At 60.0% G+C, this 56,145-nt stretch carries 56 protein-coding genes (2 of these 56 only partly in view); 22 read left to right on the forward strand and 34 right to left on the reverse strand.

From position 1 onward, the window contains the following. From uvrD to AB9N64_RS17410, 3 genes are all read left to right on the forward strand, one after another. Positions 1-822, forward strand: the end of a protein-coding gene (gene uvrD, locus AB9N64_RS17400) for a DNA helicase II (RefSeq protein WP_371359559.1). It extends 1,362 nt beyond the left edge of the window; the window shows 822 of its 2,184 coding nt (coding positions 1,363-2,184); its start codon lies off the left edge, out of view; the stop codon is at positions 820-822. 217 nt (positions 823-1,039) lie between these two features. Beyond that, the gene (locus AB9N64_RS17405; RefSeq protein WP_003195740.1) at positions 1,040-1,906 is read left to right on the forward strand and encodes a Tim44 domain-containing protein; all 867 of its coding nucleotides are present in this window, start codon (positions 1,040-1,042) and stop codon (positions 1,904-1,906) included. A gap of 135 nt (positions 1,907-2,041) precedes the next feature. Then, positions 2,042-2,449, forward strand: a complete 408-nt coding sequence (locus tag AB9N64_RS17410) for an SMI1/KNR4 family protein (RefSeq protein WP_014720555.1) — start codon at positions 2,042-2,044, stop codon at positions 2,447-2,449. A gap of 69 nt (positions 2,450-2,518) precedes the next feature. Here the strand turns inward: AB9N64_RS17410 and AB9N64_RS17415 are convergent, their stop codons facing one another. Beyond that, positions 2,519-4,279, reverse strand: coding sequence for a cation:proton antiporter (locus AB9N64_RS17415; protein ID WP_072435278.1), 1,761 nt, complete (start codon positions 4,277-4,279; stop codon positions 2,519-2,521). Between the two features lie 282 nt (positions 4,280-4,561). Here AB9N64_RS17415 and AB9N64_RS17420 point away from each other — a divergent pair, with 282 nt between their 5' ends. Further along, positions 4,562-5,047, forward strand: a complete 486-nt coding sequence (locus AB9N64_RS17420) for an acyl-CoA thioesterase (protein WP_003195747.1) — start codon at positions 4,562-4,564, stop codon at positions 5,045-5,047. A 133-nt stretch (positions 5,048-5,180) separates the two neighbouring features. Here AB9N64_RS17420 and pdxY read toward each other — a convergent pair whose 3' ends face one another. Next, on the reverse strand, positions 5,181-6,053 hold the full coding sequence (pdxY, locus tag AB9N64_RS17425; RefSeq protein ID WP_371359560.1) for a pyridoxal kinase PdxY: 873 nt from the start codon (positions 6,051-6,053) through the stop codon (positions 5,181-5,183). Between the two features lie 117 nt (positions 6,054-6,170). Between pdxY and AB9N64_RS17430 the strand changes: the two genes are divergently transcribed. After that, a complete protein-coding gene (locus tag AB9N64_RS17430; protein WP_003195752.1) occupies positions 6,171-6,566 on the forward strand; it encodes a DUF3301 domain-containing protein in 396 nt (131 codons plus the stop codon). Here AB9N64_RS17430 and AB9N64_RS17435 read toward each other — a convergent pair. From AB9N64_RS17435 to dksA, 4 genes are read right to left on the reverse strand one after another with little or no spacing between them, the layout of a single operon-like run. Further along, positions 6,560-7,522, reverse strand: coding sequence for a GTP-binding protein (locus tag AB9N64_RS17435; RefSeq protein ID WP_014720558.1), 963 nt, complete (start codon positions 7,520-7,522; stop codon positions 6,560-6,562). The two genes, AB9N64_RS17430 and AB9N64_RS17435, sit on opposite strands and share 7 nt — an antisense overlap. Positions 7,523-7,566: 44 nt before the next feature. Then, positions 7,567-8,211, reverse strand: a complete 645-nt coding sequence (locus AB9N64_RS17440; RefSeq protein WP_371359561.1) for a DUF1826 domain-containing protein — start codon at positions 8,209-8,211, stop codon at positions 7,567-7,569. Then, the gene (zigA, locus tag AB9N64_RS17445; RefSeq protein WP_019818158.1) at positions 8,211-9,416 is read right to left on the reverse strand and encodes a zinc metallochaperone GTPase ZigA; all 1,206 of its coding nucleotides are present in this window, start codon (positions 9,414-9,416) and stop codon (positions 8,211-8,213) included. Before zigA ends, AB9N64_RS17440 begins: the two co-directional genes overlap by 1 nt. A 27-nt stretch (positions 9,417-9,443) precedes the next feature. Next, positions 9,444-9,848: an RNA polymerase-binding protein DksA gene (gene dksA, locus AB9N64_RS17450; protein ID WP_003195761.1), complete on the reverse strand. Its 405-nt coding sequence runs from the start codon at positions 9,846-9,848 to the stop codon at positions 9,444-9,446. A 126-nt stretch (positions 9,849-9,974) separates the two neighbouring features. Between dksA and AB9N64_RS17455 the strand changes: the two genes are divergently transcribed. Further along, positions 9,975-10,343: a hypothetical protein gene (locus AB9N64_RS17455; protein ID WP_019818159.1), complete on the forward strand. Its 369-nt coding sequence runs from the start codon at positions 9,975-9,977 to the stop codon at positions 10,341-10,343. Here AB9N64_RS17455 and AB9N64_RS17460 read toward each other — a convergent pair. Then, positions 10,340-11,551 carry an N-acetylmuramoyl-L-alanine amidase gene (locus AB9N64_RS17460; RefSeq protein WP_275968238.1) on the reverse strand — a complete coding sequence of 404 codons (1,212 nt, stop codon included), beginning with the start codon at positions 11,549-11,551 and terminating at the stop codon, positions 10,340-10,342. The genes AB9N64_RS17455 and AB9N64_RS17460 overlap by 4 nt on opposite strands. Positions 11,552-11,679: 128 nt before the next feature. On the opposite strand from AB9N64_RS17460, the gene folE2 reads away from it, so the two are divergent. The 6 genes from folE2 to AB9N64_RS17490 are packed head-to-tail and all read left to right on the forward strand — an operon-like array spanning position 11,680 to position 16,888. Then, the gene (folE2, locus tag AB9N64_RS17465; RefSeq protein WP_014720563.1) at positions 11,680-12,570 is read left to right on the forward strand and encodes a GTP cyclohydrolase FolE2; all 891 of its coding nucleotides are present in this window, start codon (positions 11,680-11,682) and stop codon (positions 12,568-12,570) included. Beyond that, positions 12,567-13,235 (forward strand): metal ABC transporter ATP-binding protein, encoded by a 669-nt coding sequence (locus tag AB9N64_RS17470; protein WP_014720564.1) that lies wholly within the window; start codon positions 12,567-12,569, stop codon positions 13,233-13,235. The genes folE2 and AB9N64_RS17470 overlap by 4 nt, the downstream gene beginning before the upstream one ends. Then, positions 13,236-14,102, forward strand: a complete 867-nt coding sequence (locus AB9N64_RS17475; RefSeq protein WP_073452701.1) for a metal ABC transporter permease — start codon at positions 13,236-13,238, stop codon at positions 14,100-14,102. A 9-nt stretch (positions 14,103-14,111) separates the two neighbouring features. Then, positions 14,112-14,990: a metal ABC transporter substrate-binding protein gene (locus tag AB9N64_RS17480; RefSeq protein WP_038452035.1), complete on the forward strand. Its 879-nt coding sequence runs from the start codon at positions 14,112-14,114 to the stop codon at positions 14,988-14,990. Then, positions 14,987-15,547: a DapH/DapD/GlmU-related protein gene (locus AB9N64_RS17485; protein WP_005792581.1), complete on the forward strand. Its 561-nt coding sequence runs from the start codon at positions 14,987-14,989 to the stop codon at positions 15,545-15,547. The genes AB9N64_RS17480 and AB9N64_RS17485 overlap by 4 nt, the downstream gene beginning before the upstream one ends. A 3-nt stretch (positions 15,548-15,550) precedes the next feature. Beyond that, the gene (locus AB9N64_RS17490; RefSeq protein WP_371359562.1) at positions 15,551-16,888 is read left to right on the forward strand and encodes a dihydroorotase; all 1,338 of its coding nucleotides are present in this window, start codon (positions 15,551-15,553) and stop codon (positions 16,886-16,888) included. On the opposite strand, the gene AB9N64_RS17495 is transcribed toward AB9N64_RS17490, so the two are convergent. Next, positions 16,885-17,406, reverse strand: coding sequence for a DUF3617 domain-containing protein (locus AB9N64_RS17495; RefSeq protein ID WP_014720569.1), 522 nt, complete (start codon positions 17,404-17,406; stop codon positions 16,885-16,887). The genes AB9N64_RS17490 and AB9N64_RS17495 overlap by 4 nt on opposite strands. A 130-nt stretch (positions 17,407-17,536) precedes the next feature. Between AB9N64_RS17495 and cls the strand changes: the two genes are divergently transcribed. Further along, positions 17,537-18,976 carry a cardiolipin synthase gene (gene cls / locus AB9N64_RS17500; protein ID WP_371359563.1) on the forward strand — a complete coding sequence of 480 codons (1,440 nt, stop codon included), beginning with the start codon at positions 17,537-17,539 and terminating at the stop codon, positions 18,974-18,976. 134 nt (positions 18,977-19,110) lie between these two features. On the opposite strand, the gene cfaB is transcribed toward cls, so the two are convergent. The 8 genes from cfaB to hflK form a co-directional block, all read right to left on the reverse strand. Further along, on the reverse strand, positions 19,111-20,295 hold the full coding sequence (gene cfaB, locus AB9N64_RS17505; protein ID WP_014720571.1) for a C17 cyclopropane fatty acid synthase CfaB: 1,185 nt from the start codon (positions 20,293-20,295) through the stop codon (positions 19,111-19,113). A gap of 87 nt (positions 20,296-20,382) precedes the next feature. Next, positions 20,383-21,171, reverse strand: a complete 789-nt coding sequence (locus AB9N64_RS17510; RefSeq protein ID WP_371359564.1) for a putative DNA-binding domain-containing protein — start codon at positions 21,169-21,171, stop codon at positions 20,383-20,385. Beyond that, a complete protein-coding gene (locus tag AB9N64_RS17515) occupies positions 21,162-22,007 on the reverse strand; it encodes a DUF692 domain-containing protein (protein ID WP_014720573.1) in 846 nt (281 codons plus the stop codon). The genes AB9N64_RS17510 and AB9N64_RS17515 overlap by 10 nt, the downstream gene beginning before the upstream one ends. A gap of 67 nt (positions 22,008-22,074) precedes the next feature. Then, a complete protein-coding gene (locus AB9N64_RS17520) occupies positions 22,075-22,326 on the reverse strand; it encodes a hypothetical protein (protein ID WP_020302041.1) in 252 nt (83 codons plus the stop codon). A gap of 116 nt (positions 22,327-22,442) precedes the next feature. Continuing rightward, positions 22,443-24,329, reverse strand: coding sequence for a cation-translocating P-type ATPase (locus tag AB9N64_RS17525; protein ID WP_371359565.1), 1,887 nt, complete (start codon positions 24,327-24,329; stop codon positions 22,443-22,445). Then, positions 24,326-25,360, reverse strand: a complete 1,035-nt coding sequence (locus AB9N64_RS17530; RefSeq protein ID WP_371359566.1) for an SPFH domain-containing protein — start codon at positions 25,358-25,360, stop codon at positions 24,326-24,328. Before AB9N64_RS17530 ends, AB9N64_RS17525 begins: the two co-directional genes overlap by 4 nt. Then, the gene (hflC, locus tag AB9N64_RS17535; protein ID WP_161903768.1) at positions 25,357-26,358 is read right to left on the reverse strand and encodes a protease modulator HflC; all 1,002 of its coding nucleotides are present in this window, start codon (positions 26,356-26,358) and stop codon (positions 25,357-25,359) included. The genes AB9N64_RS17530 and hflC overlap by 4 nt, the downstream gene beginning before the upstream one ends. Before the next feature lie 9 nt (positions 26,359-26,367). Next, the gene (gene hflK, locus AB9N64_RS17540) at positions 26,368-28,293 is read right to left on the reverse strand and encodes a protease modulator HflK (protein ID WP_289329183.1); all 1,926 of its coding nucleotides are present in this window, start codon (positions 28,291-28,293) and stop codon (positions 26,368-26,370) included. 310 nt (positions 28,294-28,603) lie between these two features. Here hflK and AB9N64_RS17545 point away from each other — a divergent pair, with 310 nt between their 5' ends. Genes AB9N64_RS17545 through AB9N64_RS17570 form a run of 6 tightly spaced genes read left to right on the forward strand, consistent with a single transcriptional unit; the run spans position 28,604 to position 34,281 of the window. Beyond that, positions 28,604-29,224 (forward strand): CDP-alcohol phosphatidyltransferase family protein, encoded by a 621-nt coding sequence (locus AB9N64_RS17545; protein WP_197882552.1) that lies wholly within the window; start codon positions 28,604-28,606, stop codon positions 29,222-29,224. A 10-nt stretch (positions 29,225-29,234) separates the two neighbouring features. Continuing rightward, entirely contained in the window at positions 29,235-30,983 is a 1,749-nt protein-coding gene (locus tag AB9N64_RS17550; protein ID WP_122300933.1) for a bifunctional alpha/beta hydrolase/class I SAM-dependent methyltransferase, read from the forward strand. Between the two features lie 2 nt (positions 30,984-30,985). After that, positions 30,986-32,284, forward strand: coding sequence for a phosphatase PAP2/dual specificity phosphatase family protein (locus tag AB9N64_RS17555; protein ID WP_032901857.1), 1,299 nt, complete (start codon positions 30,986-30,988; stop codon positions 32,282-32,284). Next, positions 32,274-32,717: a hypothetical protein gene (locus AB9N64_RS17560; protein ID WP_014720581.1), complete on the forward strand. Its 444-nt coding sequence runs from the start codon at positions 32,274-32,276 to the stop codon at positions 32,715-32,717. Before AB9N64_RS17555 ends, AB9N64_RS17560 begins: the two co-directional genes overlap by 11 nt. A 9-nt stretch (positions 32,718-32,726) precedes the next feature. After that, positions 32,727-33,347: a 1-acyl-sn-glycerol-3-phosphate acyltransferase gene (locus tag AB9N64_RS17565; protein ID WP_032901856.1), complete on the forward strand. Its 621-nt coding sequence runs from the start codon at positions 32,727-32,729 to the stop codon at positions 33,345-33,347. Position 33,348: 1 nt separating this feature from the next. Next, the gene (locus tag AB9N64_RS17570) at positions 33,349-34,281 is read left to right on the forward strand and encodes a phosphatidate cytidylyltransferase (protein WP_014720583.1); all 933 of its coding nucleotides are present in this window, start codon (positions 33,349-33,351) and stop codon (positions 34,279-34,281) included. 167 nt (positions 34,282-34,448) lie between these two features. Here the strand turns inward: AB9N64_RS17570 and AB9N64_RS17575 are convergent, their stop codons facing one another. The 17 genes from AB9N64_RS17575 to mnmG form a co-directional block, all read right to left on the reverse strand. Further along, positions 34,449-34,814 carry a hypothetical protein gene (locus AB9N64_RS17575; protein ID WP_073452713.1) on the reverse strand — a complete coding sequence of 122 codons (366 nt, stop codon included), beginning with the start codon at positions 34,812-34,814 and terminating at the stop codon, positions 34,449-34,451. Positions 34,815-34,898: 84 nt separating this feature from the next. Beyond that, positions 34,899-36,731 carry a glutamine--fructose-6-phosphate transaminase (isomerizing) gene (gene glmS, locus AB9N64_RS17580; protein ID WP_014720585.1) on the reverse strand — a complete coding sequence of 611 codons (1,833 nt, stop codon included), beginning with the start codon at positions 36,729-36,731 and terminating at the stop codon, positions 34,899-34,901. Positions 36,732-36,741: 10 nt separating this feature from the next. After that, complete coding sequence (locus AB9N64_RS17585) at positions 36,742-37,509, reverse strand: DeoR/GlpR family DNA-binding transcription regulator (protein ID WP_014720586.1); 768 nt, start codon at positions 37,507-37,509, stop codon at positions 36,742-36,744. A 238-nt stretch (positions 37,510-37,747) separates the two neighbouring features. Then, positions 37,748-39,115, reverse strand: coding sequence for a bifunctional UDP-N-acetylglucosamine diphosphorylase/glucosamine-1-phosphate N-acetyltransferase GlmU (gene glmU, locus AB9N64_RS17590; RefSeq protein ID WP_014720587.1), 1,368 nt, complete (start codon positions 39,113-39,115; stop codon positions 37,748-37,750). Positions 39,116-39,237: 122 nt separating this feature from the next. After that, the gene (locus tag AB9N64_RS17595) at positions 39,238-39,654 is read right to left on the reverse strand and encodes a F0F1 ATP synthase subunit epsilon (RefSeq protein ID WP_003195825.1); all 417 of its coding nucleotides are present in this window, start codon (positions 39,652-39,654) and stop codon (positions 39,238-39,240) included. A gap of 44 nt (positions 39,655-39,698) precedes the next feature. Then, positions 39,699-41,075: a F0F1 ATP synthase subunit beta gene (gene atpD, locus AB9N64_RS17600; protein WP_371359567.1), complete on the reverse strand. Its 1,377-nt coding sequence runs from the start codon at positions 41,073-41,075 to the stop codon at positions 39,699-39,701. A 27-nt stretch (positions 41,076-41,102) separates the two neighbouring features. After that, entirely contained in the window at positions 41,103-41,963 is an 861-nt protein-coding gene (atpG, locus tag AB9N64_RS17605) for a F0F1 ATP synthase subunit gamma (protein ID WP_003195829.1), read from the reverse strand. Between the two features lie 50 nt (positions 41,964-42,013). Next, on the reverse strand, positions 42,014-43,558 hold the full coding sequence (atpA, locus tag AB9N64_RS17610) for a F0F1 ATP synthase subunit alpha (protein WP_003195831.1): 1,545 nt from the start codon (positions 43,556-43,558) through the stop codon (positions 42,014-42,016). Positions 43,559-43,579: 21 nt separating this feature from the next. Then, positions 43,580-44,116, reverse strand: a complete 537-nt coding sequence (locus tag AB9N64_RS17615; RefSeq protein ID WP_003195833.1) for a F0F1 ATP synthase subunit delta — start codon at positions 44,114-44,116, stop codon at positions 43,580-43,582. Positions 44,117-44,128: 12 nt separating this feature from the next. Beyond that, positions 44,129-44,599: a F0F1 ATP synthase subunit B gene (locus AB9N64_RS17620; RefSeq protein WP_003195835.1), complete on the reverse strand. Its 471-nt coding sequence runs from the start codon at positions 44,597-44,599 to the stop codon at positions 44,129-44,131. A gap of 56 nt (positions 44,600-44,655) precedes the next feature. Then, positions 44,656-44,913, reverse strand: coding sequence for a F0F1 ATP synthase subunit C (atpE, locus tag AB9N64_RS17625; RefSeq protein WP_002555987.1), 258 nt, complete (start codon positions 44,911-44,913; stop codon positions 44,656-44,658). Positions 44,914-45,046: 133 nt separating this feature from the next. Then, positions 45,047-45,916, reverse strand: coding sequence for a F0F1 ATP synthase subunit A (gene atpB / locus AB9N64_RS17630; protein WP_014720589.1), 870 nt, complete (start codon positions 45,914-45,916; stop codon positions 45,047-45,049). 16 nt (positions 45,917-45,932) lie between these two features. After that, positions 45,933-46,340, reverse strand: a complete 408-nt coding sequence (locus AB9N64_RS17635; protein ID WP_137270723.1) for a F0F1 ATP synthase subunit I — start codon at positions 46,338-46,340, stop codon at positions 45,933-45,935. A gap of 148 nt (positions 46,341-46,488) precedes the next feature. Further along, positions 46,489-47,361 carry a ParB/RepB/Spo0J family partition protein gene (locus AB9N64_RS17640; RefSeq protein ID WP_003195890.1) on the reverse strand — a complete coding sequence of 291 codons (873 nt, stop codon included), beginning with the start codon at positions 47,359-47,361 and terminating at the stop codon, positions 46,489-46,491. A 9-nt stretch (positions 47,362-47,370) separates the two neighbouring features. Then, positions 47,371-48,168, reverse strand: a complete 798-nt coding sequence (locus AB9N64_RS17645) for a ParA family protein (RefSeq protein WP_003195891.1) — start codon at positions 48,166-48,168, stop codon at positions 47,371-47,373. Between the two features lie 18 nt (positions 48,169-48,186). Then, positions 48,187-48,831 (reverse strand): 16S rRNA (guanine(527)-N(7))-methyltransferase RsmG, encoded by a 645-nt coding sequence (gene rsmG / locus AB9N64_RS17650; protein WP_020302581.1) that lies wholly within the window; start codon positions 48,829-48,831, stop codon positions 48,187-48,189. After that, positions 48,828-50,720, reverse strand: a complete 1,893-nt coding sequence (gene mnmG, locus AB9N64_RS17655) for a tRNA uridine-5-carboxymethylaminomethyl(34) synthesis enzyme MnmG (protein ID WP_371359568.1) — start codon at positions 50,718-50,720, stop codon at positions 48,828-48,830. Before mnmG ends, rsmG begins: the two co-directional genes overlap by 4 nt. A 542-nt stretch (positions 50,721-51,262) precedes the next feature. Here mnmG and AB9N64_RS17660 point away from each other — a divergent pair. The 3 genes from AB9N64_RS17660 (at position 51,263) to AB9N64_RS17670 (ending at position 55,239) form a co-directional block, all read left to right on the forward strand. Continuing rightward, positions 51,263-51,769: a sigma-70 family RNA polymerase sigma factor gene (locus AB9N64_RS17660; protein WP_032872171.1), complete on the forward strand. Its 507-nt coding sequence runs from the start codon at positions 51,263-51,265 to the stop codon at positions 51,767-51,769. After that, on the forward strand, positions 51,769-52,713 hold the full coding sequence (locus AB9N64_RS17665) for a FecR domain-containing protein (protein WP_014720593.1): 945 nt from the start codon (positions 51,769-51,771) through the stop codon (positions 52,711-52,713). The genes AB9N64_RS17660 and AB9N64_RS17665 overlap by 1 nt, the downstream gene beginning before the upstream one ends. 135 nt (positions 52,714-52,848) lie before the next feature. Next, positions 52,849-55,239 (forward strand): TonB-dependent siderophore receptor, encoded by a 2,391-nt coding sequence (locus AB9N64_RS17670; protein ID WP_371359570.1) that lies wholly within the window; start codon positions 52,849-52,851, stop codon positions 55,237-55,239. Between the two features lie 18 nt (positions 55,240-55,257). Here AB9N64_RS17670 and mnmE read toward each other — a convergent pair whose 3' ends face one another. After that, on the reverse strand, positions 55,258-56,145 hold the 3' portion of the coding sequence (gene mnmE, locus AB9N64_RS17675) for a tRNA uridine-5-carboxymethylaminomethyl(34) synthesis GTPase MnmE (protein ID WP_014720595.1). The gene runs 483 nt beyond the window's last position; 888 of the gene's 1,371 nt are visible here — the last part of the coding sequence; its start codon lies beyond the right edge, outside the window; its stop codon occupies positions 55,258-55,260.

Genomic DNA, 56,145 nt, shown 5'->3' on the forward strand with positions numbered 1-56,145 from the left:
CGTGCTGCCGGGGCGTTGGGGGTGTTTGTCGAGCTGATCGAGAACCTGGCCGCCAAGTGCGCAGAGATGCCACTGCACCTGATGACTCAGACCGTGATCGAGCAGTCCGGGCTGATCGCCTATCACGAAGCGGAAAAAGGCGAGAAAGGCCAGGCCCGGGTAGAAAACCTTGAGGAACTGGTCAGCGCCGCCCGCGCGTTCGAAAACACCGAGGACGACGAAGAGCTGACGCCGCTCGCCGCCTTCCTGGGCCACGCCTCGCTGGAAGCCGGCGATACCCAGGCCGACGAGCATGAAGACAGCATCCAGCTGATGACCTTGCACAGCGCCAAAGGCCTGGAATTCCCTTACGTGTTCCTGGTGGGCATGGAGGAAGGCCTGTTCCCTCACAAGATGAGCCTGGAAGAACCCGGCCGCCTTGAAGAAGAACGCCGCCTGGCCTACGTGGGCATTACCCGGGCGATGCAGAACCTGGTGATGACCTACGCCGAGACCCGACGCCTGTACGGTAGCGAAACCTACAATAAGGTGTCGCGCTTCGTACGTGAGGTGCCCAAGGGGCTGATCCAGGAAGTGCGCTTGTCCAACAGCGTCAGCCGCCCGTTCGGCGGTGGCCAGCAACAGAACTCCAGCAGCATGTTTGCCGGTTCCGAAATACCGGAAACCCCGTTCAGCCTGGGCCAGCAGGTCAAGCATGCGATCTTCGGCGAAGGCGTGATCCTCAACTTCGAAGGCGCCGGCGCCCAGGCCCGGGTGCAGGTGAACTTCGCCGAGGGCAGCAAGTGGCTGATGATGGGTTACGCCAAGCTCGAAGCGGTCTGAGCTGGCCACAATAAGCCCACCATCATGAAACACTGCGTAACATGAAGATTATTGGCCCACCCTTGTTTTAGAGGCGTGCGGGCCAATATCTGTAATTAGTCCTACAGACCCTTCGGATTTGATCTTACGCAAAAGCCCGAAACATTATGCCGCTAGCCACTGCCACGACACCTGTGCAACATGGCGCGCGTGCAATCCACAAATGGGAATTCCCTATATGAAACGTTTTCTTAGCATCGCCATGGCGTTGTGCATCGGCCTGACGATGAGCCTCGACGCCAACGCCAAACGCTTCGGTGGCGGCAAAAGCTCGGGCGCGGCACCGACTCACCAGACCAGCCAAATGGCTCCATCCGCCGGTGCGGGCGGTGCTGCGGCTACTGCAGGCGCAGCCGGTGCCGCTGGCGCTGCTGCCAAGGCCGGCGGTGCTTCGCGCTGGCTGGGCCCACTGGCCGGCATCGCCGCCGGTGGCCTGCTCGCGTCCATGTTCATGGGCGACGGCTTCCAGGGCATGCAGATCTTCGACATCCTGATCATGGGCGTCATCGCCTTTTTGGTCTTCCGCTTTATCGCCGCCCGTCGCCGCAAGCAGCAGGAGCACCTGGCTCCAGCCGGCGCGCCGATGCAGCGTGAAGCGTTCGAACAGAAGCCTGCCATGGGTTCGATCTTCGGTGGTTCGGCAGCCCCTGCCGCCCGTCCGGTGATCAACGCACCGGCCTGGTTCAACGAAGAGCGTTTCGTCGAAGCGGCCCGCAGCCACTTCCAGTCCCTGCAGCAGCACTGGGATGCCAACGAAATGGACAAGATCTCCGAGTTCGTGACCCCGCAACTGCTGGAGTTCCTCAAGCGCGAACGTGCCGAGATCGGTGACGCCTTCCAGTCGACCTACATCGACGACCTGCGCGTACAGCTCGATGGCGTGGACGATCGTGCCGACAAGACCATCGCCACCCTGACCTTCAGCGGTGTGTCGAAGTCCTCGCGTTTCGACCAGGGCGAAGTGTTCAGCGAAAGCTGGAACATGGAACGCGCCCAGGGCGACGACCAGCCATGGCTGGTCGCCGGTATCCGCCAGAACGGCTAATACCTGCGCGTTTGAGCAAGCGGTAACAAAAACCCCGGACATGTCCGGGGTTTTCTATTTCACGGTTGCACTTATAGCGAGCTACTGTATAAAACGCCCCTATAAACCGCGCCATCTAGCAAGAGGATCCCGGCCGTGGAAGAAATCATCGAACAACTGCGTGAAGCCAACGAACCGGTCCCGGTTCCTTTGGAGCTACCTGACGAAGACCTGCTGGTGGAAATCGAGGAACAACTGTTCATCGACATCCCCTTTGTCTTCCGTGAATTCTTGCTGACCGTCAGCGACGTAGTCTATGGCAGCCTGGAGCCAGTGACCGTCACCGACCCGCAGTCCCACACTTACCTGCCGGACGTCGCGGCCAACGCCTGGGATGCCGGTGTTGATCGCAGCCTGATCCCTATCTGCCAGGACGGCGACGACTACTACTGCGTCGAAGAAGACGGCACCGTGGTGTTGTGGTCCGCCGAAGAAGAATTGGTCACCGAAGAAACCTGGGAATCGGTGTGGCACTGGGCACGGGACGTCTGGCTGGAAAGCTGATACTTGATAGCTTTTGTGGCGAGGGAGCTTGCTCCCGCTGGGCTGCAAAGCAGCCCCCGCCAACGCCAGTCAGTGTTCCGTATCCTTGTGGTTGTCCAGCGTCTCCAGCAACGCAACCTGCATCCGCGTATGCACACGGATAAACCAGCGCCAGAGCACTGCAGCCACCGCCGCCGTGACCACGGCAATCAACACCAGCAACTTGTTGGTCGGCAGAATACTGGCCGACAAGGCTGCCAATAGCAGGAAGATCACCAGCAGCGACAAGAGGGGGATCAGCTCCGCAATCACCCTTCGCACACGCTGGGTATGACGCCCGGCCATCTCTGGCTTCACGCTCATCTCCGCCAGCAGCATCGACAGCGCCTTGAGCTTGCGATACGCCGCAATCAGAAACGGCAACGACACTAGCAGCGCCCCGCCCCAGATCAACGCCTTCTGCCAGCTTTGATCGCTGACCCAGCCTTCCAGATACCCACCGATGCGCCCTGCGAAAAAGCTGCCGGCAAAGAAGATTGCGATCACCAATGCCAGGTTTACCCCGACTTGCAGGATGATCTTGCGGATCATCGCGGCCAACATCGCCCCCTCGCCCTGGGGCTGAATGCTGCGCAACCATTCTCCATACATGCCGAACACTCGGCTCATTCGCGTGGGCATCAGTGCGGCGATCTTCAATGATAGCGGGTCGGCCCCGCGAATCAGGTAGGGCGTCAGCAGTGTGGTGATCGCCGAAACGGCCACCGCCACGGGATACAGAAAGTCGCTGGTGACCTGCAGGGTCATCCCCAGCGCCGCGATGATGAAAGAAAACTCGCCAATTTGTGACAGCCCCATACCAACCCGCAGCGAGGTGCGACCATCGTTGCCGGCGATAAACGCGCCCAGCCCGCACGACAGCATCTTGCCCAGCACCACGGCCACGGTGATCACCGCAATGGGCCAGGCGTATTGCAGCAGAATCTGCGGGTCGATCATCAAGCCAATCGCCACGAAGAAAATTGCGCTGAACATGTCGCGAACGGGCTCGATCAGACCCTCGATCTTAATCAACTGGCGGGATTCAGCCATGATTGCGCCGATCAAAAAGGCTCCGAGCACCATGCTGTATTCCAACTTCACCACCAACAGGCAGAAACCGAAGCACAGCCCCAATACAGTGATCAGCAGCATCTCGTTGCTTTCAAACTTGGCCACATAAGCCAGCAGGCGCGGCACCAGCAAAATACCAATCACCAGGGCGACAACCATGAACAGCGAGAGCTTGCCGACCGTGGAGAACACCTCGCCGGAGCTGACCGTGCCACTCACCGCAATGCTCGACAGCAACGCAATGATGCCGATACCCAGGATGTCCTCCACAATCAGCACACCGAAAATCAGCTGGGCGAACCGCTGGTCTTTCATCTTCAGGTCGTTGAGGGCCTTGACGATAATGGTGGTCGAGGAGATTGCCAGGATCGCGCCGAGGAACAGCGAGTCCATAGTGCTCCAGTCGAACCAGCGGCCGATCTCGTAGCCGATCCAGATCATCAACACGATTTCCAGGAACGCCGCGATAAACGCCGTCGCTCCTACCTTGAATAGCTTGCGCAGGCTGAATTCCAGGCCCAGGCAGAACATCAGGAAGATGACCCCCAGCTCCGCCAGGGTCTTGATCGTGTCTTCATCGTGGATCAGGCCAAACGGCGGGGTGTGGGGGCCGATAATGAAGCCGGCAACGATGTAGCCCAGCACCACCGGCTGCTTGAAGCGGTGAAACAGGATAGTGACCACCCCTGCCACCAGCATGATCACGGCCAAGTCCTGGATAAAGCTGATGGCGTGCATGACGAGGGGCTCCTTGAGGGTGCCGGCGCTTTTCCCACTTCCGGCCGCGCCTTTGAAGGGTCGGAAAAGTCTGCCTTGATCGTAAGAAAAGCCCTGAGAAGGGCTTTTGAAGGGTAACACCGCGACTTCTGCTGGAAAGCCGGTGCAATATATGGAAACAGATCGCTGCGCGCGTGACGGCAAGCCGCCTGACGGCGTCCCGTTAGGGATGGCGCCGCAAAGATTTTGAGTACCCGCAGAGGTGCCTCCCCCCAACCAATGCCTACAACCCGTGAGTGTGCTATGGAACCCGGAAACGCCCAGCTGTCGATGACGGTACTGATGACCCCTGACATGGCCAACTTCTCTGGCAATGTGCACGGCGGCACGCTGCTCAAGTACCTCGACGAAGTGGCCTACGCCTGCGCCAGCCGTTATGCCGGTCGTTATGTGGTCACGCTGTCGGTGGACCAGGTGATTTTTCGCGAGCCGATTCATGTCGGTGAGCTGGTGACCTTCCTCGCGTCAGTCAACTACACCGGCAATACGTCGATGGAAGTGGGCATCAAGGTGGTGACCGAGAACATCCGCGAACGCTCGGTGCGCCATACCAACAGCTGCTTCTTCACCATGGTGGCCGTGGACGACCAGCGCAAACCTGCCGCCGTACCGCCCTTGCAGCCGCAGAACAGCGAGGACAAGCGCCGCTTTGTGCAGGCTCAGCAACGTCGGCAGATTCGCCAGGAACTGGAAAAGCGCTACCGGGAAATCAAAGCCGACGCGCCGTAAACTCCAAGCGGCGAATCAACTCAAAAAAATGTGGGAGCGGGCTTGCCCGCGATAGCAGTGGTTCAGTCGACATCGCTTTGACTGAGATACCGCCATCGCGGGCAAGCCCGCTCCCACATTGGGTTTTGTGTGCTTACAGGCTGATCGGTGTGGCTTCGAAGCGCACACGAGGGTGGGCAATACGGTCCTGGGCCCGCACCAGTTCCAGTTCATAACTGGCGCAGGCCTGGGTTTCCAGCAGCACTTCATGCACGGCCGCAGCGGTGAACTCAAAAGCGGCCACCAGGCTATCCCCCAACAGTACCCGCGCCAGGAACAGCCCGGACGTCAGGTCGCCCACGCCCACTGGCTGACGCGGAAACGCCAGCAGGGGCCGACGCAAGTGCCAACTGCCGTCGGCCGTCACCAACAGCATTTCAAACCCTTCTGGCAGTTTGCCTGGGTAATCCAGGTGCTTGACCAACACAGCCTTGGGCCCGCGCGCCAGCAAGGCCTTGGCCATCGCCAGGCAATCGAACAGCGATTGCGGCTTGCGCCCGGCAAAACTGTCCAGCTCCAGTTGGTTGGGGCACAGGAAGTCCGCCATGGCGGCAGCCTCATCCAAGAGGAAATCGCTGACCTCCTGCGGCACGATGCAACCCTTTTCCGGGTGGCCCATCACCGGGTCGCACAGGTACAGCGCCTTGGGGTTGATCGCCTTGATGCGCGCCACACCGCTGAGGATGGCACGGCCCTGGTCTGCACTGCCCAGGTATCCGGACAGCACCGCATCACAGTTGCCCAGCTCGCCAATCGTGGCAATGCCCTCTACCAGCGCAGGAATTTGCTGCGGCGCCAACACTTCGCCCGCCCACTGTCCATACTGTGTGTGGTTGGAGAACTGCACCGTGTTGAGCGGCCAGACATTCACCCCGACCCGCTGCATGGGGAACACGGCGGCGCTGTTTCCGGCGTGGCCGAAGACCACATGAGACTGGATCGCAAGCAGGTGAGGTGTACGTTTCATGCGGGAGATTTCCGTAAAACCGTTGAATTTCTGGCCGAGCAGTATGCGACTAAACGCAGCCTGTACGACAGACCGGCGACACAGTTAAGCTGCGCTCACTTTGTTGGAGTTCATGGAATGCTGACCCTGGGAAACATCTTCGTCTTGATGCTGCTGGCCACCGGCGCCGCCTGGGTTTGGCACAACCACGGCTTGCGTGAACGGGCGTTGGCGCGGGTCAAGCAGCATTGCGCCAAGCTCGATATCGAGCTGCTCGACGGTGCCGTGGCGCTCAAACGCATCGGTTTCGTCAAGGATGCCAATGGCCGCCGACGCCTGGCGCGCATCTATAATTTCGAGTTTACGGTGACCGGCGAAACCCGGCACGCCGGGGTCATCACCCAATTCGGCGCCCACAGCGCGCAGATCGAACTGGCGCCCTACCCGTTCGAAACCAAGGAGCCGCTGCCCAGCGCCGAGATCATCGAATTGAGCCAGTGGCGCCAGGACCACGCCAGCAAGAAACATCAGTAACGGCAGGCTGCCAGGGCGCTTTGCAATGCGGCCACGTCCTGTGGTGCGCTGAAGATCAACTCAACACGTGAATCGCGCCGCCAAGCGCTGGGTTGCCAGTGCAGTGGGCTGTTATCCACAGCGTTGGCGGACACCCAGCCGTCAATGCTGTGGATAACCAATTTGGCCCGGCACCAGCCCAAACTCGATAGCCACTGATGCAGACGGCTAACATCGAATCGCTGGCTTGGGTGCCAGCGCCAGCCGATACTCCAGCCGCCATCCTGGCTCTGGCTCAAACAGATCGGCAGCCCAGGGTCGCTCCAGATCGCCGGCATTTGCCCCACTGCTTCAGGCACCGCAAAGTTATCCACAGCGCTTTGGGCCTGTGCTTTCAAACCGGGCAACCGGTCGAGTGGCAATTGCGCCTGGCGTGTCCAATGGCGCGGGCAATCGGGTAATTGCGCTTCGATCGCCTGACGTTGCGTGGCAGTCAGCGTCTCGTCCTTGTTCAGCACCAGCAGGCCGGCACTGGTCAACGCCTCCTGCTGTGCCTGGGGCAACGGCCTGCCCGCCGCCAACGCCTGGGCATCGAGTACCAGCACACAAGGCTGCACGGCCAGCACGTTTTGCCATGGCGCCTGCCGCAGTTGCTTGAGCAATTGCGCCGGATGGCCCAGGCCTGAGGGTTCAATAAACAGCCGGTCCGGCTTAGCCTTACGCAACAAGCGGCCCAGCCCTACCTGGAACGGTGCGCCGTTCACACAACACAAACAGCCGCCTGCCACCTCGCCCAGGGCGATACCGTCATCGTCTTGGGTGAGTAAGGCTGCATCCAGGCCGATCTGACCGAACTCGTTGATCAGCACCGCCCAGCGCTCGTTGGCCGGGCGCTGGGCAAGCAGGTGCTTGATCAGGCTGGTCTTGCCGGCGCCCAAGGGCCCGGCAATCACATGGGTAGGAATGTTCTGCAGCATATGAGGCATGGTTCAGGCCGTTTAGAGCGTTTGATCCTACGCGGTTATGCCAGCCAATCCAGCGTCAGGATCAACCGTCGCTCATCGGCCTTGAGCGCCGGCGAACGATGGATCAGGCCGTGCCCTTCATTGCCGTGCCATTTGGTGCCTTTGAGCAGCGCCACTTCACCGCAGTGGATCTGCTCGATGCGCTCAGTGGGCTCGGCATCCGCCTGGCCCAATGTGCGCCGGTCCATGACGCCTTCACGCAACCATTGGCTACCGATACCGGCGTAGGTGGTGATCAGCCGAACCGGCACGTGATCGACGTGAAAGCGCGGGCACATGGCCTTGTCCAACAGCCGTAAACGCACGCCGATGCGCTTGGCGCCCAGCAGGCAAGCGAATGCACTGACCAGCCACGACACATCGGCGATAAACCCATCGTAGCCTTCAAGATCGCGACAACTGGACGCCAAACCTTGCAAGTTCGGCACGCAGTCTTCGCTAACCAACTCGACCACCAAGGACTCGGCCAATGGTTCATTGAGCGCCACCAGCAAAGCGCCAAACTCAGCGATATGCAGGGGCAGTTGGCGCTGCCAGATGGCCAGGTTGACGCCGTCATTGAGGATATCGGACAGCGCCAGCGGCGTTTCCCCATGTGTCTGGCGGATGACGGGGCGCAGGGGAATGACCGGGGCCAGCATCAGGCGACCTGCTCATACCAAGGGCCAAACGGGTCGGGTAGCTGGCGCCAACCTTCGACACCCAGGGCCATTTCTTCATCGTTGAGCAAGCAGGCGTCCAACTCGGTACGCATCTGGACAAAATCGATGTTTTGCCCGATAAACACCAGTTCCTGACGGCAGTCACCCGTGCTCAACTGCCAGTTAGTCATGATCGCCGCCACGCTTTCTTCGTCCTGAGGCCACTGGCTTTTCGGCACAAACCGCCACCAACGCCCGGCAAACCCATGACGCATCAGCCCGCCCGCCTGGGACCAACTGCCCGCATCCTGATGTTTGCTCGCCAACCAGAAGAAACCCTTGGAGCGCAACAGCTTGCCGTTGACCCAGGGGCGGTCGATAAAGTCGAAAAACCGCTGTGGATGGAAAGGCCGGCGCGCACGGTAAGCCGTGGACGCTATGCCGTATTCTTCGGTTTCCGGCACATGCTCACCGCGCAATTCCTGCAACCAGCCCGGGGCCTGGGCGGCGCGTTCGAAGTCGAAACGGCCAGTGTTGAGGATCTTGTTCAGCGGCACTTCGCCCATGACCATCGGGATGATTTCCGCCTGGGCGTTGAGGCGCTCGAGGATGGCCATCAGTTCTTCGCGCTCGCGGCTGCTGATCAGGTCGATCTTGCTGATCAGGATGACGTCGGCGAATTCGATCTGTTCGATCAACAGGTCGGTGATGGAACGTTCATCCTCCTCACCGAGGGTTTCGCCCCGTGAAGCCAGGCTTTCTGCAGCCTGGTAGTCGAGCAGGAAATTCATACCGTCGACCACCGTGACCATGGTGTCCAGGCGTGCAATGTCGGCCAGGCTTTGCTCGTTTTCATCGCGAAACGTGAAGGTTTCGGCCACGGGCAAAGGTTCGGAAATACCGGTGGATTCGATCAGCAGGTAATCGAAACGACCTTCTTTGGCGAGTTTTCCAACCTCTTCAAGCAAGTCTTCACGCAAGGTGCAGCAAATGCAGCCATTGCTCATCTCCACCAGTTTTTCTTCCGAACGATTGAGCGTGACGTCGCGCTGTACCTCGCTGCCGTCGATGTTGATCTCACTCATGTCGTTGACGATCACCGCCACCCGCAGGTTGTCGCGGTTGCGTAGGACATAATTGAGCAACGTGCTTTTACCGGCGCCGAGAAAGCCGGACAACACGGTCACAGGGAGACGATTGGGCATCAGGTATTCCTCATCAAGGTTGGCCGGTCAAACTGCCCGTTTATGGCGTTCGCGCAGCTCTTCACGTTCTTTGGCTTCGATACACAAGGTGGCGGTGGGGCGCAGCAGCAGGCGTTGCAGGCCGATGGGTTCGCCGGTTTCACGGCACCAGCCGTATTCGCCACGGGCCAGCAATTCCAGGGCATCGTCGATCTTGTCCAACAGCTTCTTTTCGCGCTCGAGCAGGCGCAATTGCCATTGGCGTTGCTCTTCGGCACTGCCGATATCCGCCAGGTCGCTGTTGGTTTCCTGCTCGCGCAGTGCCTGGAACTCAGCATCGATACGGGCTTGCAGGTCATCACGCTGAGCCAGCAACAATTCGCGGAAGAAGCGCTGCTGGGCCTCATTCATGTAGTCGGCCGCTGGTTGGGCCAAAAGATCGTGTTCGGTCATGGGAAGGGGTTCGCGGGTCGGGCTGTACTTTTATGTTATAGTATAACAATACAAATAAGCCAATCCCTCTTGCTCGCCGCGACGAAGGGCGTAATGCTGGGTCACCTTCTTACGCTGAGAAACCCGATGAGATACCTGCTGTGCGCCCTGCTATTGGCAGCCGCCGGGCCTGCCTGCGCCCAGGCACCCAGCCTGTTGGCCAAGTGCACACGCAGCGCAAACCTGCTGGCGTGTGTAGACCCGTTGGGCAATGCCTATAGCGTGGCAACCGTCGGCAGTACCACCTACTTGCGCGGTTTCGAAGTGATCGGCAAACGCTATTGGGCGCAGACCAACAGCCGTTATGGGCAACTGACGTTTTTTACCGGGTTGGCATCGGATGGCGAGGCGTGGGTCGGCTACACGCGGCGCGTAGGCTGGACTACCATCAATCGGTTTTCCAGCTCTGGGGGCGCCAGCGCCAAGTTCACCTGCAGCCGAATGACCGGCTGTTAGGCCTGGCTGTTTTTCTGCGCCTGCACCCAGGCCATGTAGCTGTTCATGGGTGGGTTCTTCTGGAAGTAACGCTTGAGTCCTTCGAAAAGGCCATCCGCCACCGCCTGTTGATGGCGCGCCGTCACCAGCCGCTGGGCATCCCGAGGGTTGGAAATGAATCCCGTCTCCACCAGAATCGAAGGGACATCCGGTGACTTGAGCACGGCGAACCCAGCCTGCTCCACCCGTTTCTGATGCAGGCTGGTGATGTTTTGCAGGCTGCCCAATACCGAGCTGCCCAACTGCAGGCTGGAGGCGATGGTCGCGTTCATCGACATGTCGAGAATCACTCCGGCCAGCATCGGGTCCTTGTCCTTCAGATTGAGCAAGGTGGTGGCGCCCAGCAAGTCGGCGCCATTTTCGCGCTGGGCCATGAAACGCGCTGTGGCCGAGGTGGCGCCGCCTTCAGACAACGCATACACCGAGGCGCCCGACGCGGTCAGCCGTGGCGCGGCGTCGGCATGTACCGAAATAAACATATCGGCGTTGTGCTGACGGGCAATGTCCACGCGCTTGCGCAGCGGCACGAAGAAGTCGTCGTTGCGCACCAGTTTCACGTCAAAACCCTTTTCGCGTTTCAAGCGTTTAGCCAGTAACTGGGCGATGGACAGCACCACATCTTTTTCGCGCTGGCCCTTGGAGCCGATGGCGCCGGGGTCTTTGCCGCCATGGCCGGGGTCGACCACCACGATGATGTCGCGCTTGGGATGCGCCTTGTCTACCGGCGCCACCAAGGGTGCTGGCTCAGCGGCGAGTTGACGGGGCGCACGGGTCGCGTTGGTCAAGTCCAGCACCAGGCGATGGCCTTGTCCCTCCTGCGGCGGCAACACGAAACTGTTGAGCTGCATGGGCTCGACCAGGTCCAGCACGATGCGCGTGTCGCTCTGGCCGAAATGCCCGGAACGGATCGAGGTAATCCCACTGTTCTTCAACGCCAATTGGGAAAAGTCGCCGCTGAGCCCGGCGCCACTCAAGTCGATGATCAATCGGTCAGGTGAGGTTAGGGAAAAGGTCTTGTATTGCACCGGGCCGCTGAGGTCGAACACCAGGCGCAGCTTGTCGTCTGAGCGCCACAGGCGTGCATTGCGAATCTGCGTGGCGTGAGCCCCCAAAGGCAAGGCAAACAAGGGGCTGACCAGCAGCAGGTTGAGGAGCTGACGTCGGTGCATGGCATATACCGCAGATAAAGGAGCATCCCTACTCGACGTGACTGAACAAAGGCAGGTGCAGAAAATTCATCGTGACTCGTATTGTTATACTATAACATGTCGAATTATTTCCAACGATGGACTTGCTTATGAATGCGCTGACTCTGCCGGATATCGCCGCGCAGGCTTCACGCCAAGCCTTGCCACTCGACTGGGTGGGGATGCGCGGCATCGCCTTGCCAATCCTGATTGACGGTCAACACCTGACCGCCACCGCTGATGCGGGCGTAAGCCTGGACGACGGCACGGCCCGTGGCATTCATATGTCACGCCTGTACCTGGCTCTGGAAATGCTCGATCAACAGCCGCTGACATCTGCACTGCTGCGTAATGTACTGCAGCGTTTTCTCGACACACATGAAGGTTTATCTAAGAACGCTTACCTACGCATCCACACCCAGCTGCTGCTTAAACGCCCTGCCCTGGTCAGCCCATTAGCCGGCTGGAAAACCTACCCCGTGAGCATCGAAGCGCGCCTGGAAAACCAGATGTTCCACGTGGAACTAAAAATTGACGTTACTTATTCGTCAACCTGCCCTTGCTCCGCCGCCCTCGCCAGGCAGCTGATTCAGCAGCAATTTGTGGATGATTTCGCCAATACGCCGTTACAGCATGAAGCGGTGCTGGCCTGGCTCGGCAGTGCCAACGGCATCGTCGCCACACCCCATAGCCAACGCAGCAGCGCGCAGTTGCACGTTCAGTTGCAAGGTACTGACCTGCCGATAGTCGGCTTGATCAACGCTGCCGAAGCCGCGCTCGGCACCGCCGTACAAACCGCGGTGAAACGCGCAGACGAACAAGCCTTCGCCCTGGCCAACGGGCAGAACCTGATGTTCTGCGAAGACGCCGCTCGCCGCCTGAACCTCGCCTTGAAACGCTCGGATGCCATCAAAGCCTTCCACCTCCAAGTGATCCACGCCGAAAGCCTGCACGCGCACGATGCCGTGGCTGAAAGCCGCTGGACGAGAGACTTTGCATGATCACCTGTAACTCTTTGCGCTGGGGTGCCCCCGGGCAACCGCTCACCCCGGCACTGGATTTGACCCTGGAAAAAGGCAGCCTCACCGGCATCATCGGCGCCAATGGCACAGGCAAAAGCAGCCTGCTCAAGGTCATTGCCGGCCTGCAAAAACCGCTGGCGGGAAAGGTCATTGTGGATGTTCCACGCCGTGGCGGCCTGGCCTTCTTGCCCCAGCAGCAACACTTGGACCGCCAGTTCCCCATCAGCCTGCAAGAGCTGGTCGCTGCCGGTTTCTGGGGCATCCAACACACCCCGCAACAACGCAGCCAACGCCTGCAAGCGGTACTTGAAGACTGGTGCCTGACTGGCTTGGAACACCGACCGTTGATGGCATTGTCCGGAGGCGAATTGCAGCGCGCCCTGCTGGCACGCATGAGCCTGGCCGACGCACCCGTCCTGCTGCTCGACGAACCTCACGCAGCCCTCGATGAGGACGGTCAGGCGCTGTGCTGGAAACACATCCACGCTTGGCACAACGAAGGCCGCACCCTGGTGATCGTCTGCCATGACCTGGCCTCCGTGCGTCACCACACCCAGCACGTACTGCAGATCAAAAACACCGGCTGCGTATTCGGCCCCAGCAAAGAGCTGATCCGCCCGCAACCGCAGATGCAGGTGGCCTGAATGCACTTCACTGCCCACTTATGGATGCCGTTTCATGAGTTCGTCTTTATGCGCCGCGCACTCCTCGGCGGTTTGGTACTGGCTTGCAGCACCGCGCCGCTAGGAGTGTTTCTGATCCTGCGGCGCATGAGCCTGATCGGTGATGCGGTGGCCCACGGCATCCTGCCCGGCGCCGCCCTGGGTTTCTGGTTCGCCGGGCTGAGCCTGCCCGCGCTGACCCTCGGTGGCCTGGGTGCAGGCCTGAGCATGGCCGGCCTGGCCGCGTGGATCACCCGCCGCACCGGGCTGCGCGAAGACGCCAGCCTCGCCGCCATCTACCCCATCTCTTTGGCCGCGGGGGTGCTGATCCTGGGCCTTGCCGGCAAGCGTCTGGACCTGCTGCACCTGCTGTTCGGCTCCGCCCTGGCCGTGGATCAAACCACCCTGACCGGCATGCTCTGGGTCTCGGGTTTCAGCCTGATCGCCATGGCGCTGATCTACAAACCGCTGCTGCTGGACACCCTCGACCCGCTGTTCCTGCAAACCGTCAGCCGCCTCGGCCCCCTCGCCCATGGCGTGTTCCTGACCCTGGTGGTGCTGAACCTGGTGATTGGTTTCCAGGCCATCGGTGCGCTGATGGTGGTCGGCTTGATGATGTTGCCGGCCATCGCCTCACGCTTCTGGAGCCGACGCCTGCCGGTGCTGATTGCGGTATCGGCGCTGCTGGGCTGCCTGTCGGTGTGGTTGGGTCTGCTGCTGTCGTTCTACTACTCACTGCCCAGCGGCCCGGCCATCGTGCTGGTGGCGGGCGCTGGGTATTTGTTGTCCGTGGTGTTCGGTCCGGTGCACGGTTTGTTGCGCCGCCCGCCTTTGCTCACATCCCAATGAGGTGTTCCGATGCGCGCTCTACTCGTGCTGTTCAGTCTGCTGCTGCCGCTTTCGATGGCCCACGCCGCCGACAAACTCCAAGTAGTCACCAGCTTCAGTATTCTCAATGACATCACCCACCAGATCGGTGGCGAGCATATCCAGATCAGCAACATGGTCGGCCCGGACGCCGACGCCCATACCTATGAACCCACGCCGGATGACGCCAAGGCATTGCTCAAGGCCAAGGTCATCATCAAGAACGGCCTGGGTTTCGAGCCGTGGCTGGACCGCCTGGTTACCAGCACCGAAACCAAGGCAACGGTGGTCACCGCCAGCAAAGGCGTGATTTCCCACACCATGGACGAGGATGGCGAAACCATTCCCGACCCGCACGCCTGGCACAACCTGGCCAACGCCGAGATCTATGTGAGCAACATCACCAAGGCCCTGGTGGCCGCCGACCCCGCCAACAAGACCGCCTACCTGCGCAACAGCCAGGCCTACCTCAAACAAATCCATAGCCTGCTGGAAGAGGCCAAGGCCAAGTTCGGCGCCCTGCCACCGGGTAACCGCCGCATCGTCACTTCCCATGACGCCTTCGGCTACCTGGGCCAGGCCTATGGCATCCAGTTCCTCGCGCCCCAGGGCTTGTCCACTGAACGTGACCCTTCGGCCGCTGAAGTTGCCGCACTGATCACCCAGATTCGCAAGGACAAGGTCAAAGCCGTGTTCATGGAAAACATCAAAGACTCGCGCCTGCTCAAGCAGATCGCTGACGAAAGCGGCGCACAGATCGGCGGCACGCTGTACTCCGACGCCCTCGCCGCAGAAGGCCCGGCCAGCACCTTTATCGGGCTGTTCGAATACAACCTCAACACCCTGTGCGCCGCACTGAGCCAGCCATGATCCGCAAAAATCCTTCCGGCGACCTGCCGGTGATTGCCGAATCGGCCTACGTCGACAAGACCGCGATCATCTGCGGCAAAGTCATCATCGGCGAGAACGTGTTCGTCGGCCCTTACGCCGTGATCCGCGCCGACGAAGTGGATGCCAGCGGCGCCATGGACCCGATCACCATCGGCGCCAACTCCAACATCCAGGACGGCGTGGTCATCCACTCCAAATCCGGCGCAGCGGTGACCATCGGTGAATTCACCTCCATCGCCCACCGTTCCATCGTCCACGGCCCCTGCACGGTGGGCGACCGCGTGTTTATTGGCTTCAACAGTGTGCTGTTCAATTGCGCCGTGGGCGATGGGTGCGTGGTGCGCCACAACTCGGTGGTCGACGGCCGCGACCTGCCCGCCGCTTTCTACGTGCCCTCCACCACGCGTATCGGCCCCAACACCGACTTGTCGCAATTCCCGCCGGTGAGTGTCAGCGCTTCGGAGTTTTCCGAAGACGTGGCACGCACCAACGTCGACCTGGTGCGCGGCTACAAAGCCCTGCAAAACGAGTTCTGAACCATGAGCCGCCTGCTGATCCGCAACGCCCGCCTGGTCAACGAGGGCCAGGTATTCGACGCCGACGTACTGATCGCCGATGGTCGTATCGAGAAGATTGCCGCCAGCATTCAAGGCGATAACGAACCGGTGGAAATCGATGCCAACGGCCAGTGGCTGCTGCCAGGAATGATCGACGACCAGGTGCACTTTCGCGAACCCGGTGCGCCGGAAAAAGGCAGCTTCTACAGCGAATCCCGCGCGGCGGTGGCCGGCGGTATCACCAGCTTCATGGACATGCCCAACACCCAACCGGCCACCCTGAACCTGGAAGCCCTTGCCGATAAAAAGCGTCGTGCCGCACTGCATTCAGTGGCCAACTACGGCTTTCATTTCGGCGTGAGCAACGACAACCTCGACATCGTCGCCACCCTAGACCCCCGTCAAGTGGCGGGGGTCAAGGTGTTCATGGGCGCCTCCACCGGCAACATGCTGGTGGACGACCCACGCATCCTGGAGCGCCTGTTTGCCGAGGTGCCAACCATTCTGCTCGCTCATTGCGAGCACACGCCCAGCATCCTGGCCAACGAGCAGCGCCTGCGCGAACGCTTCGGCGAGCATATTCCCGCCGTCGCCCACCCGCTGATCCGCGATGCCGAGGCCTGTTATCGCTCGTCATCGTTTGCCGTTGAATTGGCCAAACGCCATGGCACGCGTCTGCATGTGTTGCATCTGACCACCGCTCGCGAACTGGCGTTGTTCGAAGACAAGCCCCTGGCCGACAAGCACATCACCGCCGAAGTCTGCCTGCACCACCTGCTGTTCGATGATCGCGATTACCACCGCCTCGGCCACCAGATCAAATGCAACCCGGCGATCAAGACCCGCGCCGACCGCGACGCGCTGCGCCTGGCATTATTGAGTGATCGTCTGGATGTGATTGGCACCGACCATGCGCCGCATACCTGGGCGCAAAAACAGTTGGGCTATCGGCAAGCGCCCTCGGGCATGCCCCTGGTGCAGCATGCCCTGCCGGCGTTACTGGAGTTGGTGGCCGACGGGCATTTACCCCTGACCACTCTGGTAGCCAAGACCAGCCACCGCGTGGCCGACCTGTTTGCCATTGCTGATCGCGGCTACGTGCGCGAGGGCTACTGGGCCGACCTGGTACTGATCAAACCGGAACCTGCCGGCAAGCCGGTCAACAGCCAGCCTATTCTCGCCCGCTGCGGCTGGACACCCTTTGCAGAACGCAGCTTTCGCCACAGCGTGAGTACCACACTGGTCAGCGGCCACCTGGCCTGGCACAACGGCCAGGTGGTCAACAGTTGCCAGGGCTTGCCCCTGCAGTTCGGGCGTTAGGCGCGGGGTTTGACCGAACCGCAATCGTTGCCCAGCCACTGAGCGTGGCTGTCCAGGCTACCCTTCTGCTGGATCCCGGTGGCATTGAAGGTACCGTTGACGCTGGTGGTGAATTCTTTCTGGCTCTGAAACGTTGCCACCCCAGTGCCCTGGGCTTTCGGGCAACTGAAGCGGAACTTCCACTGGTTGCCGCTCTTGTCGGTGACTTCCTGTTTGCAGCCCGATTGAGGGTCGGTCAAGGGGATCGAATCGGAGGCCACCTGAGCCGGGGTCAGGCACACCTGTACGCCTTTACCGGCCATGTTGATGCCTTGCTTTTCGAGCATGGCGCGCTGTTCAGGGGTCATCTGTTGCTTGAGTTGACCGAGGATCAGCGACAAGTCCGGCAGGTCCTGGTTATCGACTTTCATATTGCTGGTGGTCAATTCCCACAACCCCGGCGCCAGCATCTGCGCCTGCGCCGCCACAGGCAGCGACAAACCAACAACCATGGCCAAACCAAGCAGACGAGCATTCATCGGGTAACTCCTGGGTAATTGTGGGCGTTAGACGTCGCAAAGCAGCCAGTGTTGCATGGCAAATAAAATAGCGACATTCACAGCCGTTCATGGTCTGTTACGCACTGGACTGCCTGGAGTTACGTCGTTCATGGATTTCTTTGGCCCGCACCTGCTCGCCTACGTCATTGCCACGCTGCACTTTCTCGGAACGCTCGCCGCGATCCACGCAGTACTGACCGTGCGCACCGCACAAGGCTCGATTGCCTGGGCGTTGTCACTGATGTTCATGCCCTACCTGACGCTGATCCCCTACCTGATTTTCGGCCGCAGCACCTTCGACGCGTACATCCAGGCCCGTCGCCAGGCCAACCAGGAAATGCACACGGCCATCACCGAACTGAACTGGCGCCCGTGGGTGGAGGAAGCGCTTGCGGCGCGCAACTCCAGCGCCTACGCCTCCTTGCGCGCCATGCCCAAGCTGGGCCGCATGCCCTGCCTGGCCAACAACGAAGTGCGCCTGTTGATCAATGGCGATGCCACGTTCGGCGCGATCTTCGAGGCTATCCGTAACGCAAAGACCGCCGTGCTGTTCCAGTTTTTCATCATTCACGATGACGAACTGGGCCGTCAATTGCAGGCCCTGTTGAGGGAAAAAGCCGCTCAGGGCGTGGCCATTTATGTGCTGTACGACCGCATCGGCAGTCACGCCCTGCCCCATCGTTATGTGCAAGCGCTGCGTGACGCTGGCGTGCAGGTCAAGGCATTCGCCACCCGCAGTGGCTGGCTCAATCGCTTCCAGGTCAACTTCCGTAACCATCGCAAGATCGTCGTGGTGGACGGCATCACCGGTTTTGTCGGCGGGCATAACGTAGGCGATGAATACCTGGGTAAAAAACCGCCGCTGGCGCCATGGCGCGATACCCATGTGCAGGTCGCAGGCCCAGTGGTGGCATGCCTGCAGGAGTCGTTTGCCGAGGACTGGTTCTGGGCCGCACGGGAACTGCCGCCGCTGATCCTGCCGGACGCCTACCCGGAAGACGGCGTGCTCTGCCAGTTGCTTGCCAGTGGGCCAGCTGATCCTTATGAAACCTGCTCGCTGTTTTTCGTCGAGGCCATCCATGCCGCGACCGAGCGGGTGTGGATCACCAGCCCCTATTTCATCCCCGACGAGGCGGTGTTTGCCGCCCTGCGCCTGGCGGTATTGCGCGGAGTCGATGTGCGCCTGCTGCTGCCGTCACGGCCCGACCACCGCATCGTGTATGCCGCATCCAGCCTGTACGCCAACGAAGCGGTGCGAGCGGGCGTGCGGGTGTTTCGCTACACGCCGGGCTTTTTGCATCAAAAGGTGGTGTTGGTGGACAGCGAAATCAGCGCAATTGGCAGTGCCAACATGGACAACCGTTCGTTCCGGCTGAATTTTGAAGTGATGCTGCTGACGGTGGATGAAGCCTTCGCCAGCCAGGTTGAGCAGATGCTGCTGGACGACTTTGCCCTGGCCCATGAAGTCAGCCAGGAAGAAAGCCGCGAGACCCGTCGCCTGCAACAACTGGGGATGCGCATTGCGCGCCTGATCTCACCCATCCTCTAACCACCAACACAAAATCAATGTGGGAGCTGGCTTGCCTGCGATAGCGGTGTTGTTTCAGTCGACTCATCCGGTCCGGATACAACGCTATCGCAGGCAAGCCAGCTCCCACAGTTTTGAGCTTCAGTGCCTGGTGGTCAGCGGTAGAGGTCTTCCCGCGTCCACGGCAGTTCATGCCCGCCATCGGCATGGGGTTTCACTGCCAGTATCTGGTGCAGGTTGATCCAGCCACGGGCAAATGCATAAGCGCAACCGGCCAAGTACAGCCGCCAGATGCGTAGCGCCTGTTCCGGTACCATCTTCGCCGCTGCTTCCAGGTTGTCTTCCAGGCGTTCGCTCCAATGATCCAATGTGCGGGCGTAATGCATACGCAGGCTTTCGACATCGACCACTTCCAGCCCTGCTTCGCTAATCTCGGCGGTCATCATGGCCAGGTGCGGCAGTTCACCATTAGGGAACACGTAGCGCTCGATAAACTCACCGGCTCCACGGCCTACGGGGCGGCCGTCGGTGTGCTTGGCGGTGATGCCATGGTTCATCACCAGGCCGCCTTCACGCACCGCGCCGAACAGGGTCCGGCAGTATTGCGCCAGGTTGGCGTGGCCGACGTGTTCGAACATGCCCACGCTTACGACTTTGTCGAAACGGCCGTCCTGGGGCAGGTCGCGGTAGTCGAGTAATTGCAGGTCGACCTGGTCTTCCAGGCCTTCGGCTTTCACCCGCTCCTTGGCCAGCGCCAGTTGTTCCTTGCTCAAGGTGATACCGAACACCTTGACCCCGAACTCCCGCGCGGCATAGCGCGCCAGCCCGCCCCAGCCGCAGCCCACATCGAGCAGATACTCACCCGGCTGCAGCCGTAACTTGCGGCACAGGTGGCGAAATTTGTCTTGTTGGGCCTGATCGATCGACTCGCTGCCGGTTTCGAAATAACCGCAGGAGTAGGCCATGTCCTGGTCCAGCCATAGCTGGTAGAACTCATTGGACAGGTCGTAATGGTAGGAAATGGCCGCGGCGTCAGTGGCCTTATCGTGAATCGAGCGCACCGGACGACTCTCCTCGTCGTCATCGACCAAAGCGTGACTCAACTCGTCACATACCCTGATCACTTCGGTGATGGAGCCTTCCAGCTCCAGCTTACCCTCGACGAAGGCTTCGCCCAGTGAGTCGAGCGTTGGATGGGTCAGCCTGGATACAACCGTGGGGTCCTTGACCACGATGGTGACGCTGGGCTCAGGGCCCAAGTTGAATTCATGGCCGTCCCAGAGTCGAAGACGCAGCGGTAGCTGAAGATTCTGTAAGGCCGGTGGAAGTTGCGCGAGCATGAGTAGTCCCCCCTTGTTTCAGACGTCTGCTGTGAGGGTAGACCATGCCAAACAAAGTAGGAAGCTATCGAATGAATAGCTCCCCTTCTATGGCGCTCGGCGCTCGAGCAAACCTTCCTGGACCCACTGTTTCAGCCAAGTGGCCGCTTGCAGCGACGCCCCCTCTGAATAAGTGACCGCCAGCTCAATACACAGTTCTGAAAAATTCCAGCCCATGGTCACCATGCCCGACAGCGCACAGGCTTCAGCGGCTTCCAGGCTGCGGTAGTGGCAGCGGTTTTGGTTGCGCCACACTAGGCAGATTTGCGCCGGTTCCAGCGCCTGGCTGCCGGGGAAATCCGACTCATCCTTGCTGGCTCGCCAGATCGCCACCGTGTTGAAACGGCAAAGCAACTGCTGTACCGAAGGCGCCAGCGCAACCTGCAAGGTGGGCCAGTCTTCAGGCGCCAGGTGCGCCATGTCATTCAAGGTCAGCGGCCCCCCTTCGGCGGCGTCAAACGCCAAGGTGAACGCCCACTCCAGGCGTGCCAACTCAGCCAAAGGCGCACTTTGCGCAGCCATGAAATGCTCAACGATAAACATCGCAAAGCGCTCGCCCAACCAGCGCACGCTGTAATGGGCCGAGGGATAACGGCGGATGTAGGCCTCGGTCAGTGAGCAAAACTGCTCATCTCCCAGCCAATACCAGATGGCACCGAAATCATGGCGCAGTACCTCTTGCAGACGCGACAGGTAAGCGTTGTGGTAAATCGCCAGGCCGGTGTCCACATCCAATGTCGGCCCTCCCAGCAAGGTGGCGGCAAAGCCACTGTTGGCCGGGGGCGCTTCGGATAATAGATGCTGTTCAAACGCCAACTGCCAGTCGATCAGGCGCATAACGCTCTCCGGGCCAAGGCGCTGGCACCCAACTCACGGGCTTTGTTCAACTCGGTGAGTAATTCTTCGAAGGGTGGAAAATGGTCATCGCGTTCCAGTAACGTCGACACGGGGCCCAGATGTTCGAGAGTCTGCTGATACAGCGCCCACACCGGGTCGCACACTGGATGGTCGTGGGTATCGACCACATAGTCGCCATAGTCCATATGCCCTGCCAAATGCAGCTGGCGAATGCTTTCGGGTGGCAGGTTGCGAATGAAGGTCCAGGCATCAAAACCATGGTTACGTGCGCTGACGTAGACGTTGTTGACGTCCAGCAGCAATTGGCAGCCGCTCAGGTGGGCCAAGGCGTTGAGGAACTCCCACTCGGTGAATTCATCCGCCTTGGAACGGACGTAGCTTGAGACATTTTCCAGCACCAGCGGCCGTTGCAAGACGTCCTGCACCTGACGCACGCGGCCGGCCACGTGGTAGAGGCTTTCTTCGGTGTAAGGCAGGGGCAGCAAGTCATGTAACTGGTGCGCGCTGCCACGGCTCCAGCACAGGTGATCGGAAATCCACGCCGGCTGAATGCGCTCTGCGAGCTGTTTGATGTGATTCAGGTAATCCATATCGAGGGCATGTGGCCCGCCGATGGACAACGACACACCGTGCATCACCAAGGGGTAACGTTCGGCTATCGCGTCCAGGTAGTACAAGGCCTTGCCGCCCTGCACCAGATAATTCTCGGAGATCACTTCGAACCAATCCACGGCCGGCGACTGTTCAAGGATCTGGTGGTAGTACTCACTGCGTAAACCCAGGCCGTAACCCAGACTTGGAAGGGACGCGGACATGACTCACTCCAGGGCAAAGTGTCCGCAGCGGTAGCAGGCAGCCGCCGCGGTTGCACTTGTTTGCCGGTTACTCGCCGACTGTACCGCCAGCGGCGTCGCAGGCCGATTTGGTCATGGCCTTGAAGCCCATCCCTTTACACTCGCCCTGGCCCTTGCACGCGTGGTCCTTGGTTTTGCAGTCGTTCATGCCTTTGCAGGAGGTCACGCCGTAGCAGTGAACGGTGGCGTCTGCCGCTTGTACCTGGGTGGCCACACCCGCGAACAGAGAAGCAGCGGCCATTGCGAGGGCGGCACCAGCAGCAGCGGATTTAATGCTCATTGTTGTATTCCTCATGATCAGTAGTGGAGCCGGTCCGAACGGATTGTTCAGTCTCGACACAGCACTAGAGTGAGGCCTCCTGTCGGCGTTACAGCCGTGAGCAAATATTTCTGAAATTATTCGTCGAGTTTCAACAGCGGCTCCTGGAAGCGCAGTAAACGCCCGGCGTTCCCCAATACCAGCAAGGTGCTGAGGTTATGCAGCACCGCCGCGATCATCGCGCCCGCCGCCCCCAGCCAGCCAAATGCGGCGAACACCACAATGGCCAGTGTCCAGCCCAAGCCAATGATCACGTTGACCTGCAACGTCTGCCGGCACTGGCGACTCAAGCGCACACAGGTGCCCAGGCGGCGCAAGTCGCTGCCGATCAACACCACGTCCGCCGAGGCCAGGGCGATGTCCGCACCGCCCGCGCCCATGGCCACACCGACCACGCCGGCCTTGAGCGCCAGGGAGTCGTTGATGCCGTCGCCCACCACCATTGGCCTGAAGCCACTGCTGATTTCGCCCAACACGCGGTTGAGCTTGTCTTCCGGCAGCGCTTGGGCTTCGACATCACTGATGCCCACGTCCAGCGCCAGACTGTCGGCCACGCTTTTGCGGTCGCCGGTCAGCAGCAGTTGGCGGCCCAGGCCCAAGTCACGCAGCTCTTGCAGGGCCTGGCGCGCTTCGGGTTTGACGCTGTCGGCCAACAGCAGCCAGGCGAGGAACTCGCCGTTCAACGCCAGCCCGGCAATCGGGCCATCATGGGTGGGCACGACGGTGGTGACGATGCCCAACTGTTCAAACAACTCCGGCCGTCCCAGCGCCGCTTCGCCCTGCTCGGTCTGGGCGACCACGCCCAGGCCCTGACGCTCGCGAATGTCGCTAAGCACCCGCATCTGCTCCTGGGTCGCCAACCCCGCCAACGCTCGGCTGACCGGATGACTGCTTGCCGAACCGAGGCTGGCCGCCAGGTTCAGCAGCTTTTGGCGATCCGGCGCGCTTGTCTCGATGGACTGCAAGCGCAGGGTGCCAAAGGTCAGGGTTCCGGTCTTGTCGACCACCAGCGATGTCAGGTCGGCCAGTTCTTCGAGGAACGCCGAGCTGCGAATCAGGATGCCATGGCGCGCCGCCACGGCAATCCCGGCAATCGCCGTGGCCGGTGCCGACAACACCAAAGCACAGGGACACGCTGCCACGAGCACCGCGAGCATCGCCTGGGCGTCATTGGTGACAAACCAGGTGACGGCTGCCAGCAGCAACACCAGCACCATGTAGCTGCCGGCGTAACGCTCCAGCAGCCGGGTGATCGGCGGCTTGGACCGCTCGGCGTTCTGCATCAGCGCAATGACTTTGCCCAACGTCGATTCGTTACCGGTACGCGTGACCTCAAGGCGCAGCAGACCATCGAGGTTGATCGCCCCACCAAACACCTGCACGCCCACGCTGGCTTCCAACGGCACTGACTCGCCGGTGATCGGCGCCGTGTCCAGGCTCGCCTGGCCGGACAACACCACGCCATCGGCCGGCACGCGGTCGCCGGCTCGCACTTCGACGATATCGCCGGTGTTCAAGGTGCCGTTATCCACTTCGGTGATGGTCCCGTCCGCCTGCACCAGGCGTGCGTGGCTGCGGGTGAGTTTGCCCAGGGCATGGATCGCTTCCTGGGAGCCAATCACGCTGCGCTCTTCCAGCACATGGCCAAAGATCATGATGATCGGCAACAACGCGGCGGTGAGCAGATCGCCCGTGGCCCAGGCGCCGAGCATGGCCAGGGCGATCAATTGGTCGGTGATGCCGTGCAGGCTCGGAAAGCGCAGGCTGAACCAGGCTGAACGCATCACCGGCACCGCCACCAACAGCGAAGCCACCCCCAGCAGCAGCTGGCTGACGCCGCTCTGGTCGGGCGCGAGCCAGCGCCACACCAGGCCTAGCACGAGCAAGCCCAGGGCGAGCATCGCCAAGGTCAATTGCCGGGCAGCGCTGCGCTGTTCGGCAGAGGTCAGCATGGGTGCGCTCATTGTTCGGCTCCCTGGATGATCAAGCGGGAGTCGTCTTTGGGATCGACGGTGGTCACTGAACCGGCCTGGCCGAGAATCTTCGGCAAGCGTTCACGGTACAGGCGCAACAGCAAACCGGGATCTTTGACCTGGGCCAGGCTGGCAACGGTAGCGGTCTGCGCCTGGGCATTGGCCAAGCGTTCACTGGCCTGGGCATGGGCGACTTGCACTTGGCGGTCAGCCTCCTGGTTGGCGGTCTGGGTGAGTTTTTCCGCTTCAGTGCGGGCGTTGGCCACGGCTTTATCAGCCTGCTGGCTAGCGGTCAGTACCGCGTTGAATGCATTCACCGCGGGCCCAGGCAGGCTCGATTGCACATCGACGCGGGTGGCTTCGATACCCAGCCCCAAGCCGCTGGCCGCCAACTCCGCCAGGCGTTTATTAATGCCTTGCACCAGGTCGCCGCGCAGCCGCTCACGGCGTTCGGCGGCGCCATTGTCGCTGCCGATCAGTTCCGGGCGGGCTACCAGGATGGTGTCCAGATCCCGCGCTGCGGTGAGGGCCACGGCGCTGCGCGTCACCAGTCTGTCCAGGGCAGGCAGCACGTGGTCGCCCTGCAACACAAAGGCGTAGGGCTCGGTCACCTTGTAGAACACCCGCACGTCCAGTTGAACCACCCCGGCATCACCGGTCAGCAGGTAGCCGGAACCGGCCAGGGCATCGCTTAACGGCGTGGCGAAACTGGCCACGCGATCCGCCTGCAACGCCGCGTCGGAACGCAGCAGGTTTTCCACCCGGCGTTCGATCACCCGGTCGGCCGCTGGCAGCAGGATGGCTTGCTCAAAAGGTTGCGGCCAGGCCAGCAACAACCCGGCGTTCTGAATGCGATCAAGGGCGCCGAAGTGCAAGACCACGGCGCGATTCTGCGGGTCGATCTGGCGCACATTGGAAAAGGCCCAGGCCAACGCCGCCAATACGGTGACCGCGTACAGTGCCAGGAACGTCAGGCGCCCGGCCTGGATCCACGGGCTGTCCGGGCTTTCAGGCTCGCTCATGGCTGCAGGTCCTTCGGCCCATCCACCAGGGCGCGGAACGGCGCAGCGTCGGTGCGCAGGATGATCTTGGTCCCCGGCGTGACCACCGTGCCCAAGGTATCCAGCGAACGCAGCAGGTTGTACAGCTGCGGATTGCCAGCGTAGGCGCGGCCATAAATCTGCGCGGCTTCAACCCGCGACTGCGCTTCGATATCGGCGGCTTTCACGGTGGCATCGGCCTGCATGATGCGCGCATCTCGCTCGGCAGCGGAGCGGATCTGCGCCGCTTCGCGCTTACCCACGGCGGTGCGTTCGGTGGCGATGGTTTCACGCTCGGCGCGCATGCGGTCAACCGTGGCGGTGAGGGTCACCGATGGCAACGTCAAACGCTCGATACCGACCTGCGCCACGCGCACACCATAGGTGGTGAGCAATTGTTGATCAATCTGCTGGCGCAACTGCGCTTCAAAATCGGCGATGCGCACTTGGCTGGCGTCGGTGTTGATCAAGCTGGACAGGTCAAAACTGGCCGCCGTGGTTTCTAGCGCCGAGCCGACAAAGGTACGAATCTGCCGCGCCGCCTCATCCGGCTGGTTCTGCACCGCACGCATAAAGCGCTGCACGTTGTCGGCATCGCCCTGCACCTGCCACGCCACATAGGCCTGCACAATAATCCGCAAGCCATCGCGGGTGCCCACATCCTGCAGGCCGCTGGAGGTGGTGCGCAGACGCAGATCCACCGGGATCGCCGCTTCGAACGGTGCCGGCCAGCGCCAGCCCAGGCCCGGCTCCAGCAGCACGCGCGCAGGGTTGCCGAAGCGGGTAATCACCGTGGCCTCACCGGAACGCACTTGCACCAGGCTTGCCGCTGCCACGGCAAACAGCACCAGCAACACCGCCCACGCCATGCGCCGCCAGGGAAAAGGCCCGGCCGCCTGCTCATCGCCGTGATGGTGATGGTGGTGGCCGTGATGGTGGTGATGGCCGTGATCATGATCGTGGGAATGAGCGCTCAACAGACAGACTCCTTATTGAACGGCTTTGCGCGGCGCCGACGGGTCGGCGGGCAAGGTAAAAGAACGCAGATCGATCGTCGGCGCGCTGTCGGCACCCAAACGATGATCCAGAATAAGCAGCTTGGCCTGGGCCAGTCCCTGGCTCAGTTGGCCCAGGTACTGTTCCAGCACGAAGGCTTGGCCCGCAGCGGCGTAGGCTTTTTGTTCGGCGGCAAAGCGCAGGTTCGCGGCTTGGGCGCCGGCATTCACTTCGCGGGCACTGGCCTGGGCCTGATCGCGGGCGGTACTGGCTTGAAGCAGCGCCTGGTTGGTCTGTTCGCTGGCTGCACCGCGTTCACGGGCGATCAGCGCCTGGGCGCCGATCTGCGCGGCCTGCACACCGTGATAAGCATTGGCGGCACCGGCCGGCGGGTGGATCGCCTCGACCACCGTGGCGAGGATTTCCACTCCGCTGTCGAGGGTTTGCAGGTCGGCTTGCACGCTGCGACCAATCTCGTCCGCGAGGCTGGTGCGCTCTTCCCCGAGCAATTCATCCAGGGTGCGCGAGGCAAAATCGTGCACCAGGATGCGGCTGGCGGTGCTGCGGATCAGGGTCGGGATATCCGCGCTGTTGTAGGTGGCGGCAAGCGCGGCCTGATCGGTGAGGCCGATGCGGTAGACAAAGCGCACGTCCATGTTGACGATCTGGAAGCCCTGCTTGTCGCCGCTGCTGCTGGCAATAACCTGGGATTTGTCATTCACATGGCTGGCGTCCCACAGGCGGTTGGCGATCAACGGCGCCGGGCCTTCGGCGGCGGCCAGCTGCGGTGTGGCGGCGTCACTGACGCTGGTCGCCAGCTCATGCACCACGCCGTTTTCCACGTTCAGCACGCGGCCCAACGGCCACGGCAAACCGGCATGCAGGCCGGGGCCGAACACCTCGACCGGTTTACCAAAACGCTCGTAAATCCCACGGCCTTGCAGGGGCACTTCATGCAGACCGGTCAGCGCCCAACCTACCGCCAGCACCACCAGCAACACCGGGAAAAACGCCCGGCGCATGTAGGTAAAGGCCCAGATCTGGCGCAAGTCGATGCCAAAGCGGTTGTGCAACTCATGCTGCAACGCCAGCAAGGGCTGAGGCGGCCAACGCAGCAGGCCGGCGATGAAACTCTGCGCCATCAAGCGCGGCTCAAGGCGCGGCTGACGCGGGCTGAACAGCGACAGCACGCCCCTGAGCAGGAACTCCAACGCTACCAACGCTGGCAACAGCCCGATGAGAGTGGCCAGGCGCAACGGCCAGACCGACTCTGCACTGGCAAACAGCAGGCAGATCGCGCTGAGCACCAGGCAGATAATTGCCATCCGGCTCAACTGCGCCAACTGTGAGGCTTCCGGCCATTGGGCAGCGGTTTCCTGGGCCAGGCGGCGTTCGAATACCAGCAGGCCAAACGCCAGGGCCAATGCGAGCGCTGCGCCAATACTTGCCGACTGCCCGATGGCGGCAGCGGGCAAGCCCAGGTTCCAGAACTGCAGGATGCTGACCAGCGCCAACAGCGACCAGCCGCCCAACCACAGCACCGGCGCGCCAATCTGCGCCAACAAGCCGTTGCCGAACCGGTTGATCAGGCCCTTATGCCAGGGTGTGGTCTCGATGGATTGTTCGACCGCTTCACCGCTCGGCGCTTCCAGCACCTGGGCACGCCAATCGGCCACCCACCAGGCCGACTGCAAACCGGCCACCAGCAGCAGCAAGGCCGACGCGCAGTTGATCAATACCACCGGCCAGATCGACAGCGGGGCAAACAACGCTACGAACAGCGCCAATATCCAACCACTGAGGGCCAGGGTTGTCAGGCCGATACCGGCTTGGCGCAATCGACGGGCGTGGAACAGCCCCTGCTGAAAACGCGCGAGGCCTTCAACCGAAGCCCCGTCAGCCTCTAGATCCACTTGCATCTGCTCAACGCCCACTTGTACACAATTCGTTACGATATAACACGAAGCGTGAAATTTTTGTTCGCTTTTGAATTCACCCTGAATCCCTTGTGGGAGGGGGCTTGCCCCCGATAGCAGTGTGTCAACCGACTGATTAGTTACTGGTACACCGCAATCGGGGGCAAGCCCCCTCCCACATTTGTTCTGATGGTGTTCTTCTGATTGTGACTAACCCCCTATAAACACGAGCCATCACTGGTGTCGGCTGCGATTAGTCGGCACACTCCAAAACAGTTTTTCGCGGGTTCACGGACAAGGAAGCGCCACCCCCATGATTTCCATCTACCAACTCAAACCGCGTTTTCAAAACCTGCTGCGGCCTCTCGTGCAGCGCCTTTATGACAACGGCACCACCGCCAACCAGATCACCGTGCTGGCCGGGGTTGTTTCCCTGCTGGTGGGGCTGTTGATCGCGGGCTTTGCCCAACACCTCTGGCTGTTTGCACTGATCCCGCTGTGGATGATTGTGCGCATGGCGCTCAATGCCATCGATGGCATGCTGGCCCGGGAATTCGGCCAACAGTCGCGCCTCGGTGCTTACCTCAATGAATTGTGCGACGTGATCGCCGATAGCGCGCTGATCCTGCCCTTTGCATTGATCCCCGATGTGAGCCTGGCGCCGGTGCTGCTGGTGACGCTGCTGGCGGTATTCAGCGAATACGCCGGGGTGCTGGGGCCGATGGTGGGCGCGTCGCGCCGTTATGACGGGCCCATGGGCAAGAGTGATCGGGCGTTCGTACTCGGGGTGCTGGCCACGGGCGTGGCGCTGGGCTGGCTCGGCGCCGGTTGGGTGGAGGCGGTGATGTGGCTGGTCGCCGCCCTGCTCGCCTATACCTTGGTCAACCGGGTGCGTCAGGGCCTCAAAGAACAACATTCTCTCCCTTCTGCATAAGGATTTTGCGATGCGCGAACAGCAAGAGCACACCTTCAGTACCCATGATGGCGTCGAGCTTTTCTACCGGCACTGGCCGGCCACGGCAGGCGCCGGGCCGCGCAAGGCGATCCTGTTGTTCCATCGCGGCCATGAGCATTCGGGGCGTATTGCCCACCTGGTGGATGAACTGGGCCTGCCTGAATTCGACTTCTTCGCCTGGGACGCCCGTGGCCACGGCCAATCCCCAGGCGAGCGCGGCGACAGCCCCAGCTTTGCCACCAGCGCCCGCGACGTGCAGACGTTCTGTGATCACATCAATGCCACCTACAGCATCGAAGAGGAAGACATCGCCGTCATCGCCCAAAGCGTCGGCGCGGTGATTGCGGCCACTTGGGTTCATGATTACGCGCCAAAAATCCGCGCCCTGGTGCTCGCCTCGCCAGCCTTCAAGGTCAAGCTGTATGTGCCCCTCGCCCGCCCGGGCCTGGCACTGATGCGCAAGTTTCGCGGCAACTTTTTCGTCAACAGCTACGTCAAGGCCAAGTTCCTCAGCCATGATCCGGAACGGGTGGCGTCCTACGACAGCGACCCCTTGATCACCAAGGCCATCTCGGTGAATGTGCTGCTGGGCCTGTACGAAGCCGCCGACCGGGTTGTAGCCGATGCCCAGGCGATCCAGGTGCCCACCCAACTGCTTATTTCGGGCTCCGACTTTGTGGTGCACCGTAAACCCCAGCAGCAGTTCTTCGACCGCCTCGGCAGCCTTAAAAAAGAGCTGCATATCCTCCCCGGCTTTTTTCACGACACCCTCGGCGAACGTGATCGCATCGTGGCTGTGACCAGCGCCAAGCGCTTTATCTTGCAGAACTTCGCCCACCCGCTGGACCGCGCTTCTTTACTGGATGCAGACAAACTTGGCGCCACGTGCGCCGAATCCGAATCCCTCGCCGCGCCGCTGCCACGCAACTCCCTGCGCGACCTGTACTGGCGCATGACCCGCGCCAGCATGGGCCTGGGCAAGAACCTTTCGGACGGCGTGAAGCTGGGCTTCGACACCGGCTTCGATTCCGGCAGCACCCTGGACTACGTGTATCGCAATAAGCCTGCCGGCAAGGGCGGGCTGGGGCGGATGATCGATACCAACTACCTCAATTCCATTGGCTGGCGCGGTATTCGCCAACGCAAGCTGAACGTCGAAGAGCTGCTGCGCCTGGCCATGGCCAAGCTGCGTGATGACCAACGCGAAGTGCGCATTGTCGACATCGCCGCCGGCCACGGCCGCTACATCCTGGAAGCCTTGCAAGGCGTATCACCGCTGCCGGAATCGATCCTGCTGCGCGACTACAGCGACATCAACGTGCGCGACGGTGGCGCGCTGATTCGCGAGAAGGGCCTGGGGGACATCGCCCAGTTCGTCAAAGGCGATGCGTTCGACCGCGCTGACCTGGCTGCCCTGGCCCCTAAGCCGACGCTGGCCGTGGTATCCGGCCTGTACGAATTGTTCGCCGATAACGCCATGGTCGGCGGCTCGCTGGCGGGCTTGGCCGAAGCCGTGGAGCCAGGTGGTTACCTGGTCTACACCGGGCAGCCGTGGCACCCGCAGTTGGAGCTGATTGCCCGTGCGCTCACCAGCCACCGTCAGGGCCAGGCCTGGGTGATGCGCCGGCGCAGCCAGGCGGAAATGGACCAACTCGTCGAAGCGGCGGGCTTTCGCAAGATCACCCAGCGCGTGGATGAGTGGGGCATTTTCACCGTGTCCCTGGCACAGAAGATCTGAACATGCGCGAGCCCGGTTTATTGAAACCTGCGGTGCTCTGGCTGCTGCTGTTGGCGCCGCTGTTTTTCAGCACCTATGGCTTTGCCACCTGGGTCACCAGCCAGCGCAGCGACGTCGGCACCCTGGTGTTCGGCTGGGAAACACACATGCCGTTCTGGGCCTGGACCATCGTGCCCTACTGGTCCATCGACCTGCTCTACGGCTTCTCCCTGCTGCTGCCCAATACACGGCATGAGTTGAAACAACATGCACTGCGCCTGCTGAGTGCGCAGGTGATTGCCGTGAGTTGCTTCCTGATCTGGCCATTGCGCTTCACCTTCGAGCGACCGGAACTGGACGGTGTGTTCGGCTGGCTGTTCGCCGTGCTGGCCGGTTTCGACAAACCGTTCAACCAGGCGCCTTCACTGCATATCGCGCTGCTGGTGATCCTGTGGGTCATGTATCAGCGGCACACCCAGGGGATTTGGCGCTGGGTGGTGCATGGCTGGTTTGCGCTGATCGGCATCTCGGTGCTGACTACTTATCAACATCACTTTATCGACTTACCCACAGGCGCCCTCGCGGGGTGGTTGTGCGTGTGGTTATGGCCGGTGGAACACCCGAGCCCATTGTTGAGTGCCCGGTTAACGCGCGATACCCAACGCTGGCGCCTGGCTGTTCGCTATGGGCTGGGTGCGATAGTACTGCTGACGCTGGGTTTGTTACTTCGCGGCGGCTGGCTGTGGTTGCTGTGGCCAGCGGTTTCCCTCGGCTTGATCAGCGCCAACTACCTGGTGATCGGCGCGCCGGGCTTTCAAAAACGTACAAATGGCCGCCTGACGCCTGCCGCTCGCTGGCTGTATGCGCCTTACTTGGCAGGGGCGTGGACCAATTCGCGGCTGTGGACACGCAAACATCCACAGCCGGATCTGATTGTGGATAACGTCTGGCTGGGGCGTGTTCCTACAACCTCTGAGCAAGGCCCGTTCAAAGCCATTGTCGATCTGTGTGCCGAACTGCCGATTAATCCACAGGGCCGTGCTTATGCCTGCGTGCCGGTACTGGACCTGATCACCCCGACAGCCGACGAATGCCTGAAGGCCGCGCACGCCATTGAACGTCTGCGAATGAGTGGCCCCTTGCTGGTGTGCTGCGCCCTCGGTTATTCCCGTAGCGCGACTGCCGTCGCCGCCTGGCTGCTGACCACCGGGCGCGCCGCAACGGTTGACCAAGCACTGGCTATTATTCGTACAGCACGGGCCACTGTGGTCCTGCACCCCGCACACCGTAAAGCGTTGGAGGGTTTGCATTATGCCCGCTGATATGGAACTCCAGGTAGTCGCCAGCCTGCTACGTCGTGGCCGTTCCCTGGATCAGTTATCCACAGGCCTGACGTTGCTCGGCGTACTGTTCGGCCTTGCCCAACTGTTGTTGGCCAGTATTTCGACGACCTGCCTGCTGCTGGCCCTGTGGATGATCGTGCTGGGCCTGCTGCAAAAATACTGGGCGCTACGGGTGGCCTTTGACGCCGATCTGTTCGCCTTGCTGGCCCGCGACGTTACCCGCACGCCAGACCTTGACCAAGCCTTGCAAACCCTTGGCCTGCAATTGCCCAAGCGAGCCGGTCGGCCATGGAGCGAACGCCGGCGCGGCGCTCTCAAACTGTTGCGTAAACAAGCCTGGCTACTGGGCGCGCAAGCGCTGCTGACCCTGGGCGTCATCCTTGCCAGCCCTTGGCTGCCTTTTGCCGGATAAGGAATCCTCATGTTCGAACCCGTGGTCGCCACGCTGATTACCTCCATGGCCCGCACCGTCACCGGCGCTCGCAGCCTGTGGCTGGGGTGCGCGCCAGTGCCGGTGCAGCGCATCTATTTCGCCAACCACAGCAGCCACGGTGACTTCGTGCTGGTGTGGGCGTCACTGCCGCAGAACCTGCGCAAGTTCACACGCCCGGTGGCCGGCAGCGATTACTGGAACAAGAGCGCGTTGCGCCGCTACATCATCAACCGCGTATTCAATGGCGTGCTGATCGACCGCGAGCGCAAAGAGCCTGTGGATAACCCACTGATGCCCATGCTCGCGGCCCTGGAAGGCGGCGATTCGTTGATCATCTTTCCCGAAGGCACGCGCAATCTCGAGGATGGCTTGCTGCCGTTCAAAAGCGGCTTGTATCACTTGGCAAAGAGTTACCCACAGGCCGAGTTGGTCCCCGTGTGGATAGCCAACCTGAACCGGGTCATGCCCAAGGGTCGCGTATTGCCATTGCCGTTGTTATGCACCACCAGCTTCGGTGCCCCCCTGCAATTGGAAGAAGGCGAAGACAAAGCCGCCTTCCTCGCCCGCACTCGCGACGCCCTGCTCGCCCTTGCCCCGGAGCATTCCTGAGATGGATAGCCAAACCCTGATGTTATTTGGCGGCATCGGCGCGATCCTGGTCATCGCCTCGCTGATCGGCCTGATCCTCAAGCTGCGCACCCGTGGCAGCCCCAACGCAGTTATCGACAACCTCAACGCCCGCATCAACGCCTGGTGGGTGATGGTGGTGGTCATCGGCATCGCCTTCTGGCTCGGCACCGGCGCGGTGATCCTGCTGTTCTACGCGGTGTCGTTCTACGCCCTGCGCGAATTTCTCACCCTCACCCCGACCCGGCGCAGCGACTACCCGGCCCTGGTGGCCGCGTTTTACCTGGCCCTGCCGCTGCAATACCTGCTGATCTACGCCGACTGGTATGGGCTGTTCTCGATCTTCATCCCGGTGTACGTGTTCCTGCTCCTGCCGATCCTCGCCTCCCTGGGCGGTGACAGTACGCACTTTCTGGAACGGGCATCGAAGGTGCAATGGGGGTTGATGATCGCCGTGTTCTGCGTGTCTTTCGTCCCGGCGCTGCTGACATTGGACATACCGGGTTACGAAGGCCGTAACCTGCTGCTGATCGCCTATCTGGTGATCGTGGTGCAACTGTCGGACGTGCTGCAGTACGTGTGCGGCAAGCTGTTCGGCAAACACAAGATCGCGCCCAACCTGTCGCCGTCGAAAACCGTGGAAGGTTTTGTCGGCGGGATCCTGTTGTCGTCGCTGATCGGCGCAGCGCTGTGGTGGACCACACCGTTCAATCCCTGGCAATCATTCCTGATCGCGCTGCTGATCAACCTGCTGGGGTTTGCGGGAGGGATTGTGATGTCGGCGATCAAGCGTGACCGCGGGGTGAAAGACTGGGGCCACATGATCGAAGGGCACGGCGGGATGCTGGATCGGCTGGATTCGGTGTGCTTTGCGGCGCCGATCTTCTTTCATCTCGTGCGCTACTGGTGGACCTAACCCACCCCTTTCTCAAACCCGATGGAGATCAAATGTGGGAGCTGGCTTGCCTGCGAAGGCGGTGGTGCAGTAACAGATGCAGCGACTGACACGCAGCCCTCGCAGGCAAGCCAGCTCCCACAGGGGATATGCGCCTACCTGTAGGTATTATGGTGCTTTCAATACCTCTAGCCAGTGATCTCGATATAGCTAGACTCTCCGCCTCCGGTCGCACCCGATAGCCAGCCCCAAACGAAACTCAGGGTAGTGCGCCCGGCGTGATCAACACCTACCGTGCCTCGTGACCACCCTGCGAGTAGCTCCCCGTCCAGGGTGACGCACTGATAAAGCAGCTCGATAGTATCTGGGCCGGTCACCCGCCCGACCTGCGTTCCCAGGCGAATTCGGCCACCGTGGTAAGTGCTCGAAATCACCCCGCCTTCGACTTCGTAATGAAACACGGTGCCGGTACCGGACAACCCTTGGGCGTTGTTGGCGACCACGAACCGGCGATTGTGCAAACGTGCGTGGACGGTAGCAGGAGGGTTTTGCATCAATACGCATCCTTGAATTGAGCGAATTCAAAACACAAAAAAGGGGCTGTTGAAAACAGCCCCTTTTGGGTACGCCAGTAAGGCTTACTCCACCGTCACCGACTTCGCCAAGTTGCGCGGCTGGTCAACGTCGGTGCCCTTGAGCACGGCGACATAGTAAGACAGCAATTGCAGCGGGATGGTGTAGAGGATCGGCGACAGAGTGTCGTGGATGTGCGGCATGTTGATGACGTGGGTGCCTTCACCGTTGGTCATTCCGGCCTTCTCGTCAGCGAAGACGATCAGTTGGCCGCCACGGGCGCGTACTTCCTGCAGGTTGGACTTGAGCTTCTCCAGCAGTTCGTTGTTCGGCGCCACGGTGACCACTGGCATGTCGTCATCCACCAGGGCCAACGGGCCGTGCTTCAGCTCGCCGGCCGGGTAGGCTTCGGCGTGGATGTACGAGATTTCCTTGAGTTTCAGCGAGCCTTCCATCGCAACCGGGTACTGCGCACCACGGCCGAGGAACAGGGTGTGGTTCTTGTCGGCGAACAGCTCGGCGACTTTTTCCACGGTGCCGTCCATGGCCAAGGCTTCGCCCAGGCGGGTCGGCAGGCGGCGCAGTTCTTCCACCAGAGTGGCTTCGACACCGTCGGCGAGGGTGCCGCGTACTTGGCCCAGTGACAGGGTCAGCAGCAACAGGCCCACCAGTTGGGTGGTGAAAGCCTTGGTGGAGGCGACACCGATTTCACGACCGGCCTGTGTCAGCAGGGTCAGGTCGGATTCACGCACCAGGGAGCTGATGCTGACGTTGCAGATCGCCAGGCTGCCGAGGAAGCCCAGTTCCTTGGCGTTGCGCAGGGCGGCCAGGGTGTCGGCGGTTTCGCCGGACTGGGAAATGGTCACGAACAGGGTGTCGGGCTGCACCACCACCTTGCGATAGCGGAACTCGCTGGCGACTTCGACCTGGCATGGGATGCCGGCCAGTTCTTCCAACCAGTAACGCGCCACCATACCGGCGTGGTAGCTGGTGCCGCAGGCGACGATCTGCACATTGCGCACTTTGGCGAACAGTTCAGCGGCTTGCGGGCCGAAAGCATTCACCAACACTTGGTTCTGGCTCAGGCGACCTTCCAGGGTGCGCTGTACCACGGACGGCTGCTCGTGGATTTCCTTGAGCATGAAGTGGCGGAACTCGCCCTTGTCGGCGGCTTCGGCACCGTCGCGGTATTGCACGGCTTCACGTTCCACGGACTGACCGTTCACGTCCCAGATCTGCACGCTTTCACGGCGGATGTCGGCAATGTCGCCTTCTTCCAGGTACATGAAGCGGTCGGTCACTTGGCGCAGGGCCAGTTGGTCGGACGCAAGGAAGTTCTCACCCAGGCCCAGGCCAATTACCAATGGGCTACCGCTGCGGGCGGCCACGACGCGGTCAGGCTGGCTCGCGCTGATCACGGCCAGGCCGTAGGCGCCGTGCAGCTCTTTGACCGTGGCCTTGAGGGCGGTGGTCAGGTCGCTGTGGTCCTTGAGCTTGTGGTTGAGCAGGTGGGCGATCACTTCGGTGTCAGTGTCCGAGGTGAAGACGTAGCCCAGGCCCTTGAGTTGTTCACGCAGCACTTCATGGTTTTCGATGATGCCGTTGTGCACCACCGCTAGGTCGCCCGAGAAGTGCGGGTGAGCGTTACGCTCGCACGGAGCGCCGTGGGTGGCCCAACGGGTGTGGGCGATCCCTAAGCGACCTACCAGTGGCTCACCGGCCAGGGCCTGGTCCAACTCGCTGACCTTGCCCGGGCGGCGCATGCGCTCCAGCTTGCCGGCGTTAGTGAAGACGGCCACACCGGCGCTATCGTAGCCGCGGTATTCGAGGCGCTTGAGGCCTTCGATCAGGATGGCAGTAACGTTACGTTCGGCGACTGCGCCAACAATTCCACACATGGTGCTTCTCCTAGATGATTGCCGCGCATATCAGCGTAATGCCGCGGGCTTGGATCTGGTCGCGGGCCTCGAGCGGCAGGCGATCATCGGTAATAAGGGTATGGACGCTGCTCCAGGGCAGTTCCAGGTTGGGAATCTTGCGGCCGATCTTGTCGGATTCGACCATCACCACCACTTCACGGGCGACCTCGGCCATGACGCGGCTCAAGCCCAGCAGTTCGTTGAAGGTGGTGGTGCCGCGCTGTAAATCGATGCCATCGGCACCGATGAACAGCTGGTCAAAGTCGTAAGAACGCAGGACCTGCTCGGCGACCTGGCCTTGGAACGAATCCGAATGCGGGTCCCAGGTGCCCCCGGTCATCAACAGCACCGGTTCGTGTTCCAGTTCGCTCAAGGCGCGGGCCACGTTCAGGGAGTTGGTCATCACCACCAGGCCCGGCTGATGCCCCAGTTCGGGGATCATCGCGGCGGTGGTGCTGCCGCTGTCGATGATGATGCGCGCATGTTCACGCAAACGCTTCACGGCCGCACGGGCGATGGCGCGCTTGTAGACCGAGATGGGCTGGGCAGCGTCACCCACCAGCTCTTGGGGCATAGTGATTGCACCGCCGTAGCGACGCAGGAGCAAGCCGTTACTTTCGAGGGCAGCAAGGTCCTTGCGGATGGTCACTTCCGAAGTTTCGAAATGTTTGGCCAATTCGTCCACGCTGACTTCGCCCTGTTCGTTGAGCAAGGTCAGGATATTGTGGCGTCGTTGGGGGGTGTTTCGTTTCGACATGGTAGTGATAAGTTTCGTTTCGAAAGATAACGAAGGCAATCAAAACCTATTGGTGAAAGATCGTCAAGAGGCGGAAGGCATTTTTGTAGAGCTTTCGGACATGCCACTAAACAACTGTGGGAGCTGGCTTGCCTGCGATAGCGGCGTGTCAGGCGACATCATGATGAATGTCAGACCGCTATTGCAGGCAAGCCAGCTCCCACAGGAGTGAATCTCAACGTATGGAGTTGTGGATAACTCAGCTCTTCTTGATTTTGACCGGGCGTTTCCAGCCGTCGATGTTGCGTTGGCGAGCCCGGGCAACAGCCAGTTGGGACTTATCCACATCCTGGTTGATGGTTGAGCCCGCTGCGGTGTTGGAACCATCGCCGATGGTCACCGGAGCAACCAGCGAGTTATTGGAGCCGATGAACACGTCTTCACCAATGGTGGTCTGGTACTTGTTGGCACCGTCATAGTTGCAGGTGATGGTGCCGGCGCCGATGTTGGTGCGGGCGCCGATGACGGCATCGCCCAGGTAAGTCAGGTGGCCGACTTTGGCGCCTTCGCCGAGGTGAGCGTTTTTCAGTTCGACAAAGTTCCCCACATGGGCCTTGGCCCCCAGCTCGCTACCCGGACGCAAGCGCGCAAACGGCCCGGCATCGCTGCCCTCGCCCATCACCGCACCGTCGATATGGCTGTTGGCCTTGACCACCACGCCTTTGCGCAAGGTGCTGTCCTTGATCACGCAGTTCGGGCCGATCACCACACCGTCTTCAATGATCACGCGGCCTTCGAGGATCACATTGATATCGATCAGGATGTCGCGGCCCACCGTGACTTCGCCACGTACATCGAAACGCGCCGGGTCTCGCAGGGTCACACCCTGGGCCATCAGGCGCAGGCCTTCGCGCAGTTGATAGTGACGTTCCAGCTCTGCCAGTTGTTTGCGGTCGTTGGCGCCCTGCACTTCCATCGGATGGTGGGGCTGCTCGGTGGCGACCAGCAGGCCATCGCTGACGGCCATCTCGATGACGTCGGTGAGGTAATACTCGCCCTGGGCGTTGTTGTTGGACAGGCGGCTCATCCAATCGGCGAGCTTGTTGGCAGGCACCGCGAGAATGCCGGTGTTGCCTTCAGTAATCGCGCGCTGGGCTTCGCTGGCATCTTTGTGTTCAACGATGGCAGCCACCTTGCCGTCGGCGTTGCGCACAATGCGGCCGTAGCCCGTAGGGTCGTCCAGCTCCACGGTCAGCAGGCCCATCTGGCCAGGCACCACGTGCTTGAGCAGGCGTTGTAAGGTTTCCACTTCAATCAGCGGTACATCGCCGTAGAGGATCAATACCGTGTCCGCGGTGATGAAAGGCACAGCCTGCGCGGTCGCGTGGCCGGTGCCCAGTTGCTTGTCTTGCAATACGAAATTCAGGTCGTCCGCGGCCAGACGCTCACGGACCACATCGGCACCGTGGCCAATCACCACATGAATACGTTGTGGGTCCAGTTGCCGGGCGCTGTGGATAACATGACCCAGCATGGAATTGCCCGCGACCGGGTGCAGCACCTTGGGCAGGGCCGAACGCATACGAGTGCCCTGGCCTGCGGCGAGAATGACGATTTCAAGAGACATGAATGGCTACCAATCCTGGGCGGTCCGGGTTCAGACCAAAGAAGTGTTTTGCAAAAAAGAAAAAGGGTAGCCGAGGCTACCCTTTTTAATCAATCACGCATCAAGCAAAACGGCGTGGCCGCTTACTTCTTGCGGATCTGCTGGAGAGTACGCAGCTGGGCTGCGGCCTCGGCCAGACGGACTGCAGCAGCGCTGTAGTCGAAGTCTGCGCCTTTTTCGTTCAGCGCCTTCTCGGCAGCCTTGACGGCTTCCTGAGCGGAGGCTTCATCCAGGTCGCCAGCACGTTGCACGGTGTCGGCAAGTACCTTGACCATGTTCGGCTGAACCTCGAGGAAACCACCGGAGATGTAAAACACCTCACGTTCCCCGCCTTGCTTGGTCAGAGTGATCGGACCTGGCTTCAAGCTTGTGATCAGCGGGGCGTGACCCATGGCGATACCAAGATCACCCAAGTCGCCGTGCGCTGTTACAAACTCGACCAGACCGGAGAAAATTTCCCCTTCCGCGCTGACGATATCGCAATGGACTGTCATAGCCATCTGATTGCCTCAACCTGATGAGCGCCCGTTTCCGGGCGCCAGGATTACAGTTTCTTGGCTTTCTCGATCGCTTCTTCGATGCCGCCGACCATGTAGAACGCTTGTTCTGGCAGGTGGTCGTAGTCACCGTTGAGGATGCCTTTGAAGCCAGCAATGGTGTCTTTCAGGGAAACGTATTTACCCGAAGCACCGGTGAAGACTTCAGCCACGAAGAACGGCTGCGACAAGAAGCGCTGGATCTTACGAGCACGGTTTACCAACTGCTTGTCGGCTTCCGACAGCTCGTCCATACCCAGGATCGCAATGATGTCCTTCAGTTCTTTGTAACGCTGCAGCACGTACTGAACGCCGCGAGCGGTGTCGTAGTGCTCCTGGCCGATCACGTTCGGGTCCAGCTGGCGCGAAGTCGAGTCGAGTGGATCGACCGCTGGGTAGATACCCAGGGAAGCGATGTCACGGGACAGAACGACGGTGGCGTCCAAGTGGGCGAAGGTGGTAGCTGGCGACGGGTCGGTCAAGTCATCCGCAGGTACGTATACCGCTTGGATCGAAGTGATCGAACCTTCCTTGGTCGAAGTGATACGTTCTTGCAGAACGCCCATCTCTTCAGCCAGGGTCGGCTGGTAACCTACTGCAGAAGGCATACGGCCCAGCAGTGCGGATACTTCAGTACCGGCCAGGGTGTAACGGTAGATGTTGTCGACGAACAGCAGAACGTCGTTACCTTCGTCACGGAATTTCTCGGCCATGGTCAGGCCAGTCAGGGCTACGCGCAGACGGTTTCCCGGCGGCTCGTTCATCTGACCGTAAACCAGTGCCACTTTGTCCAGAACGTTGGAGTCCTTCATCTCGTGGTAGAAGTCGTTACCCTCACGAGTACGCTCACCCACACCTGCGAACACGGAATAACCGCTGTGCTCGATGGCGATGTTACGGATCAGTTCCATCATGTTTACGGTCTTGCCTACACCGGCACCACCGAACAGACCGACTTTACCGCCTTTGGCGAACGGGCAAACCAGGTCGATAACCTTGATGCCGGTTTCCAGCAGGTCGTTGCCGCCCGCTTGTTCTGCGAACGAAGGTGCTGCGCGGTGAATGCCCCAGCGCTCTTCGGTGGCAATCGGGCCAGCTTCGTCGATCGGGTTGCCCAGTACGTCCATGATCCGGCCCAGGGTCACTTTACCGACCGGTACGGAGATGGCAGCGCCAGTGTCGACAACGTCCAGACCGCGCTTCAAGCCTTCGGTGGAACCCATCGCAATGGTACGAACTACGCCGTCGCCCAGCTGCTGCTGAACTTCCAGGGTAGTTTCCGCGCCTTGTACTTTCAGCGCGTTGTAGATGCTCGGTACGCTGTCGCGTGGAAATTCCACGTCGATAACGGCGCCGATGATTTGAACGATACGTCCGCTACTCATAGCTGGATCCTCTGAATATTTGAACCGTTAAACCGCGGCAGCGCCGCCGACGATTTCCGAGATCTCTTGGGTGATCGCAGCCTGACGCGCCTTGTTGTAGATCAGCTGCAAATCGCTGATCAGATCACCGGCGTTATCGGTAGCGTTTTTCATCGCGATCATCCGCGCCGCTTGTTCAGCTGCGTTGTTCTCGACCACCGCCTGGTACACCTGCGACTCCACGTAGCGCACCATCAAGCCGTCAAGCAGCTCTTTGGCGTCTGGTTCGTAGAGGTAGTCCCAGTGGTGCTTGAGTTCCTGATCCGGGGTTGCCACCAGTGGAATCAATTGCTCCACGGTTGGCTGCTGGGTCATGGTGTTGATGAACTTGTTGGATACCACGGACAGGCGGTCAATCCGGCCTTCCAGGTACGCATCCAGCATCACCTTCACACTGCCGATCAAATCATTGATCGACGGCTCTTCACCCAGGTGGCTGATAGCTGCAACGACGTTACCGCCGAAGTTGCGGAAAAAGGCCGCACCCTTGCTACCAACAACACACAGATCGATCTCGACGCCGTTTTCGCGGTTTACCGCCATGTCCTTGACCAGGGCCTTGAACAGGTTGGTATTCAGACCACCGCACAAACCACGGTCACTGCTCACTACCACATAACCCACACGCTTGACGGCGCGCTCGATCATGAACGGGTGGCGGTATTCCGGGTTGGCGTTGGCCAGATGCCCAATTACCTGGCGGATACGCTCCGCATAAGGACGGCTAGCAGCCATGCGCATTTGTGCCTTGCGCATTTTGCTGACCGCCACTTTTTCCATGGCGCTGGTAATTTTTTGCGTGCTTTTGATGCTCGCAATCTTACTGCGAATCTCTTTTGCGCCTGCCATGTAACACCTATCAGGTTAGCAAGCGGAAGCCTTGCGGCTCCCGCTGCGGCTTACCAGGTTTGGGTGGCCTTGAACTTCTCGATACCGGCTTTCATGCCAGCGTCGATATCGTCATTGAAGTCACCCTTCACGTTGATCTTCGCCATCAATTCGGCGTGATCGCGGTTGAAGTAAGCAATCAGCGCTTGTTCAAAGCTGCCGACCTTGGCGATTTCAACGTCGGTCAGGAACCCACGCTCAGCGGCATACAGCGACAACGCCATGTCAGCGATCGACATTGGGGCGTATTGCTTCTGCTTCATCAGCTCGGTAACGCGCTGACCATGCTCAAGTTGCTTACGGGTCGCTTCGTCCAGGTCAGAAGCGAACTGGGCGAATGCCGCCAGTTCACGGTACTGAGCCAGAGCGGTACGGATACCACCGGAGAGCTTCTTGATGATCTTGGTCTGAGCGGCACCACCCACACGGGATACCGAAACACCGGCGTTCACTGCAGGGCGGATGCCCGAGTTGAACATGGCCGATTCCAGGAAGATCTGACCGTCGGTGATGGAAATCACGTTGGTCGGAACGAACGCGGAAACGTCGCCAGCCTGGGTTTCGATGATCGGCAGTGCGGTCAGGGAACCGGTTTTGCCGGTCACTGCGCCGTTGGTGAACTTCTCTACGTATTCTTCCGAAACGCGGGATGCGCGCTCCAGCAGACGGGAGTGGAGATAGAACACGTCGCCTGGGTAGGCTTCACGGCCTGGTGGACGGCGCAGCAGCAGGGAAATCTGGCGGTAAGCCACTGCTTGCTTGGACAGATCGTCATAAACGATCAGCGCGTCTTCACCGCGGTCGCGGAAGAATTCACCCATGGTGCAACCGGAGTACGGTGCCAGGAATTGCAGCGCAGGAGATTCCGAAGCACTGGCAGCCACAATGATCGTGTTGGCCAGGGCGCCGTTTTCTTCCAGCTTGCGAACTACGTTGGCGATGGTCGATTGCTTCTGACCGATGGCTACGTAGACGCAGAAAATGCCGCTGTCTTTCTGGTTGATGATCGCGTCGATCGCCAGAGCGGTTTTACCGATCTGACGGTCACCGATGATCAGCTCACGCTGGCCACGGCCGACCGGGATCATGGCATCGACAGCCTTGTAGCCAGTCTGTACAGGCTGGTCTACCGACTTACGCCAGATCACGCCTGGAGCAACTTTCTCGACCGCATCGGTCTCGGTGTTGCCCAGTGGACCTTTACCGTCAACAGGGTTACCCAGTGCGTCGACAACGCGACCCAGCAGTTCCTTACCAACCGGAACTTCCAGGATGCGGCCTGTGCACTTGGCGCTCATGCCTTCAGCCAGACTGGTGTATGCGCCCAATACAACGGCACCTACGGAGTCTTGCTCCAGGTTGAGGGCCATACCGTAGACGCCGCCCGGAAACTCGATCATCTCGCCGTACATGACGTCGGCCAGACCGTGAATCCGCACGATGCCGTCAGATACGCTGACGACAGTGCCTTCGTTACGGGCTTGGGAGGTCACATCGAGCTTGTCGATGCGGCCCTTGATAATTTCACTTATTTCGGAAGGATTGAGTTGCTGCATTGCTCTGCTGCCCCTTCAAACTCAAGATTTCAATGCTTCGGCAAGTTTCGCGATTTTGCCGCGAATCGAGCCATCGATAACCAGGTCGCCGGCACGGATAACAACACCACCAATAAGCGATGCGTCCTCCGAAGCTTGCAGGCGCACTTCCCGATTGAGTCGTGCACTGAGAACCTTGGCGAGTTTGTCTTGCTGTTCTTGGTTCAATGCGAAAGCACTGGTCACTTCAACGTCTACCGATTTCTCTGCTTCGGCCTTGTACAGGTCGAACAGAGCGGCGATCTCCGGCAATAGCGGGAGACGGTCGTTTTCGGCAATGACGTGGATGAAGTTCTGCACCTTCACATCAAACTTGTCGCCGCACACTTCAATAAAAGTGGCGGCCTTGTCTGCGCTCGTCAGGCGCGGGGCCTTGAGCACGCGCTGCATGGTGTCGTCTTGCGACACTGCTGCAGCCAGGCCGAGCATGGCTGACCAAGAGGCCAGTTGCTGGTGGGCCTGGGCGTGCTCGAAGGCTGCCTTAGCGTAAGGTCGGGCCAACGTGGTCAGTTCTGCCATGATCGCCCTCGCTTAAATTTCAGCAGCCAGTTTGTTAACCAGCTCCGCGTGCGCGTTTTGATCGATTGTGGCACCGAGGATCTTCTCAGCACCGCCAACGGCCAGAGCACCCAGTTGGGCACGCAGCGCGTCTTTGACACCGTTCAGTTCCTGTTCGATCTCGGCATGAGCCGAAGCCTTCACACGGTCAGCTTCGACGCGGGCTTTTTCAACAGCCTCTTCGACGATCTGGTTACCGCGTTTCTTGGCTTGCTCAATGATCTCGGCTGCCTGTGCTTTAGCTTCGCGCAGTTGCTGACCCACTTTCTCGTGGGCCAACTCCAGGTCGCGAGCTGCACGGCTGGCAGCGTCCAAACCATCCGCGATCTTCTTCTGACGTTCGTGCAAAGCCGCGATGACCGGAGGCCACACGAACTTCATGCAAAACACTACAAAAATGAAGAACGCAACGGATTGGCCAATCAGGGTTGCATTAATGTTCACGCCAACACCTCGCTCATTCGTTGTCCATCACCCCAATCACTCGAAAATTCGAGTGATTAGCCAGCGAGTTGACCAACGAAGGGGTTCGCGAAGGTGAAGAACAGTGCGATACCAACGCCGATCATGGTCACGGCGTCGAGCAGGCCGGCGACGATGAACATTTTAACTTGCAGCATTGGGACCATTTCTGGCTGACGCGCTGCGCCTTCCAGGAATTTGCCGCCCAGCAGGCCGAAACCAATGGCAGTACCCAGGGCGCCCAGGCCGATCAACAGTGCAACAGCGATAGCGGTTAGACCAACTACAGTTTCCATCTTTCCTCCCGACTTTTACGTCGTATGGTTTAGGTTTTTTAGATTTTAAAGCGGTAAAACAAATCGTTTCATAGCCCTGTTGGGCCACCTTCCCGTTTGACCGGGAAGGACATCAGACTAGTCGAGACTGGTCTTAATGGTTCTCTTCGTGCGCCATCGACAGGTAGACGATGGTCAGCATCATGAAGATGAAGGCCTGCAGGGTAATGATCAGGATGTGGAACACAGCCCACGCCCACTGCAGAACTACGCCCAGGCCGCTAAGCCAGAGCAGGCCGCTGCCGAACATCACAGCGATCAGAATGAACACCAACTCGCCGGCATACATGTTGCCGAACAGTCGCAGAGCCAGGGAAATCGGCTTGGCGACCAGGGTGACGAATTCCAGCAGGAAGTTCACCGGGATCAGCAGGGCTTGAACGAAGATGTTCTTGCTGCCGAACGGGTGCAGGGTCAATTCGCCGATGAAGCCGCCGATGCCCTTGACCTTGATGCTGTAGAAAATGATCAGCGCGAATACCGACAGAGCCATGCCCAGTGTGGCGTTCGGGTCAGTGGTGGATACGGCGCGGAATGGAATGTGCGGGTCGCCGGAGATCGCCATGGCCAACTGAGGAATCCAGTCCACCGGGATCAGGTCGACGGCGTTCATCAGGAACACCCAGACGAAGATGGTCAGTGCCAGCGGTGCAATCACCGGGCTACGGCCATGGAAGCTGTCTTTCACGCTGCCATCGACGAATTCGACCAATACTTCAACGAAGTTCTGCAAAGCACCTGGCTGACCGGAAGTCGCCTTCTTTGCCGCCATGCGGAAAATCAGGACGAAGATCAGACCCAATGCGACCGACCAACCCAGAGTATCCAGGTGGAAAGCCCAGAAACCCATTTCTTTGGCTTCTGCTGCGGTGTGGGCAAAGCCCCAGCCGCCATTAGGAAGCTGACCGAAGGTCAGGTTCTGCAAGTGGTGCTGGATATAGCCCGAAGCGGTTGTTTCTGCCATGGTTGCCTCAAACGCCCTAAGGTTTCGAAAGTCTTGTTTTCATTAGCAGGGGAGCGAACCAGCTGACCAGTTGGGTCAACACGAAGACGCCGAATACAGCCAGCGGCGCCAATGGCTTCACACCTGCAAAGGTCAGTGCAAACAGCACTGCCGTCAAAATCAGTTTCCCTGCTTCGCCGGCATAAAAAGACCGGACGATAGCCTGGGCTGCTCGGGCGCCGGAAAACCGAAAGGCCCTGTGAGCAAAATACATATTGGGCAGCGAGGCTATCAGGCCTCCGCAGAGTCCTGAATACCCGGCTACGACTCCATGCCAATACCAGAGCGCCAATGCGGCGATCAGCAAAATGACAAATTGAGCCAGTAGAACCGGAAAAACAGCCAAGCGATGGAACGGCAACGTGTTTGGCGTGCGGGTTTCCATCACTCTTGCTCCTCAATGGTCGGCTGCCGGAAATCAATAACTTGGCATAATTTGTGCCGACAAAATGCGCGCAGAGTATAGGGGCGGTTCAGCCCCTATTCAACTGTCGGGTAGTGATTTCCGATCACGCGCTACATAAGCAAATGTTTCAGCGGATGTGGGCAAGGACGCCCTGAAGCTCATCGAGTGAGTTATATCCGATGACCAACTGCCCTTTGCCCTTCTTGCCGTGGCGAATTTGCACCGCAGAGCCTAGCCGCTCGGCCAGGCGCTGCTCAAGGCGCGCGATATCCGGATCAGGTTTGGCGGTTTCGACCGGTGCAGGTTTACCGCTGAGCCACTGGCGAACGAGGGCCTCGGTCTGACGAACGGTGAGCCCTCGTGCGACAACGTGTCGCGCCCCTTCAACCTGTTGATTTTCCGGCAAACCGAGCAACGCACGGGCATGGCCCATTTCCAGGTCGCCGTGGGACAACATGGTCTTGATCACTTCCGGCAGCGCGATCAAACGCAACAAGTTGGACACGGTGACGCGGGACTTGCCCACTGCCTCGGCCACTTGTTGCTGGGTGAGCTGGAATTCCTGCTGCAAACGCTGCAACGCAATCGCTTCTTCGATCGGGTTGAGGTCTTCACGCTGAATATTCTCGATCAGTGCCATGGCGATCGCGGTTTCATCCGGCACGTCGCGCACCATCGCCGGGATAGTCTCCTTGCCGGCCTGCTGGCTGGCACGCCAGCGGCGCTCCCCGGCGATAATCTCAAAGCGGCCACCGCCAATGGGGCGCACCACGATGGGCTGCATCACGCCCTGAGCCTTGATCGAGTTGGACAGTTCTTCCAGGGCCTGGGGGTCCATGTCCCGACGTGGCTGGTATTTGCCGCGCTGGATCAGGTCCAGCGGCAAGTGCTGCAGCTCGCGTTCGTCGGCCTGCACCGCTTGTTCTTCAAGCGATGTGACGGTCGGACCACTCAACAGTGCATCCAGTCCACGTCCGAGACCTCGTTTCTTGACGGCCATGGGGATTCCTTAAGTTGGCTGGGCTGCAGCGGTGCGTGAATTACGGCGTTGGCGGCGAACCATCTCGCCAGCCAATGCCAGGTAGGCGATGGCGCCACGCGAGGATTTGTCGTACGCCAGCGCCGGCATGCCATAGCTTGGCGCTTCGGCCAGACGGATGTTGCGTGGAATCACGGTGTCGTACAGCTGGTCACCGAAGTGTTCCTTGAGCTGCGCCGACACATCGTTCATCAGGCTCAGGCGCGGGTCGAACATGGTCCGCAACAAGCCTTCGATCTGCAGTTTCGGGTTGAGCAACTCGGCAATGCGCTTGATGTTATCCACAAGGTCGCTCAGGCCTTCCAACGCGTAGTACTCGCACTGCATGGGGATAATTACCCCATCGGCGGCCACCAGCGCGTTAAGCGTGAGCATCGACAGCGACGGTGGGCAGTCGATCAAGATGTAATCGTAGTTGTCGCGAATGGGCGCCAGGGCGCTGCGCAGACGGCTTTCTTTCATCTGCATTTCCAGCAACACCACTTCCGCCGCGGTCAGATCGCGGTTGGCCGGCAGCAGTTGGTAACCGCCGTGCTCGGAATAATGCATGGCCTGGGCCAGGTCGCATTCGCCAATCAGCAAATCGTAGACCGAGTTTTCCAGGCCGTGTTTATCCACACCGCTACCCATGGTGGCGTTGCCCTGTGGATCGAGATCGATCAACAGCACCCGACGCTTGGTCGCGACCAGGGATGCTGCGAGGTTGATACAGGTGGTGGTTTTACCCACGCCACCTTTCTGGTTCGCTATCGCGAATACCTTAGCCATTCTTGCTTGTGTTCCCAATCATGCCGTGCGGCGCAGTATCAGCAGATGGCGTTGGCCTTGGCAACCAGGTACGGCCAAGGCGTGTTCGCTATCGAGGTGGAAGTCTGCCGGCAATGCTAACAGCTCGTCGCTTGGATGGACGCCCTTCATTGCCAGCCAGCGCGTGTCGCGATCGCCAAGGTGGCGGGTCCAGTTGCTGAAGTTCTCCATGCTGCTGAACGCCCGGGAAACAATTCCGTTGAAGGGCTGTTCAGGCGTGAAGGCTTCGACGCGGCTGTGGATAACTTGCAGGTTGTCCAGCTTGAGTTCGAGTTTGACCTGGGTCAGGAAGCGGGTTTTCTTGCCGTTGCTGTCCAGGCAGGTCACTTGCGACTCGGGAAACAGAATCGCCAGCGGAATACCGGGCATTCCGCCGCCGCTGCCGACATCCAGCCAGCGACCATTTTCGATGAATGGCATAACACTAAGACTATCGAGCAGATGGCGCGAGACCATTTCGTCCGGATCACGCACTGCGGTCAGGTTGTAAGCCTTGTTCCATTTGATCAACAGGGCGAGGTAGCCCAGCAGTAGCTCATGCTGGGCTTCGGTCAGCGCAACGCCCAACTGGCGCGCTCCTGTGGATAACTCTTCGGCGTGTTGCGAGGTGACCAACGAACTCAAGCGCTTTGCTCCAACTGACGGCCCGCGCCGCGTTTTTTCAAATGAATCATCAACAGCGAGATGGCTGCCGGGGTGACGCCAGGAATACGTGAAGCCTGCCCGAGGGTTTCCGGACGAGTTATCCCCAACTTGCTTTGGATTTCTTTCGACAACCCGGAAATCCCGGTGTAGTCGATATCCACAGGCAGCTTGGTGTCTTCACTGGCGCGCAGGCGAGCAATTTCGTCCTGCTGGCGATCAATGTAACCGGCGTACTTGGTCTTGATCTCCACCTGTTCGGCAACTTGTGGGTCTTCAGCGCCCTGGCCTGTCACTTCGACCAGACCAGCGTAGTCGATTTCCGGACGGGAAAGCAGGTTGAGCAAGTTGTACTCATGGGTCAACGGCGTGCCGAATTTTTCTGCGATGGCGTCGCCCTGCTCCGTGCCCGGGCGAACCCAGGTACTTTTCAGACGCTGTTCTTCGAGCGCAATGCTTTCGCGTTTCTTGCAGAAGGCCGTCCAGCGGGCGTCATCGACCAGGCCCAGCTCGCGACCTTTTTCGGTCAAGCGCAGGTCGGCGTTGTCTTCGCGCAGGATCAGACGGTATTCCGCCCGAGATGTGAACATCCGGTACGGTTCCTGGGTACCCAGAGTAATCAGGTCGTCGACCAATACGCCGATGTAGGCTTCATCGCGACGCGGGCACCAGCTGTCTTTGCCCTGTGCACGCAATGCTGCGTTGGTCCCGGCCAGCAAACCTTGGGCCCCGGCTTCTTCATAACCGGTGGTGCCGTTGATTTGGCCGGCGAAGAACAGGCCACCGATCACTTTGGTTTCCAGGCTGTATTTCAGGTCGCGCGGGTCGAAGTAGTCGTACTCGATGGCGTAGCCCGGACGCACGATGTGCGCGTTTTCCATACCGCGAATCGACTGCACGATCTGGATTTGCACATCGAACGGCAGCGAAGTGGAAATTCCGTTGGGGTACAGCTCGTGGGTGGTCAGGCCTTCGGGTTCGATAAAGACCTGGTGGCTTTCCTTGTCGGCAAAGCGGTGGATCTTGTCTTCGATCGACGGGCAATACCGCGGGCCAATGCCTTCGATCACCCCGGAATACATCGGCGAACGATCAAGGTTCGCGGCAATGATTTCGTGGGTACGGGCGTTGGTGTGGGTAATCCAGCAGCTGACCTGTTTCGGGTGCTGTTCTTTGGAACCCATGAACGACATGACCGGGATCGGCGTGTCGCCGGCTTGCTCGGTCATCATCGAGAAATCCACAGAACGCCCATCAATGCGTGGCGGGGTCCCGGTTTTCAAGCGGCCGACGCGCAGCGGTAGTTCACGCAGACGTTTTGCCAGAGCAATCGACGGCGGGTCACCGGCACGGCCACCGGAATAATTTTGCATACCGATGTGGATAAGTCCGCCCAGGAACGTGCCCGTGGTCAGTACGACCGAATCTGCATGAAAACGCAGACCCATTTGCGTAACAACACCACGTACCTGGTCCTGCTCGACGATCAAGTCATCGGCGGCCTGCTGAAATATCCACAGGTTCGGCTGGTTTTCCAGGGTTTCGCGTACCGCTGCCTTGTACAGGATGCGGTCGGCCTGAGCCCGGGTAGCACGTACGGCCGGGCCTTTACGGCTGTTGAGCACGCGAAATTGAATACCACCCTTGTCGGTGGCCATCGCCATTACCCCGCCAAGGGCATCGATTTCCTTGACCAGATGGCTTTTGCCAATCCCGCCAATTGCGGGGTTGCAACTCATGGCACCGAGGGTTTCCACGTTATGCGTCAGCAACAGGGTTTTTACACCCATGCGTGCTGACGCCAGTGCTGCCTCGGTACCGGCATGACCGCCGCCGATGACGATCACTTCAAAACGGGAAGGGAAATCCACCACGCACCTCGTGCCTGCTTATTGTAGGTAATCAGGAATTGTTTGTTGAAAGGGTTTTAGAGCTTTGCGGGCAAGTATAGGGACTTAGGGCTTCCTAAAGAACCCTTTGCACAAAATTTAACCAGCTGTGGATGAATCACAGACAATAGAAATTAAAAGAGAGAAATTTATTAAATCTTTGTTTTTATGTTTATTTATACTGAGCAACATTTCTGTGGATAGATCTCTACAGGCCTTTGTTTACAATGTGTACAGCGATTCAAAACGTTGTGGTCATCTGCCAATGAGGCCCTTGGATAAGTGCTTTAAGCCTGTGGATTAAACGACCGGTTATCCACAGATGGGTTTTTACGCAGGTTTCACGCCCTGTTATCAACTGGGCACAGGAGCGGTTATTCACAGGGCTTAATCCACAGAAACGGCCGATTTCGTCCACGGCAAAGCTGGGAATTAATCCCGGGTGGGACAAAAACAGATCTATTGTGGGAAAACACTGGGCCAGTTAATAATAGCGATTATCATTAACCTGCCTTGTCGCGCCTATGCCTCCCTCCTCACATACCGCAGCGGTCCGCCACATCTATGAACAGCACCATTCGTGGTTGCGCGGATGGCTCAAGGGAAAATTGCATAACGCCAGCGATGCAGCCGATGTGGCCCACGACACGTTCGTGCGCATGCTCGGTGGACGACATGCGGCGCAGATCCTCGAACCACGGGACTATCTGGCCACCATCGCCAGGGGCCTGGTGATTGATCGGTATCGCCGGCATGCCATCGAGCAGGCCTACAGGCAGACCCTGGCAGAGCGTCCTGAAGCCACGGCTATCAGTGAGGAAGACAAGGCAATCATCATCGAAACCCTGGTGGCTGTGGATAAAGCGCTGTCTGGGCTGGGTGAGCGTGCACGGCGAATTTTCATGCTGGCACAGATTGAAGGGCTGACTTATCAACAGATCGCCGATCTACTGCAGGTATCGCTGACCACGGTGAAGAAACACATGATCCGTGCCCTCACCGAGTGCTCCCTGATCATGGCCAGCCGGTAATGGTCAGCCCTGACCGCAAGGCGTTCGAGGTCGCTGCCAGTTGGTATGTGCAATTCCAGTCGCAATCACCGACGCCCGCACAACATCAAGCCTGGCAGCAGTGGCTTAATCATGACCCGTCCCACCAGGCGGCTTGGGACCAGATGGAGCAGTTGCAACGCAGCCTCGGTGGCCTGCCCCCTGATCTCACACGCCGCGCGTTATCCACCACGCAACAGCGGCGCCAGGTACTCAAGTGGATGCTGGTGCTTGGCGGCAGTGGCTACCTGGGCTGGAACGTCCAGCAACATACGTCGTTGGGTAACGCATGGGCTGATTACCGCACGTCGGTGGGCCAGAGGCGGCGCATCGAGTTGGCGGATGGCACGCAGATCAATCTCAATACTCATACCGCTATCGATGTGGCCTTTGACGGGTACCAACGTTTGATCCGTCTGCGCGAGGGTGAAGTACTTATCCACACCGGCACGCGGGGTGGGCACTTACCGTTTTATGTAGAAACTCGCCAAGGCCGGGTCAAGGCGCTGGGCACTCGGTTTACTGTGCGCCAACTGCCGGATGCCACGCGGGTGGGCGTCTTGGAAGAACGGGTTGAGATATCCCCCGGCGACCAACCCGAACTTCGCCGCACTATGGGCGCGGGTGAGAGCGCAGAGTTTGATCGGCACAATGTGCGCCCTGCCCAGCGATATGGCGGTGTACAGGCCGCCTGGGTCGATGGCCAACTGATCGTGCTCGATGCTCGGCTAGGAGAAGTTATCGATGAGTTGGCGCGCTATCGGCCGGGCGTATTGCACTGCGACCCAGCCTCTGCGGGCCTACGCGTTTCCGGGACATTCCGTCTGGACTCAACCGATGCCGTCCTCGCTAACCTGCAAGCGAGCCTGCCGATTCAAGTGAAATACTTTACGCGCTATTGGGTGTCGGTCACCCGGATCGGCTAATCGAAAAATAATCCACAGAGGGGTTATCTTTTTTTGACCTGGTGCGGCCCTACAGGTAATCACGACGCTACCTTCAGGGCTTACTCACCTATGCGCCTTCCCACCCCGCTCCGCAAACGACTTTCCTGCCATGGCATGACGTACGGTCTGCAGTTCATCACCGCTACGACCGGTGTGTTGTTATCCACCACCGTCATGGCCGCCAGCGCAACGCAACACTTTGCCATTGCCGCAGGCCCGCTGGACAACGCCTTGAGCCAGTTTGCCGCCAAGGCCAATGTGATTCTGTCCTTCTCGCCACAGCAAACGGCGCGTTTGAATACGCCAGGGCTGCAAGGTGACTATTCGGTGGACCAGGGCTTTGCGCTACTGTTGCAGAACTCGGACCTGCAGGCGGTCGCACAGGCTCCCGGCAGCTATGTATTACAGGCGGCACCTGCTGGCCAATTGACCTTGGCCCCTACCACCGTCAACGCTTATCAACAGGGCGGCTTCAATCAAAAGATCGCCGGGGATGTAGGCTACAAGGCTCAGAGCAGCCGGATCGGCACGAAGACCAGCACACCGCTGTCCGAGACCCCGCGTTCGGTGTCCGTTGTCACTGGCCAGCGTATCAAGGACCAGAAGTCCCAGACCCTGACAGAAGTGCTGGGCTACGTACCGGGAATCTTCGCCCCACCGTTCGCGGCGGGCGACGGCTTGGCAGGCGATCTGTTTTTCATACGCGGTTTCAACGCCACGGATTACGGCTACGGCCTGCTGCGAGATGGTCTGCGAGTTCAAGGCAATCGATACGACACCACCAGCGAACCCTACGGCCTGGAACGGGTCGAGATTTTCCGCGGTCCTTCTTCCCTGCTCTACGGTGAAAACGCACCCGGTGGCTTGGTTAATCTGGTGAGTAAACACCCGACTGCAACCCCGCAAGGCGAGGTGCAGGTGAGTTATGGTTCGAATAATCGACGCCAGTTGGGTGTGGATATCTCGGGCCCGCTCAACGACAGTGACACTATCCTGGGTCGGGTGGTGATGCTGGGGCGTAAATCCGACACGCAGACCGATCACGTTCCGGACGATCGTCTGTATATCGCGCCATCCTTGACCCTGAACTTCGACGACTACAACACCCTGACGCTGCTGGCCAACTATCAGAAAGACCATACCAACCTGGAACTCGGCCTACCCGCCGCCGGTACCCTGCTTACAAATCCCAACGGCAAGCTGTCCAAACACACCTTGCTGGGCAACCCGGACTGGAACACCTTTGAACGCGAAGCGTGGAGCACCGGCTATGAGTTCAGCCACAGCTTCAATGATGACTGGCAGTTCCGTCAGAACTCGCGCTATATGCAGTCACGTATCAACCGGCACGAAACCTGGCCTGGCTCATTGAATAACGGTGGCTTCGGCACCCGGCTGAACATGAACGCCTACGACCGCTACAACAAGTCGATGGTCTATTCCCTGGATAACCAGCTCGAAGGCAAGTTCCAGTTGGGCAGTGTGGAAAACACAGTGCTATTGGGCGCCAGCTATGACCGAACCTCGTTCAATCAAGACTGGGATGCGGGTTTCGCCGGCACCATCGATGTGTATAACCCGGTGTACCTGCGCGACCCGCTCACTCCCCTGGCAGTGCAAAACACTTTGCTTGAACAGCAGATGAAAGGGGTTTATGCACAGATCCAAAGCAAATACGACCATTGGCTCTTTCTGCTCGGCGGCCGCCAGGACTGGGTCGACAGCGATTACCGAGACAAGGTCAAGCCATCGAGCAATATCAACTCACAGGATCGTAAATTCACTTACCAGGGCGGGGTGATGTACCAGTTCGACAACGGCCTTACGCCGTATGTCAGCTATTCCACCGCGTTTGTCCCCGTGCAGCAGATCTCCAACGCCGGCTCGCCGTTGAAACCGATCACCAGCAGCCAATACGAAGTGGGCGTTAAGTACGAACCGATCGGCTGGGATACGGCGATGACCGTGTCGGTGTATGACCTGCGCAAGCAGGACGATACCTACCTTGATGCCACCACCAACAGCTATCGCCAAGTCGGTGAAAGTCGCGCCAAGGGCGTGGAAGTCGAGGTCAACAGTAACATCAGCTCCAACTTCAACGTGACGGCAGCCTATACCTACACCGACGCCCGGATAACCAAGGATTCGGCCACTTCGCTGGTAGAAGGCCGTCAGATGACGGGCGTGCCGCGTAACCAGGCTTCGGTGTGGGGCAAATATCGCTTTCTCGACGGCCAACTCAAGGGTTTCTCCGTGGGCGGCGGGGTGCGCTATTTCGACAGTACCTTTTCCTACACCCCGCCTACGCTCTACGGGAAGCTGGACGCAGGTAGCGTCACCTTGGTGGATGCGGCACTGGGTTATCAGATCAACCCACACTGGTCGGTGGACCTGAACGCCAAGAACCTGTTCGACAAGGAATATGTATCCGGTTGCAACGATGCGGGGCGTTGCTATTGGGGCGACAGCCGTACCTTGCTCGGTACGGTGTCTTACAACTGGTAGACGGTGTGGATAACTCGGTTACTTGCCAATGCAAAAGCTTGAGAAAATCCGCCCCAGCAAATCATCCGAACTGAAAGCGCCGGTGATTTCACCCAACAGCTGCTGCGCCTGACGCAGATCTTCAGCCAGCAGCTCCCCAGCCCCCGCCAAGGTCAACTGAGCGCGCCCGTGCTCCAGGGCCGCGCTGGCATGACGCAGCGCTTCCAGGTGCCTGCGCCGCGCACTGAAGCTGCTTTCCGAGGTCTGTTCGTAGCCCATGCAGGCTTTAAGGTGTTCTCGCAGCAATTCCAGACCCTCACCGGCCGATTTCGCGCTCAAGCTGATCGTGACGTGGCCATCTTCACTGGTTTCCAGGGCGATGGCTTCACCCGTAAGGTCGGCCTTGTTACGGATCAAGGTGACTTTGGCCGGGTCTGGCCGTTGTTCAAGGAATTCGGGCCACAAGGCAAAAGGATCCACAGCTTCCGGTGCAGTGGCATCCACCACCAGCAACACACGATCGGCTTCGCTGATCGCCTTGAGCGCACGTTCCACGCCGATCTTTTCCACCTGGTCGTCGGTGTCGCGCAGACCAGCGGTGTCCACCACGTGCAGCGGCATACCGTCGATGTGGATATGTTCACGCAAGATATCCCGGGTAGTGCCGGCGATCTCGGTGACGATGGCCGCCTCGCGCCCTGCAAGAGCATTGAGCAGGCTGGATTTGCCGGCATTGGGCCGGCCGGCAATCACTACTGTCATACCATCGCGCAGTAAGGCGCCCTGCCCGGCTTCACGCAGCACTGTGGATAACTCATCGCGGACTTTGTCCAGCATCGCCAATACATGGCCATCCGCCAGAAAGTCGATTTCTTCTTCCGGAAAATCAATCGCGGCTTCGACGTAGATGCGCAGACTGATCAACTG

The organism is Pseudomonas sp. KT_2_4 (assembly GCF_041410225.1).
In the GTDB taxonomy this organism is placed as follows: Bacteria; Pseudomonadota; Gammaproteobacteria; order Pseudomonadales; family Pseudomonadaceae; genus Aquipseudomonas; species Aquipseudomonas paracarnis.

Excerpts from the sequence above, each read along its gene's own strand:
- AB9N64_RS17405 (WP_003195740.1), top strand. The coding sequence starts at position 1,040 with ATGAAACGTTTTCTTAGCATCGCCATGGCGTTGTGCATCGGCCTGACG.
- AB9N64_RS17415 (WP_072435278.1), bottom strand. The coding sequence starts at position 4,279 with ATGCACGCCATCAGCTTTATCCAGGACTTGGCCGTGATCATGCTGGTG.
- AB9N64_RS17420 (WP_003195747.1), top strand. The coding sequence starts at position 4,562 with ATGGAACCCGGAAACGCCCAGCTGTCGATGACGGTACTGATGACCCCT.
- pdxY (WP_371359560.1), bottom strand. The coding sequence starts at position 6,053 with ATGAAACGTACACCTCACCTGCTTGCGATCCAGTCTCATGTGGTCTTC.
- AB9N64_RS17430 (WP_003195752.1), top strand. The coding sequence starts at position 6,171 with ATGCTGACCCTGGGAAACATCTTCGTCTTGATGCTGCTGGCCACCGGC.
- AB9N64_RS17435 (WP_014720558.1), bottom strand. The coding sequence starts at position 7,522 with ATGCTGCAGAACATTCCTACCCATGTGATTGCCGGGCCCTTGGGCGCC.
- AB9N64_RS17440 (WP_371359561.1), bottom strand. The coding sequence starts at position 8,211 with ATGCTGGCCCCGGTCATTCCCCTGCGCCCCGTCATCCGCCAGACACAT.
- zigA (WP_019818158.1), bottom strand. The coding sequence starts at position 9,416 with ATGCCCAATCGTCTCCCTGTGACCGTGTTGTCCGGCTTTCTCGGCGCC.
- dksA (WP_003195761.1), bottom strand. The coding sequence starts at position 9,848 with ATGACCGAACACGATCTTTTGGCCCAACCAGCGGCCGACTACATGAAT.
- AB9N64_RS17455 (WP_019818159.1), top strand. The coding sequence starts at position 9,975 with ATGAGATACCTGCTGTGCGCCCTGCTATTGGCAGCCGCCGGGCCTGCC.
- AB9N64_RS17460 (WP_275968238.1), bottom strand. The coding sequence starts at position 11,551 with ATGCACCGACGTCAGCTCCTCAACCTGCTGCTGGTCAGCCCCTTGTTT.
- folE2 (WP_014720563.1), top strand. The coding sequence starts at position 11,680 with ATGAATGCGCTGACTCTGCCGGATATCGCCGCGCAGGCTTCACGCCAA.
- AB9N64_RS17470 (WP_014720564.1), top strand. The coding sequence starts at position 12,567 with ATGATCACCTGTAACTCTTTGCGCTGGGGTGCCCCCGGGCAACCGCTC.
- AB9N64_RS17475 (WP_073452701.1), top strand. The coding sequence starts at position 13,236 with ATGCACTTCACTGCCCACTTATGGATGCCGTTTCATGAGTTCGTCTTT.
- AB9N64_RS17480 (WP_038452035.1), top strand. The coding sequence starts at position 14,112 with ATGCGCGCTCTACTCGTGCTGTTCAGTCTGCTGCTGCCGCTTTCGATG.
- AB9N64_RS17485 (WP_005792581.1), top strand. The coding sequence starts at position 14,987 with ATGATCCGCAAAAATCCTTCCGGCGACCTGCCGGTGATTGCCGAATCG.
- AB9N64_RS17490 (WP_371359562.1), top strand. The coding sequence starts at position 15,551 with ATGAGCCGCCTGCTGATCCGCAACGCCCGCCTGGTCAACGAGGGCCAG.
- AB9N64_RS17495 (WP_014720569.1), bottom strand. The coding sequence starts at position 17,406 with ATGAATGCTCGTCTGCTTGGTTTGGCCATGGTTGTTGGTTTGTCGCTG.
- cls (WP_371359563.1), top strand. The coding sequence starts at position 17,537 with ATGGATTTCTTTGGCCCGCACCTGCTCGCCTACGTCATTGCCACGCTG.
- cfaB (WP_014720571.1), bottom strand. The coding sequence starts at position 20,295 with ATGCTCGCGCAACTTCCACCGGCCTTACAGAATCTTCAGCTACCGCTG.
- AB9N64_RS17510 (WP_371359564.1), bottom strand. The coding sequence starts at position 21,171 with ATGCGCCTGATCGACTGGCAGTTGGCGTTTGAACAGCATCTATTATCC.
- AB9N64_RS17515 (WP_014720573.1), bottom strand. The coding sequence starts at position 22,007 with ATGTCCGCGTCCCTTCCAAGTCTGGGTTACGGCCTGGGTTTACGCAGT.
- AB9N64_RS17520 (WP_020302041.1), bottom strand. The coding sequence starts at position 22,326 with ATGAGCATTAAATCCGCTGCTGCTGGTGCCGCCCTCGCAATGGCCGCT.
- AB9N64_RS17525 (WP_371359565.1), bottom strand. The coding sequence starts at position 24,329 with ATGAGCGCACCCATGCTGACCTCTGCCGAACAGCGCAGCGCTGCCCGG.
- AB9N64_RS17530 (WP_371359566.1), bottom strand. The coding sequence starts at position 25,360 with ATGAGCGAGCCTGAAAGCCCGGACAGCCCGTGGATCCAGGCCGGGCGC.
- hflK (WP_289329183.1), bottom strand. The coding sequence starts at position 28,293 with ATGCAAGTGGATCTAGAGGCTGACGGGGCTTCGGTTGAAGGCCTCGCG.
- AB9N64_RS17545 (WP_197882552.1), top strand. The coding sequence starts at position 28,604 with ATGATTTCCATCTACCAACTCAAACCGCGTTTTCAAAACCTGCTGCGG.
- AB9N64_RS17550 (WP_122300933.1), top strand. The coding sequence starts at position 29,235 with ATGCGCGAACAGCAAGAGCACACCTTCAGTACCCATGATGGCGTCGAG.
- AB9N64_RS17555 (WP_032901857.1), top strand. The coding sequence starts at position 30,986 with ATGCGCGAGCCCGGTTTATTGAAACCTGCGGTGCTCTGGCTGCTGCTG.
- AB9N64_RS17560 (WP_014720581.1), top strand. The coding sequence starts at position 32,274 with ATGCCCGCTGATATGGAACTCCAGGTAGTCGCCAGCCTGCTACGTCGT.
- AB9N64_RS17565 (WP_032901856.1), top strand. The coding sequence starts at position 32,727 with ATGTTCGAACCCGTGGTCGCCACGCTGATTACCTCCATGGCCCGCACC.
- AB9N64_RS17570 (WP_014720583.1), top strand. The coding sequence starts at position 33,349 with ATGGATAGCCAAACCCTGATGTTATTTGGCGGCATCGGCGCGATCCTG.
- AB9N64_RS17575 (WP_073452713.1), bottom strand. The coding sequence starts at position 34,814 with ATGCAAAACCCTCCTGCTACCGTCCACGCACGTTTGCACAATCGCCGG.
- glmS (WP_014720585.1), bottom strand. The coding sequence starts at position 36,731 with ATGTGTGGAATTGTTGGCGCAGTCGCCGAACGTAACGTTACTGCCATC.
- AB9N64_RS17585 (WP_014720586.1), bottom strand. The coding sequence starts at position 37,509 with ATGTCGAAACGAAACACCCCCCAACGACGCCACAATATCCTGACCTTG.
- glmU (WP_014720587.1), bottom strand. The coding sequence starts at position 39,115 with ATGTCTCTTGAAATCGTCATTCTCGCCGCAGGCCAGGGCACTCGTATG.
- AB9N64_RS17595 (WP_003195825.1), bottom strand. The coding sequence starts at position 39,654 with ATGGCTATGACAGTCCATTGCGATATCGTCAGCGCGGAAGGGGAAATT.
- atpD (WP_371359567.1), bottom strand. The coding sequence starts at position 41,075 with ATGAGTAGCGGACGTATCGTTCAAATCATCGGCGCCGTTATCGACGTG.
- atpG (WP_003195829.1), bottom strand. The coding sequence starts at position 41,963 with ATGGCAGGCGCAAAAGAGATTCGCAGTAAGATTGCGAGCATCAAAAGC.
- atpA (WP_003195831.1), bottom strand. The coding sequence starts at position 43,558 with ATGCAGCAACTCAATCCTTCCGAAATAAGTGAAATTATCAAGGGCCGC.
- AB9N64_RS17615 (WP_003195833.1), bottom strand. The coding sequence starts at position 44,116 with ATGGCAGAACTGACCACGTTGGCCCGACCTTACGCTAAGGCAGCCTTC.
- atpE (WP_002555987.1), bottom strand. The coding sequence starts at position 44,913 with ATGGAAACTGTAGTTGGTCTAACCGCTATCGCTGTTGCACTGTTGATC.
- atpB (WP_014720589.1), bottom strand. The coding sequence starts at position 45,916 with ATGGCAGAAACAACCGCTTCGGGCTATATCCAGCACCACTTGCAGAAC.
- AB9N64_RS17635 (WP_137270723.1), bottom strand. The coding sequence starts at position 46,340 with ATGGAAACCCGCACGCCAAACACGTTGCCGTTCCATCGCTTGGCTGTT.
- AB9N64_RS17640 (WP_003195890.1), bottom strand. The coding sequence starts at position 47,361 with ATGGCCGTCAAGAAACGAGGTCTCGGACGTGGACTGGATGCACTGTTG.
- AB9N64_RS17645 (WP_003195891.1), bottom strand. The coding sequence starts at position 48,168 with ATGGCTAAGGTATTCGCGATAGCGAACCAGAAAGGTGGCGTGGGTAAA.
- AB9N64_RS17660 (WP_032872171.1), top strand. The coding sequence starts at position 51,263 with ATGCCTCCCTCCTCACATACCGCAGCGGTCCGCCACATCTATGAACAG.
- AB9N64_RS17665 (WP_014720593.1), top strand. The coding sequence starts at position 51,769 with ATGGTCAGCCCTGACCGCAAGGCGTTCGAGGTCGCTGCCAGTTGGTAT.
- AB9N64_RS17670 (WP_371359570.1), top strand. The coding sequence starts at position 52,849 with ATGACGTACGGTCTGCAGTTCATCACCGCTACGACCGGTGTGTTGTTA.